Source organism: Streptomyces sp. NBC_00285 (assembly GCF_036174265.1).
GTDB lineage: Bacteria > Actinomycetota > Actinomycetes > Streptomycetales > Streptomycetaceae > Streptomyces.
The window spans coordinates 3,253,161-3,309,261 of sequence record NZ_CP108055.1 but is presented as its reverse complement, the minus strand read 5'-3'; the positions used below and the strand labels follow the sequence as shown (position 1 = coordinate 3,309,261).

General features: G+C 70.7%; 53 protein-coding genes and 1 tRNA gene (2 of these 54 only partly in view). 31 read left to right on the top strand and 23 right to left on the bottom strand.

From position 1 onward, the window contains the following. On the bottom strand, nucleotides 1-852 hold the start of the coding sequence (gene aceE / locus OHT57_RS15255; RefSeq protein WP_328746946.1) for a pyruvate dehydrogenase (acetyl-transferring), homodimeric type. The gene continues 1,881 nt to the left of window position 1, outside the view; only the first 852 of its 2,733 coding nucleotides appear in the window; it begins with the start codon at nucleotides 850-852; its stop codon lies off the left edge, out of view. 381 nt (nucleotides 853-1,233) lie between these two features. On the opposite strand from aceE, the gene OHT57_RS15250 reads away from it, so the two are divergent. The 6 genes from OHT57_RS15250 to OHT57_RS15225 all read left to right on the top strand — a co-directional run bounded on the left by OHT57_RS15250 (nucleotide 1,234) and on the right by OHT57_RS15225 (nucleotide 5,737). Beyond that, nucleotides 1,234-1,665, top strand: coding sequence for a DUF3052 domain-containing protein (locus tag OHT57_RS15250; RefSeq protein WP_328746945.1), 432 nt, complete (start codon nucleotides 1,234-1,236; stop codon nucleotides 1,663-1,665). Between the two features lie 121 nt (nucleotides 1,666-1,786). Then, nucleotides 1,787-2,245 (top strand): peroxiredoxin, encoded by a 459-nt coding sequence (locus OHT57_RS15245; protein WP_328746944.1) that lies wholly within the window; start codon nucleotides 1,787-1,789, stop codon nucleotides 2,243-2,245. A gap of 124 nt (nucleotides 2,246-2,369) precedes the next feature. Continuing rightward, entirely contained in the window at nucleotides 2,370-2,945 is a 576-nt protein-coding gene (locus OHT57_RS15240; RefSeq protein WP_328746943.1) for a TerD family protein, read from the top strand. Between the two features lie 99 nt (nucleotides 2,946-3,044). Next, nucleotides 3,045-3,620, top strand: a complete 576-nt coding sequence (locus tag OHT57_RS15235) for a TerD family protein (RefSeq protein ID WP_328746942.1) — start codon at nucleotides 3,045-3,047, stop codon at nucleotides 3,618-3,620. A gap of 126 nt (nucleotides 3,621-3,746) precedes the next feature. Then, a complete protein-coding gene (locus OHT57_RS15230; RefSeq protein WP_328746941.1) occupies nucleotides 3,747-4,895 on the top strand; it encodes a DUF475 domain-containing protein in 1,149 nt (382 codons plus the stop codon). A 104-nt stretch (nucleotides 4,896-4,999) separates the two neighbouring features. Next, nucleotides 5,000-5,737 carry a TerD family protein gene (locus tag OHT57_RS15225; protein WP_328746940.1) on the top strand — a complete coding sequence of 246 codons (738 nt, stop codon included), beginning with the start codon at nucleotides 5,000-5,002 and terminating at the stop codon, nucleotides 5,735-5,737. 22 nt (nucleotides 5,738-5,759) lie between these two features. Here the strand turns inward: OHT57_RS15225 and OHT57_RS15220 are convergent, their stop codons facing one another. Next, on the bottom strand, nucleotides 5,760-6,542 hold the full coding sequence (locus OHT57_RS15220) for a TerD family protein (protein ID WP_328746939.1): 783 nt from the start codon (nucleotides 6,540-6,542) through the stop codon (nucleotides 5,760-5,762). A 205-nt stretch (nucleotides 6,543-6,747) separates the two neighbouring features. Here OHT57_RS15220 and OHT57_RS15215 point away from each other — a divergent pair, with 205 nt between their 5' ends. The 3 genes from OHT57_RS15215 to OHT57_RS15205 are packed head-to-tail and all read left to right on the top strand — an operon-like array spanning nucleotide 6,748 to nucleotide 11,219. After that, nucleotides 6,748-7,911: an HpcH/HpaI aldolase/citrate lyase family protein gene (locus OHT57_RS15215; protein ID WP_328746938.1), complete on the top strand. Its 1,164-nt coding sequence runs from the start codon at nucleotides 6,748-6,750 to the stop codon at nucleotides 7,909-7,911. A 24-nt stretch (nucleotides 7,912-7,935) separates the two neighbouring features. After that, nucleotides 7,936-10,401 (top strand): phosphoribosyltransferase domain-containing protein, encoded by a 2,466-nt coding sequence (locus OHT57_RS15210; RefSeq protein WP_328746937.1) that lies wholly within the window; start codon nucleotides 7,936-7,938, stop codon nucleotides 10,399-10,401. Next, nucleotides 10,401-11,219 (top strand): HAD family hydrolase, encoded by an 819-nt coding sequence (locus OHT57_RS15205; RefSeq protein ID WP_328746936.1) that lies wholly within the window; start codon nucleotides 10,401-10,403, stop codon nucleotides 11,217-11,219. Before OHT57_RS15210 ends, OHT57_RS15205 begins: the two co-directional genes overlap by 1 nt. On the opposite strand, the gene OHT57_RS15200 is transcribed toward OHT57_RS15205, so the two are convergent. The 4 genes from OHT57_RS15200 to OHT57_RS15185 form a co-directional block, all read right to left on the bottom strand. Then, nucleotides 11,143-11,823, bottom strand: coding sequence for a DedA family protein (locus OHT57_RS15200; RefSeq protein ID WP_328746935.1), 681 nt, complete (start codon nucleotides 11,821-11,823; stop codon nucleotides 11,143-11,145). The two genes, OHT57_RS15205 and OHT57_RS15200, sit on opposite strands and share 77 nt — an antisense overlap. A gap of 69 nt (nucleotides 11,824-11,892) precedes the next feature. After that, nucleotides 11,893-12,111, bottom strand: coding sequence for an FmdB family zinc ribbon protein (locus OHT57_RS15195; protein ID WP_328746934.1), 219 nt, complete (start codon nucleotides 12,109-12,111; stop codon nucleotides 11,893-11,895). 40 nt (nucleotides 12,112-12,151) lie between these two features. Next, nucleotides 12,152-13,528, bottom strand: coding sequence for a hypothetical protein (locus OHT57_RS15190; protein WP_328746933.1), 1,377 nt, complete (start codon nucleotides 13,526-13,528; stop codon nucleotides 12,152-12,154). A 79-nt stretch (nucleotides 13,529-13,607) separates the two neighbouring features. Continuing rightward, a complete protein-coding gene (locus OHT57_RS15185) occupies nucleotides 13,608-14,378 on the bottom strand; it encodes a DUF4097 family beta strand repeat-containing protein (protein ID WP_328746932.1) in 771 nt (256 codons plus the stop codon). A gap of 233 nt (nucleotides 14,379-14,611) precedes the next feature. Here OHT57_RS15185 and OHT57_RS15180 point away from each other — a divergent pair. Beyond that, nucleotides 14,612-14,683: transfer RNA gene (locus OHT57_RS15180), tRNA-Val, on the top strand. 71 nt (nucleotides 14,684-14,754) lie between these two features. Here the strand turns inward: OHT57_RS15180 and OHT57_RS15175 are convergent. Then, nucleotides 14,755-15,099 carry a hypothetical protein gene (locus OHT57_RS15175; protein WP_328746931.1) on the bottom strand — a complete coding sequence of 115 codons (345 nt, stop codon included), beginning with the start codon at nucleotides 15,097-15,099 and terminating at the stop codon, nucleotides 14,755-14,757. A 174-nt stretch (nucleotides 15,100-15,273) separates the two neighbouring features. On the opposite strand from OHT57_RS15175, the gene OHT57_RS15170 reads away from it, so the two are divergent. Then, nucleotides 15,274-15,699 (top strand): DUF6003 family protein, encoded by a 426-nt coding sequence (locus OHT57_RS15170; protein ID WP_328746930.1) that lies wholly within the window; start codon nucleotides 15,274-15,276, stop codon nucleotides 15,697-15,699. A 207-nt stretch (nucleotides 15,700-15,906) separates the two neighbouring features. Here the strand turns inward: OHT57_RS15170 and OHT57_RS15165 are convergent, their stop codons facing one another. Then, a complete protein-coding gene (locus OHT57_RS15165) occupies nucleotides 15,907-16,872 on the bottom strand; it encodes a YihY/virulence factor BrkB family protein (protein WP_328746929.1) in 966 nt (321 codons plus the stop codon). A gap of 164 nt (nucleotides 16,873-17,036) precedes the next feature. Between OHT57_RS15165 and OHT57_RS15160 the strand changes: the two genes are divergently transcribed. After that, nucleotides 17,037-18,260 (top strand): MFS transporter, encoded by a 1,224-nt coding sequence (locus tag OHT57_RS15160; protein ID WP_328753206.1) that lies wholly within the window; start codon nucleotides 17,037-17,039, stop codon nucleotides 18,258-18,260. Between the two features lie 77 nt (nucleotides 18,261-18,337). Next, entirely contained in the window at nucleotides 18,338-18,859 is a 522-nt protein-coding gene (locus OHT57_RS15155) for a GNAT family N-acetyltransferase (protein WP_328746928.1), read from the top strand. A 53-nt stretch (nucleotides 18,860-18,912) separates the two neighbouring features. On the opposite strand, the gene OHT57_RS15150 is transcribed toward OHT57_RS15155, so the two are convergent. Next, complete coding sequence (locus OHT57_RS15150; protein ID WP_328753205.1) at nucleotides 18,913-19,839, bottom strand: ketopantoate reductase family protein; 927 nt, start codon at nucleotides 19,837-19,839, stop codon at nucleotides 18,913-18,915. Between the two features lie 140 nt (nucleotides 19,840-19,979). Between OHT57_RS15150 and OHT57_RS15145 the strand changes: the two genes are divergently transcribed. Beyond that, nucleotides 19,980-20,210, top strand: coding sequence for a DUF2277 domain-containing protein (locus OHT57_RS15145; RefSeq protein ID WP_328746927.1), 231 nt, complete (start codon nucleotides 19,980-19,982; stop codon nucleotides 20,208-20,210). A gap of 81 nt (nucleotides 20,211-20,291) precedes the next feature. Here OHT57_RS15145 and OHT57_RS15140 read toward each other — a convergent pair whose 3' ends face one another. The 4 genes from OHT57_RS15140 to OHT57_RS15125 form a co-directional block, all read right to left on the bottom strand. Beyond that, nucleotides 20,292-20,855: a DedA family protein gene (locus OHT57_RS15140; protein WP_443053613.1), complete on the bottom strand. Its 564-nt coding sequence runs from the start codon at nucleotides 20,853-20,855 to the stop codon at nucleotides 20,292-20,294. A gap of 495 nt (nucleotides 20,856-21,350) precedes the next feature. Continuing rightward, on the bottom strand, nucleotides 21,351-21,800 hold the full coding sequence (locus tag OHT57_RS15135; RefSeq protein ID WP_328746925.1) for a DoxX family protein: 450 nt from the start codon (nucleotides 21,798-21,800) through the stop codon (nucleotides 21,351-21,353). 309 nt (nucleotides 21,801-22,109) lie between these two features. Then, nucleotides 22,110-23,798 (bottom strand): alkaline phosphatase D family protein, encoded by a 1,689-nt coding sequence (locus OHT57_RS15130; RefSeq protein WP_328746924.1) that lies wholly within the window; start codon nucleotides 23,796-23,798, stop codon nucleotides 22,110-22,112. 71 nt (nucleotides 23,799-23,869) lie between these two features. Then, nucleotides 23,870-24,514, bottom strand: a complete 645-nt coding sequence (locus tag OHT57_RS15125) for an HNH endonuclease family protein (protein WP_328746923.1) — start codon at nucleotides 24,512-24,514, stop codon at nucleotides 23,870-23,872. A gap of 346 nt (nucleotides 24,515-24,860) precedes the next feature. On the opposite strand from OHT57_RS15125, the gene OHT57_RS15120 reads away from it, so the two are divergent. Both OHT57_RS15120 and OHT57_RS15115 read left to right on the top strand, forming a co-directional pair. After that, on the top strand, nucleotides 24,861-25,442 hold the full coding sequence (locus OHT57_RS15120) for a TMEM165/GDT1 family protein (RefSeq protein ID WP_328746922.1): 582 nt from the start codon (nucleotides 24,861-24,863) through the stop codon (nucleotides 25,440-25,442). 186 nt (nucleotides 25,443-25,628) lie between these two features. Further along, entirely contained in the window at nucleotides 25,629-26,297 is a 669-nt protein-coding gene (locus tag OHT57_RS15115; protein WP_328746921.1) for an HAD-IA family hydrolase, read from the top strand. Between the two features lie 64 nt (nucleotides 26,298-26,361). Here the strand turns inward: OHT57_RS15115 and OHT57_RS15110 are convergent, their stop codons facing one another. Continuing rightward, nucleotides 26,362-27,375: a peptidoglycan-binding domain-containing protein gene (locus OHT57_RS15110; RefSeq protein ID WP_328746920.1), complete on the bottom strand. Its 1,014-nt coding sequence runs from the start codon at nucleotides 27,373-27,375 to the stop codon at nucleotides 26,362-26,364. Between the two features lie 159 nt (nucleotides 27,376-27,534). Here OHT57_RS15110 and OHT57_RS15105 point away from each other — a divergent pair, with 159 nt between their 5' ends. The 4 genes from OHT57_RS15105 (at nucleotide 27,535) to OHT57_RS15090 (ending at nucleotide 31,986) form a co-directional block, all read left to right on the top strand. Next, a complete protein-coding gene (locus OHT57_RS15105; RefSeq protein WP_328746919.1) occupies nucleotides 27,535-29,577 on the top strand; it encodes an MDR family MFS transporter in 2,043 nt (680 codons plus the stop codon). Between the two features lie 329 nt (nucleotides 29,578-29,906). Continuing rightward, a complete protein-coding gene (locus OHT57_RS15100) occupies nucleotides 29,907-30,602 on the top strand; it encodes a hypothetical protein (RefSeq protein ID WP_328746918.1) in 696 nt (231 codons plus the stop codon). A 5-nt stretch (nucleotides 30,603-30,607) separates the two neighbouring features. Then, nucleotides 30,608-31,435: a hypothetical protein gene (locus OHT57_RS15095; protein WP_328746917.1), complete on the top strand. Its 828-nt coding sequence runs from the start codon at nucleotides 30,608-30,610 to the stop codon at nucleotides 31,433-31,435. A gap of 158 nt (nucleotides 31,436-31,593) precedes the next feature. Beyond that, nucleotides 31,594-31,986 carry a hypothetical protein gene (locus OHT57_RS15090; RefSeq protein WP_328746916.1) on the top strand — a complete coding sequence of 131 codons (393 nt, stop codon included), beginning with the start codon at nucleotides 31,594-31,596 and terminating at the stop codon, nucleotides 31,984-31,986. Between the two features lie 65 nt (nucleotides 31,987-32,051). Here OHT57_RS15090 and OHT57_RS15085 read toward each other — a convergent pair whose 3' ends face one another. Both OHT57_RS15085 and proP read right to left on the bottom strand, forming a co-directional pair. Then, nucleotides 32,052-32,723 carry an O-methyltransferase gene (locus OHT57_RS15085; RefSeq protein ID WP_328746915.1) on the bottom strand — a complete coding sequence of 224 codons (672 nt, stop codon included), beginning with the start codon at nucleotides 32,721-32,723 and terminating at the stop codon, nucleotides 32,052-32,054. Between the two features lie 78 nt (nucleotides 32,724-32,801). Continuing rightward, nucleotides 32,802-34,190, bottom strand: a complete 1,389-nt coding sequence (gene proP / locus OHT57_RS15080; RefSeq protein WP_328746914.1) for a glycine betaine/L-proline transporter ProP — start codon at nucleotides 34,188-34,190, stop codon at nucleotides 32,802-32,804. A 333-nt stretch (nucleotides 34,191-34,523) separates the two neighbouring features. On the opposite strand from proP, the gene OHT57_RS15075 reads away from it, so the two are divergent. From OHT57_RS15075 to OHT57_RS15065, 3 genes are all read left to right on the top strand, one after another. Beyond that, a complete protein-coding gene (locus OHT57_RS15075; RefSeq protein ID WP_328746913.1) occupies nucleotides 34,524-36,557 on the top strand; it encodes a bifunctional glycosyltransferase 87/phosphatase PAP2 family protein in 2,034 nt (677 codons plus the stop codon). A 502-nt stretch (nucleotides 36,558-37,059) separates the two neighbouring features. Then, nucleotides 37,060-37,446 carry a peptidase inhibitor family I36 protein gene (locus OHT57_RS15070; protein ID WP_328746912.1) on the top strand — a complete coding sequence of 129 codons (387 nt, stop codon included), beginning with the start codon at nucleotides 37,060-37,062 and terminating at the stop codon, nucleotides 37,444-37,446. 62 nt (nucleotides 37,447-37,508) lie between these two features. Beyond that, nucleotides 37,509-38,366 (top strand): hypothetical protein, encoded by an 858-nt coding sequence (locus tag OHT57_RS15065; RefSeq protein WP_328746911.1) that lies wholly within the window; start codon nucleotides 37,509-37,511, stop codon nucleotides 38,364-38,366. A gap of 12 nt (nucleotides 38,367-38,378) precedes the next feature. Here OHT57_RS15065 and OHT57_RS15060 read toward each other — a convergent pair whose 3' ends face one another. Next, complete coding sequence (locus OHT57_RS15060) at nucleotides 38,379-40,001, bottom strand: nSTAND1 domain-containing NTPase (protein WP_328746910.1); 1,623 nt, start codon at nucleotides 39,999-40,001, stop codon at nucleotides 38,379-38,381. 161 nt (nucleotides 40,002-40,162) lie between these two features. Between OHT57_RS15060 and OHT57_RS15055 the strand changes: the two genes are divergently transcribed. From OHT57_RS15055 to OHT57_RS15045, 3 genes are all read left to right on the top strand, one after another. Then, a complete protein-coding gene (locus OHT57_RS15055) occupies nucleotides 40,163-41,674 on the top strand; it encodes a glycosyltransferase family 39 protein (protein WP_328746909.1) in 1,512 nt (503 codons plus the stop codon). Further along, a complete protein-coding gene (locus OHT57_RS15050) occupies nucleotides 41,671-43,257 on the top strand; it encodes a glycosyltransferase family 39 protein (protein ID WP_328746907.1) in 1,587 nt (528 codons plus the stop codon). Before OHT57_RS15055 ends, OHT57_RS15050 begins: the two co-directional genes overlap by 4 nt. A 619-nt stretch (nucleotides 43,258-43,876) precedes the next feature. Then, on the top strand, nucleotides 43,877-44,944 hold the full coding sequence (locus OHT57_RS15045; protein ID WP_328746906.1) for an ArsR/SmtB family transcription factor: 1,068 nt from the start codon (nucleotides 43,877-43,879) through the stop codon (nucleotides 44,942-44,944). 152 nt (nucleotides 44,945-45,096) lie between these two features. Here the strand turns inward: OHT57_RS15045 and OHT57_RS15040 are convergent, their stop codons facing one another. Continuing rightward, on the bottom strand, nucleotides 45,097-46,332 hold the full coding sequence (locus tag OHT57_RS15040; RefSeq protein WP_328746904.1) for a cytochrome P450: 1,236 nt from the start codon (nucleotides 46,330-46,332) through the stop codon (nucleotides 45,097-45,099). A gap of 248 nt (nucleotides 46,333-46,580) precedes the next feature. On the opposite strand from OHT57_RS15040, the gene OHT57_RS15035 reads away from it, so the two are divergent. Next, nucleotides 46,581-47,750, top strand: coding sequence for a steroid 3-ketoacyl-CoA thiolase (locus OHT57_RS15035; protein ID WP_328746903.1), 1,170 nt, complete (start codon nucleotides 46,581-46,583; stop codon nucleotides 47,748-47,750). A gap of 75 nt (nucleotides 47,751-47,825) precedes the next feature. Here OHT57_RS15035 and OHT57_RS15030 read toward each other — a convergent pair whose 3' ends face one another. Next, nucleotides 47,826-48,179, bottom strand: coding sequence for a hypothetical protein (locus OHT57_RS15030; protein WP_328746902.1), 354 nt, complete (start codon nucleotides 48,177-48,179; stop codon nucleotides 47,826-47,828). Nucleotides 48,180-48,575: 396 nt separating this feature from the next. On the opposite strand from OHT57_RS15030, the gene OHT57_RS15025 reads away from it, so the two are divergent. Together OHT57_RS15025 and OHT57_RS15020 are read left to right on the top strand one after the other, a co-directional pair. Beyond that, nucleotides 48,576-49,031 carry a hypothetical protein gene (locus OHT57_RS15025; protein WP_328746901.1) on the top strand — a complete coding sequence of 152 codons (456 nt, stop codon included), beginning with the start codon at nucleotides 48,576-48,578 and terminating at the stop codon, nucleotides 49,029-49,031. 1 nt (nucleotide 49,032) lies between these two features. Further along, a complete protein-coding gene (locus OHT57_RS15020) occupies nucleotides 49,033-49,491 on the top strand; it encodes a pyridoxamine 5'-phosphate oxidase family protein (protein WP_328746900.1) in 459 nt (152 codons plus the stop codon). Nucleotides 49,492-49,581: 90 nt separating this feature from the next. Here OHT57_RS15020 and OHT57_RS15015 read toward each other — a convergent pair whose 3' ends face one another. Beyond that, entirely contained in the window at nucleotides 49,582-51,843 is a 2,262-nt protein-coding gene (locus OHT57_RS15015; protein ID WP_328746899.1) for an ATP-binding protein, read from the bottom strand. A 106-nt stretch (nucleotides 51,844-51,949) separates the two neighbouring features. Between OHT57_RS15015 and OHT57_RS15010 the strand changes: the two genes are divergently transcribed. Next, nucleotides 51,950-52,783, top strand: coding sequence for an alpha/beta fold hydrolase (locus OHT57_RS15010; RefSeq protein WP_328746898.1), 834 nt, complete (start codon nucleotides 51,950-51,952; stop codon nucleotides 52,781-52,783). Nucleotides 52,784-52,800: 17 nt separating this feature from the next. On the opposite strand, the gene OHT57_RS15005 is transcribed toward OHT57_RS15010, so the two are convergent. Continuing rightward, complete coding sequence (locus tag OHT57_RS15005) at nucleotides 52,801-53,514, bottom strand: YoaK family protein (protein WP_328746897.1); 714 nt, start codon at nucleotides 53,512-53,514, stop codon at nucleotides 52,801-52,803. Nucleotides 53,515-53,617: 103 nt separating this feature from the next. On the opposite strand from OHT57_RS15005, the gene OHT57_RS15000 reads away from it, so the two are divergent. Beyond that, on the top strand, nucleotides 53,618-54,868 hold the full coding sequence (locus tag OHT57_RS15000) for an alpha/beta hydrolase family protein (protein ID WP_328746896.1): 1,251 nt from the start codon (nucleotides 53,618-53,620) through the stop codon (nucleotides 54,866-54,868). 13 nt (nucleotides 54,869-54,881) lie between these two features. On the opposite strand, the gene OHT57_RS14995 is transcribed toward OHT57_RS15000, so the two are convergent. Continuing rightward, nucleotides 54,882-55,301, bottom strand: a complete 420-nt coding sequence (locus OHT57_RS14995) for a transglycosylase SLT domain-containing protein (protein WP_328746895.1) — start codon at nucleotides 55,299-55,301, stop codon at nucleotides 54,882-54,884. 285 nt (nucleotides 55,302-55,586) lie between these two features. Continuing rightward, nucleotides 55,587-56,101, bottom strand: partial view of an ECF transporter S component gene (locus OHT57_RS14990; RefSeq protein WP_328746893.1) — the 3' portion only. The gene runs 349 nt beyond the window's last position; 515 of the gene's 864 nt are visible here — the last part of the coding sequence; its start codon lies beyond the right edge, outside the window; its stop codon occupies nucleotides 55,587-55,589.

Sequence of the window (56,101 nt, the reverse complement as noted above, 5' to 3'; positions counted from 1 at the left end):
GCGCACCGGACCGTCGAGACGTTGCAGGTTGCAGTTGACGACGAAGGTCAGGTTGTCGAGGCCCTCGCGCGCGGCGATGGTCAGCTGGCCGAGCGACTCCGGCTCGTCCATCTCGCCGTCCCCGAGGAACGCCCACACATGCGACTTGCTGGTGTCGGCGATCTCGCGCGCGTGCATGTAACGGTTCATCCGCGCCTGGTAGATCGCACCGATCGGGCCGAGGCCCATCGACACGGTCGGGAACTCCCAGAAGTCCGGCATCAGCCGCGGGTGCGGGTACGAGGACAGGCCGTGCGGCGCCTTCGACCTCTCCTGGCGGAACGCGTCCAGGTTCTGCTCGCTGAGCCGGTCCAGGAGGAACGCGCGGGCGTAGATGCCCGGCGAGGCGTGGCCCTGGAAGAAGACCTGGTCGCCGCCGTCGCCCTCGTCCTTGCCGCGGAAGAAGTGGTTGAAGCCGACGTCGTAGAGGGACGCGGAGGACGCGAAGGTGGCGATGTGACCGCCGACGCCGATCCCGGGACGCTGGGCGCGCGAGACCATCACGGCCGCGTTCCACCGGGTGGCGTTCAGGACCTTGCGCTCGATCTCCTCGTTGCCCGGGAAGAACGGCTCCGCCCTGGTGGGGATCGTGTTGACGTAGTCCGAGCTGCGCATCTCGGGCACGGCCACGCGCTTCTCGCGGGCCCGCTCGATCAGCCGCAGCATCAGATAGCGGGCCCGCTCCCGGCCGCGCTCGTCCACAGCGGCGTCGAGGGAGTCGAGCCACTCCTGGGTTTCCTCGGGATCGAAGTCAGGAACCTGACTCGGAAGGCCACCAATGATGATCGGATTGCGATCGGATCCGGAAGCCACGCTGTTCCTTACCTGTCAGAGGGCCGTATTTCTGCATGTCTGCACCGCTCCCCATCGTGTACCTCGGGGGGCCAAACGTCATCTCTACTCCGGGGTAACCCGGGGCCTCGGACCCGGGTATGGTTCCCAAACACGCAAAGAGGGCAGAAGGGTGTGGCGTGCGTCACGACACGAGCGGGATGATGTGCCTGGAGTTGCGTCGACACGTTCCGGAACGTCACCGTTTCGGCGGTCTGAAACGCCGGGTACTTGCGCGATCCGTCCCGCCCGTGTGGACTACGGCCAATCAATGCTTCGCGCACGCGCGTGGCTAGAACTCCCCCGGCGCCCTGTACGGGCCTGGGGGGACCCCCATTTGAAGACATGATCAGGAGGCAACCCGTGAGCGCGACCGCGGACCACGCGGAGACGAGCCCTGCCGTAAGGCTGGGGTTCCAGCCCGAGCAGGTGGTCCAGGAGATCGGCTACGACGACGACGTAGACCAGGAACTCCGCGAGGCCATCGAGCAAGTCATCGGCAGCGACCTTGTGGACGAGGATTACGACGACGTCGCCGATGCCGTGGTGCTCTGGTTCCGTGACGACGACGGCGACCTGACCGATGTGCTGGTGGACGCCACCACGTACATCGAGGAGGGCGGCTCGATCCTGCTGCTGACGCCGAAGACCGGCCGTGAGGGCTACGTGGAGCCGAGCGACATCTCCGAAGCCGCGACGACGGCGGGGCTGTCCGCCTCCAAGAGCGTCAGCGTGGGCAAGGACTGGAGTGGCAGCCGGCTGGTGACCCCCAAGGCGGCCAAGTCCAAGAAGTAGCCCTGAAGGAACCCCGTGGAAACGGACGGGCCGGCGCGACCGGTCCGTCCGTTTCCGTGCCCTGATCGCTGCGTAGGGTGGGTCCGTCACTCGAACAGCCCCCCGAAGGGACATCCACGCGATGGCGATCCAGGTCGGCGAAAAGGCCCCCGACTTCGAGCTCAAGGACAACCACGGCAGGACCGTGAAACTGTCCGGTTTCCGCGGCGACAAGAACGTCGTGCTGCTCTTCTACCCCTTCGCATTCACCGGCGTGTGCACCGGTGAGCTGTGTGAGCTGCGTGACAACCTGCCGCAGTTCTCCGACCGCGACACCCAGCTGCTCGCCGTGTCCAACGACTCCATCCACACCCTGCGCGTCTTCGCCGAGCAGGAGGGCCTGGAGTACCCGCTGCTGAGCGACTTCTGGCCGCACGGCGAGGTCTCCCGCGCCTACGGCGTCTTCGCCGAGGACAAGGGCTGCGCGGTGCGCGGCACCTTCGTCATCGACAAGGAGGGCGTGGTCCGCTGGACCGTCGTCAACGCCCTGCCGGACGCCCGGGACCTGAACGAGTACGTGAAGGCGCTCGACACCCTGTGATTGTTCGCCTCCAGGGACTGCGTGGGCCGGGAACCCCTCACTAGGATCGAATCGTTGATCCGACAGCATCCGACATCGAACGCACTACGGGGCTCCCGGCCCCAGGACATCAAATGGAGGACCCGTGGGAGTCAGCCTCAGCAAGGGCGGCAACGTATCGCTGACCAAGGAGGCCCCGGGCCTGACCGCGGTCATCGTCGGTCTGGGCTGGGACGTCCGCACCACGACCGGCACCGACTTCGACCTGGACGCCAGCGCCCTGCTGGTGAACGCGGCCGGCAAGGTCGCCAGCGACGCGAACTTCGTCTTCTTCAACAACCTCAAGAGCGGGGACGGCTCGGTCGAGCACACCGGCGACAACACCACCGGTGAGGGCGAGGGCGACGACGAGGCGATCAAGGTCAACCTCGCCGGCGTCCCGGCCGACGTCGACAAGATCGTGTTCCCGGTCTCGATCTACGACGCCGAGAACCGCCAGCAGTCCTTCGGCCAGGTGCGCAACGCGTTCATCCGCGTCGTCAACCAGGCCGGCGGCGCCGAGATCGCCCGCTACGACCTCTCCGAGGACGCCTCCACGGAGACGGCCATGGTCTTCGGGGAGCTCTACCGCAACGGCGCCGAGTGGAAGTTCCGCGCCATCGGCCAGGGCTACGCCTCGGGCCTGCGCGGCATCGCGCAGGACTTCGGCGTCAACGTCTAGGACCGGCCCCGGTCTCCTCGTCCGGCGTCGCACGGTTTGCGTGCGGCGCCGGACGTGCAGGAACAGCACAGAAGCACACTCTCGGGGAGGGAACAGCAGATGGGCGTCACGCTCGCCAAGGGAGGGAACGTCTCCCTGTCCAAGGCCGCACCCAACCTCACTCAGGTGTTGGTCGGGCTCGGCTGGGACGCGCGCTCCACCACCGGAGCCGACTTCGACCTCGACGCCAGCGCCCTGATGTGCGGGGGCGGGCGGGTCCTGGGTGACGAGTACTTCATCTTCTACAACCAGCTCAAGAGCCCGGACGGCTCGGTCGAGCACACCGGCGACAACCTCACCGGTGAGGGCGAGGGCGACGACGAGTCGCTGCTGATCGACCTCTCCAAGGTGCCGCCGCAGTGCGACAAGATCGTCTTCCCGGTCTCCATCCACGACGCCGACAGCCGGGGCCAGACCTTCGGTCAGGTCAGCAACGCCTTCATCCGCGTGGTCAACCAGGCCGACGGCCAGGAGCTCGCCCGCTACGACCTCTCCGAGGACGCCTCCACCGAGACCGCGATGATCTTCGGCGAGGTCTACCGCTACCAGAACGAGTGGAAGTTCAGGGCGGTCGGGCAGGGATACGCGTCGGGCCTGCGGGGTATCGCACTCGACTTCGGGGTCAACGTCTCATAACGCGTTATGAGCAAAAGCCGGGGCCGGGTGGGCGGTGAAGTGGGGCCGACTAGACTTCGGCTTCAAGTCTTCGTAAAGCCGAGTGCGGCACGGGGGAATCCCGTACACGTACGGATTGGGTAGCCAGTGGTTCTCAAAACCTTCGGCTGGTCGTTCGCGGTCACCGCGCTCGGCCTGGTCGCTGCCGTCCTCTACGGGGGGTGGGAGGGCTTCGGCGTCGTGGCGATCCTCTCCATCCTCGAGATCTCCCTGTCGTTCGACAACGCGGTGGTCAACGCCGGGGTCCTGAAGAAGATGAATGCCTTCTGGCAGAAGATCTTCCTCACTGTCGGTGTCCTGATCGCCGTCTTCGGCATGCGGCTGGTCTTCCCCGTCGTGATCGTCGCGGTCACCGCGAAGATGGGGCCCATCGAGGCGGTCGACCTCGCCCTCAACAACAAGGACCACTACCAGCAGCTGGTCACCGACGCGCACCCGGCGATCGCCGCGTTCGGTGGCATGTTCCTGCTGATGATCTTCCTGGACTTCATCTTCGAGGACCGTGACATCCAGTGGCTGCGCTGGATCGAGCGGCCGCTGGCCAAGCTCGGCAAGGTCGACATGCTGTCGGTGTGCATCGCGCTGGTCGTCCTGCTGGTCACCGCGTTCACCTTCGCGACCAACGCCCACCAGCACGGCGGGGCGCATGTCGACAAGGCACAGACCGTCCTGATCTCCGGTATCGCGGGTCTGATCACCTACATGATCGTCGGCGGTCTCTCCGGCTACTTCGAGGACAAACTCGAAGAGGAGGAGGAACGCGAGCACGAGGAGGAGGAGCGGGCCGAACGCGAGGGCAAGCCCAAGTCCGCGGTGCTCATGGCCGGCCAGGCCGCGTTCTTCATGTTCCTGTACCTGGAGGTGCTGGACGCCTCGTTCTCCTTCGACGGTGTGATCGGCGCGTTCGCGATCACCAACGACATCGTGCTGATGGCGCTGGGCCTGGGCATCGGCGCGATGTACGTACGGTCGCTGACCGTGTACCTGGTCCGCCAGGGCACCCTCGACGACTACGTCTACCTGGAGCACGGCGCCCACTACGCGATCGGCGCGCTCGCGGTGATCCTCATGGTCACCATCCAGTACCAGATCCACGAGATCATCACCGGCATGGTCGGTGTGATCCTGATCGGCTGGTCCTTCTGGTCGTCCGTGCGCCGCAACAAGGCGCTCGCGGCCGCCGAGGGAAAAGCCCAGGGCTCGGACGAGAAGACTGAGGTCCCGTCCGGGGTGTGACACCCTTCCTGGTGAGGAACGCTCTGAGCGGGGCGGCCGGTCTCCGGCCGCCCCGCCGGTTTTCCAGGTGACGCCGGTTTTCCAACGCGGACGTAGGGGCGGGAATGGGCTTCTTGGACGGACTTCGGGGCGGCCGCGAGGTCGACTTCGACTCGGGCAGCGCGGCCAGCAACGCGATCGAACTGACCAAGCGGCACAACCGGGTCTCGCTCACCAAGCAGGGTGCGGCGACCGGGAACCTGCGCATCAACCTGACCTGGCGGATGCGGACGTCCGACATCGGCGGCTCACAGCGCGAGTCGCTGCTGCGGCACCCCTTCAAGGCGCTCAGGCCGCCGGAGGTCCTCGGACACAGCCAGAGCATGGTCAACGTCGACCTCGACCTGGGCTGCCTGTACGAACTGGCCGACGGGACGAAGGGGGTCGTCCAGCCGCTGGGCGGATTCCTGGGGGACGTCAACGCACCGCCGTACGTGAAGCTCAGCGGGGACGACCGGTTCGGGTCGGCGTCCGGCGAGACGATGTACGTGAACCTGGACCACTGGGAGTCCATCAAGCGGCTGCTGGTCTTCGTCTACATCTACGACCAGACACCGGCGTTCGACCGCACGCACGCGATCGTGACGCTGTACCCGAGCAACGGCCCGCGGATCGAGATAGGCCTCGACGAGCGGCATCCGCAGGCGCGGTCGTGCGCGGTCGTGATGATCGAGAACGTCAAGGACGAACTCGTCGTACGGCGAGAGGTGCAGTTCGTGTACGGCTTCCAGGGCGAGCTCGACCGGCTGTACGGGTGGGGACTGCAGTGGGGGCGCGGTTACAAGGCGAAGGCGGACCGGTGAGCTCCGCCGCGCGGCGCGTCCCTCACCGACCGATGAACTGCGGGCCCTGCGGAGGCATACGGAACTCCGCCGCCGCTGTCGGAGCCATCGGCTGCGGGTAGCCGTAACCCGATGCCGCCGGCACCGGGGCGGTGGCCGGAGTCGGCGTCTGCGGGTAACCGTAGGCCTGCTGGGTGGGGACCGACGTGGCGGACTGGGCCGGCTGTTCCGGGGGGAGCGGGAACGACGTGGGCTCCGGTCCGGCCCCGACCTCCGGGGAGTCGGACTCGTCCACCACGATGCCGAAGTCGGTGGCCAGGCCCTGGAGGCCCTCTGCGTAGCCCTCGCCCAGGGCGCGGAACTTCCAGCCTTCGCCGCGGCGGTACAGCTCACCGCAGATCAGGGCCGTCTCCTCGCCCGTCTCCGGCTTGATGTCGAAGCGGACCAGCGGTTCACCGTCGGCGACCGCGGCGTCGTACAGCATGATGCGCAGGCCCTGTACGCGGCCGAAGGTGGCGTTGTCCGTCGAAGCGACCAGGAGAATCTGGCTGACGTCGGGCTCGACACCGGCCAGATCTGTCTGGATCGTGTCGGTGGGGCCCTCGGCGACGCGCTTCTTGCCGAGGAGCCAGACCTTCCCGGAAGGGTGCCGGGGCTGGTTGTAGAAGACGAAGTCCTCGTCGGACCGCACACGGCCGTCGGGGCCGAGGAGAAGCGCCGAGGCGTCGACGACCGGGACCCCCTGCCCGGGCGCCCAGCACAGTACGGCGCGTACCGTGGTGGCTTCCAGCGGGACGTTCGACCCCTTCAGCATCGCGTGCGTCATGCGGTCATCCTGCCCTCTCGGTCCTGGTCACGACAACGCGGGGGTGAGGACGCCGGTTCATGCCGTCCCGGCGTCGACATGGCCATGTTTGTCTGCGTTACCTGAAATTCATGCCCGGTGGGAACCTCAGACATGGGTACCTACGTACTATTACCGGCCACCTGTGAACCGTTCACAGGTTGCACAGCTGCCACGGGGGAGTCATATGCGGCATTTTGGGCACATCGCCCCTGAGGTGCGCCAGCACCTCTTCCACCAGGAGCCCTGCGAGTTCACCGCGGACTCCCCGTCCCGGCTGCTCTCCGCGGCTCTGGGCGCCACGCTCTACAGTCCGGCCACGCGGCCGCGGCTCGCCGACGACATCGTCAAGCAGACCGGGCGCGGCGTGGTCTCGATGGTGCTGTGCCTGGAGGACTCGATCGGCGACGAGGACGTCGCCGAGGGCGAGGAGAACCTCGTCCGGCAGTTCACGGACCTCGCGGAGCGCGGCGTGGACCTTCCGCTGCTCTTCATCCGGGTCCGTCACCCCGAGCAGATCCCCGATCTCGTGCGACGCCTCGGCCCCGCCGTCCGGCTGCTGTCCGGATTCGTGCTCCCGAAGTTCACCGAGGAGCGCGGGATCCCCTTCCTGGAGGCGATCTCCGCCGCCGAGGCCGCGAGCGGACACCGGCTGTTCGCCATGCCCGTCCTGGAGTCGCCGGAGCTGCTGTACCGGGAGACGCGCGTAGAAACCCTGGAGGGCATCTCCCGAGCGGTCGACAAGTACCGCGAGCGGGTCCTCGCGGTCCGCCTCGGCGTCACCGACTTCTGCTCCTCCTACGGCCTGCGCCGCGCCCCCGACATGACCGCCTGGGACGTCCAGATCATCGCCTCCGTCATCGCCGACGTGGTGAACATGCTGGGCCGCGCCGACGGCACCGGCTTCACCGTCACCGGGCCGGTCTGGGAGTACTTCCGGGTCCAGGAGCGAATGTTCAAGCCCCAGCTGCGCCGCAGCCCCTTCCTGGAGGGTCAGGCCGAGGAACTGCGCGAGGCGCTCATCGAGCACGCCATGGACGGCCTGCTGCGCGAGATCACCCTCGACCAGGCCAACGGCCTGCTCGGCAAGACCTGCATCCACCCCTCCCACGTACTGCCCGTGCACGCGCTGTCCGTGGTCAGCCACGAGGAGTTCAGCGACGCGCAGGACATCCTGCGGCCCGAGCGCGGCGGCGGGGGCGTGCTGAGGTCGCAGTACACGAACAAGATGAACGAAGTGAAGCCGCACCGCGCCTGGGCCGAGCGCACCCTGCTGCGCGCCGAGGTCTTCGGGGTGGCCAACGAGGACATCGGCTTCGTCGAACTGCTCGCCGCCGGAATACCCGGCTGACCGTCTGTGAACACCAAGGGACGCATGAACAAGGCAGTGAACGAGGGGGCACCGGGCGAGGTCTGGTCGGGGACGTGGGTCGCCGACCGGCTCGGCGTCGAACTCGTGGGTGACACCGGGCTGACGGACCTTCTGGGGCTCGCGCTGCGGCGCAACCCCAAGCGGGCCCATCTGCTGGTCTCCAACGTCCTCGGCAAGCACGTACCGCAGTCACCGGCGGTGGTCTACGGCCACGGGTTCACCCTGGGCCGGCGGGTGCGGGAGCTGCTGGGCGACGAGGAGGCCGCCCGCGCGGTCGTCCTGGGCTACGCGGAGACGGCCACCGGACTCGGGCACTCCGTCGCCGACGGCGTCGGCCTCGCCCCGTACCTCCACTCCACCCGCCGTCCCGTCCCCGGGGTCACCCCCGCGGGCGGCTTCGAGGAGTCCCACTCCCACGCCACCTCCCACCTGCTGCTCCCGGAGGACCCGGACCTGCTGGCGGGCGACGGTCCCCTGGTCCTGGTCGACGACGAGTTCTCCACGGGCAACACGGTCCTGAACACGATCAGGGATCTGCACGCGCGGTATCCGCGCGGCCGGTACGTCGTGGTCGCCCTGGTCGACATGCGCTCGGAGGCGGACACGGGGCGCCTGGATGCCTTCGCGCGGGAGATCGGCGCGAGGGTGGACCTGGTGGCGGCGGCCTCGGGCACCGTACGCCTGCCGGAGGGGGTGCTGGAAACGGGGCAGGACCTTGTAGCAAGGTTCGAGGTCACCCACCCAGGGGCGCGGGGAACTGCGCGACCAGCCCCCACGCACCCGCACCCGGCGATCCACCGAGTAGACCTGTTGTGGCCCCGGGACCTTCCGGACGGTGGTCGCCACGGCTTCACCCCGGCCCACCGAATACGCCTGGAGTCCGCCCTCCCCACGATGGCCGCCAGACTGGCCGACGCCCTCCCGCCGGAGGCAACCCGCGTCCACGTCCTCGGCTTCGAGGAGCTGATGTACGCCCCCCTGAGGCTCGCCCGTGAGCTGGAGCAGGTCTTCGACGCCGAGGTGCGGTACTCGACGACCACCCGCTCACCCGTACTGGCCGTGGACGACCCGGGATACGCGATCCGCACCCGCCTCACCTTCCCCGCCCACGACACCCCCGCGGACGGCCCCGGCGACCGCTACGCGTACAACGTCGCCGGCGCCGGATTCGACGCGATCGTCGCCGTCGTCGACTCCACCGCCGACACCCCCGAACTGCACGCCCCCGACGGCCTGCTCGCACAGCTGACCGCGCACACCCCGCATGTCGTCCTCGTGGTCGTCCCCAGCCGCACCCCCGAAAGGCCCCCCATGCTCCCCGAGCCCCTCCGCGGCCCCGCCTTCTCCTCGTACGCCCCGGAGGACGTCGGCTGGCTGCTCCAGGACCTCTCGGACGTCACGCTGGAGGCGCCGACCGAGGAACGCGAGGAGGCCATCCAGAGCGGCGGCGCGCACTACGCCGAGTCGCTGCCGATGGAGTACCAGCCCAGCGAGCAGTACCAGGAGCTGTTCCGGACGGCCCTGAAGGAGTCCTCCGTGCGGCTCGCCGAGGCGGTCGGCGCCGTGACGGAGATCGTGCTCCAGGAGCGCTCGCCCCGCCCGGTCCTCGTCTCCCTCGCCCGGGCCGGCACCCCCGTGGGCGTGCTGATGCGCCGCTGGGCCCGGTTCCGCCACGGCCTGGACCTGCCGCACTACGCCGTCTCGATCGTCCGCGGCCGCGGGATCGACGCCAACGCCCTGCGCTGGCTGGCCGAACACCACGACCCCGCCGACGTCGTCTTCGTCGACGGCTGGACGGGCAAGGGTGCGATCACCCGCGAACTGGCCGCCGCGATCGAGGAGTTCGAGGCGGAGGGCGGTCCCGTCGGCTTCGACCCGGAGATCGCCGTACTGGCCGACCCGGGCTCGTGCGTGCGCACGTACGGCACTCGGGAGGACTTCCTCATCCCCTCCGCCTGCCTCAACTCCACGGTGTCCGGCCTCATCTCGCGTACGGTCCTGCGCGCGGACCTGGTCGGCCCGGACGACTTCCACGGCGCGAAGTTCTACCGCGAACTCGCCGGCGTGGACGTGTCGGTGGACTTCCTGGACGCCGTGGTCGCCCGATTCCCCGAGGTCGCCGAGGCGGTCGGCACACAGGCCAAGGAACTCCTGGCCGGCGACCGGGAGCCCACCTGGGAGGGCTGGGCGGCCGTCGAACGCATCAGCGAGGAGTACGGCATCCACGACGTCAACCTCGTCAAGCCGGGCGTCGGCGAGACCACCCGGGTGCTGCTGCGCCGGGTGCCCTGGAAGATCCTGGCGCGGGCCGGGGCGGGCGCCGACCTGGAACACGTACGCCTGTTGGCCGGGCAGCGAGGTGTCCCGGTCGAAGAGGTCGCCGAACTCCCTTACACCTGCGTGGGGTTGATCCACCCCAAGTACACGCGGGGCGCGACGGGTGCCGACGGTACGGCGGTGGCCCTCTGATGACGACCCAGGCCCCGGTGCTCGTCGCGAGCGACCTCGACCGCACGCTCATCTACTCCGCCGCCGCTCTCGCGCTGACCATGCCGGACGCGCGGGCGCCCCGGCTGCTCTGTGTCGAGGTGCACGAGAGCAGACCGCTGTCGTACATGACGGAGACGGCGGCCGCACTGCTCTCCGAGCTCGGGGACGCGGCGGTCTTCGTGCCGACGACGACCCGCACCCGCAAGCAGTACCAGCGCATCAACCTCCCCGGCCCCCCGCCCACTTACGCGATCTGCGCGAATGGCGGCCACCTGCTCGTCGACGGCGTCACCGACCTCGACTGGCACGCCCGGGTCACCGCCCGCCTTGCCGAGGAGTGCGCCCCGCTGGACGAGGTCCGCGCCCACCTGGAGGAGACGGCCGATCCGCTCTGGGTGCGCAAGCACCGCCTCGCCGAGGACCTCTTCGTCTACCTCGTCGTCGAGCGCGAACTGCTGCCCGAGGACTGGGTGAAGGAGCTCTCGGTGTGGGCCGAGAGCCGCGGCTGGACGGTCTCCCTGCAGGGCCGCAAGATCTACGCCGTCCCGAAGCCGCTCACCAAGAGCGCGGCCATGCGCGAGGTGGCCCGGCGTACGGGCACCTCCCTGACACTGGCCGCGGGCGACTCCCTCCTCGACGCCGACCTGCTGCTGGCCGCGGACCGGGGCTGGCGGCCGGGGCACGGGGAGCTGGCGGACGCGGGCTGGACCGCTCCGGCGATCACCGCGCTGCCCGAGCGGGGGGTGCTGGCGGGGGAGCGGATCCTGCGGGAGTTCCTGAAGGCGTCCCGCCCGTAGCGGACGCCGGCCGCCGCCGCAGTCGTACGACGACGAAGACCACGACCGCGACGGCGGCGGACGCCAGGACGATCTTCGAGTAGGCGGACACGAGGTCGGTGACCTGGGTCCAGTTGGCGCCCAGGGCGTGGCCCGCCAGCACGAACGCCGTGTTCCACAGGGCGCTGCCCAGCGTGGTCAGCGTCAGGAACACGGGCAGCGGCATGCGTTCGACGCCGGCCGGGACCGAGACGAGGCTGCGGAAGACCGGGATCATCCGGCCGAAGAACACTGCCTTGGTGCCGTGCCGCAGGAACCAGGCCTCGGTCCTCTCCACGTCCGAGACCTTCACCAGGGGCAGCCGGGCCGCGAGCGCCACCGTGCGGTCCCGGCCGAGCAGCGCACCGACGCCGTACAGCGCGAGAGCGCCGATCACCGAGCCCGCTGTCGTCCACAGCAGCACGGCGACCAGGCTCATCCGGCCGGTGCTCGCCGCGAAGCCCGCGAGGGGCAGGATCGCCTCGCTCGGGATGGGCGGGAAGAGGTTCTCCAGGGCGATGGCGACCCCGGCGCCGGGCGCGCCCAGCGTGTCCATGAGGCCGTTGACCCAGCCGATGACTGACATGGGCCCACGCTAGGCAGGCGCACCTGAAGGCAGCCTGAAGCGGCTCCCCGACGAGGCTTTCCTACGCGGTCAGCCGCAGCAGCCTCCGCCGCAGCAGCCGCCCCCACCGCCCGCCGGAGGTGCGGGGGCCGACGCGGACGCCGAGCCGCCCACGGCCACCGTCGACAGCAGCTTGACCGTGTCGTCGTGGCCCGAGGGGCAGTCGGCGGGATCGGAGGACTGGGCCATCGGGCGGCTCAGTTCGAAGGTGTCGCCGCAGGTCCGGCAGCGGTACTCGTAACGAGGCATGCGCACAGGTTAACCGGCGATCCGGGATCGTCGTAGGCCGTCAGTGTGCGCCCCCGCGCTCCTCGCGGATCCGGGAGACCACCCCTGCCACGGACTGCCGCACCGCTTCCGTCTCGGTCAGGAAGTGCCAGTAGTCGGGATGGCGGCCCTCCAGGCCGCCGATCGCCCGCTCCAGGCGCGCCACCGCCTCGTCCAGCGGGCGCGCGTCCCGGGGGTCGGGGGTGGTGCGGCCGCTCATGGCGAGGCGCTGGGCGTCGCGGAGGGCGAAGCGGGTGCGGTCGATCTCCTGCTGGGGGTCCTTCTGCACGGCGTTCAGCCGGCGCAGCCGGTCGCCGGCGGCGGAGACGGACTCGTCGGTGGTGTTGAGCAGGGCCCGGACCGTGGAGAGCAGGGAGGTCGCGTCCGGCCAGCGCTGCTCGTCGCGCGCGGCCCGGGCCTCCCGGAGTTTGAGTTCGGCCTGGGCCACGTTCTGCGCGGCCTGGTCGGGGACGTGCTGGAGGTCCTGCCAGCAGGCAGCCGTGAAGCGGCGGCGTAGTTCGCTCAGCACCGGGTCGACCTGGCCCGCGCGGGTGGTGAGGGCCTCGGCGCGAGTGCGCAGGGAGACGAGCCGGTGGTCGATCTCCGCGGCCCGCTCCGGCAGCCGCCCCGCCTCCACCCGGATCGACTCGGCCTCCCGGGCGACCCGCTCGGCCCGCTCCAGGGTCTCCGGCACGCCGTGCTGCCCGGCACCCTGGTTGAGCTTGGTCAGCTCCGGCCCGAGAGCGGCGAGCCGGGCCGCGAGGTCGTCCGCCTTCAGCCCCGACTCCCGGACCGCGTCCAGGGCGTTGGAGGCGGCCAGCAGTCCCTGCCTGGCCCGCTCGACGGCCGGGGCGAGCCGGGCGAGCTGGGTCTCGGCCTTGCCGAGCAGCGGGCCGAGGCTGTCGCCGAAGCGGTCCAGCTCCTTCTTGACGTTGTCGAGGTCGTCCTTGGCCCGGGTCAGCTCCGTACGCGCGCGTGTCGCGACGGCGGCCTCCAGTTCGTCCCGGTCGAGGTCATGGGCGTCGACGGCCTCGATGTAGCGCCCGCTCGCCTCGTCGATCCGCCCGCTGATCGCCTGGAAGTCGGCGACCGCCCGCCGGGCGGCGGGGGAGTCGTCGACGGCCGTGATGGTCTCTATCGAGATCCGCAGATCCCGCTGGGCCGTGTCCAGTTCGTAGAACGCGGCCGCGGCGGCGTCCTTCGCGGCCTGCGCCTCGGCCCGCTGGCTCTCCGCGCGCCCGCCGAACCAACGGCGGGTGCCGCCCCCGGCGAACGCGGCCGGCAGCGCGAGGGCGACCAGCAGAGGCAGACCGACGAGGGTGAGGGTGTCCCTGAGCGCCTGGCCGTGTGCGCGCGGCACCATCGACGACGAGTACGGCTGCGATGGTGTCGCCGTCACATCCCTCTCCCGTGCTGTGTCCGTCCTGGCGGGGCCCGGTGCCATTCTCCCACCGGTAAGGGACGAACACACGCGCCGGTCAGTTCGCGGTTCGGACCGTGACTTTGCCGTCTCCGCTCTGGGCGGACACGACGTGCCCGCTGGAGTCGGACCGGGGCACCGAGACGTCGACACCGCCGTCACCGGTTTTGGCGTCCACGCGGTAGGTGGCCTTCGGTACCTCGATGGTCACCGAGCCGTCGCCGCTGCGGGTCTCCACCCGGTCCGGTACGGCGCCGAGTTCGAGGTGGACCGAACCGTCCCCGCTGCGTGCGCTCACCTGGCGGGAGGTGACCGCCGCGCGCATGGAACCGTCGCCGGTGCGCAGGTCCAGCGGCCCGCTGGAGTCGGTGACCCGCACGGACCCGTCCCCGGTGCTGATGCTCAAGGGCTGGGTGAAGCCCCGGGCGTGCACGCTCCCGTCCCCGTCCTCGACCTTCACGGTGATGTCACGCGGCACCTCGATGCGGTGCTTGGCCGCGCAGTCGGCGACGACACCGCTGCACTTCATCCGCAGCACCAGTCGGTCGTCCTTCATCGACCAGGTCACCTTCGGGTCCTTGCCGACGGCGACGGTCCCCTGGAACCAGCGGGTGACCTCGACGGTGCCCGACTTGGTGGCATCGGCGGCGACGATCTCCAGCGCCGAGTCGTCGGAGTCGACGGTGAGGGTGCGGCCCTGGAGGGCGAAGGAGCGGTGGTCGGGGGTCTTGTCGTCCCCGGCGGAGGCACCGCAGGCGGTGGCCCCCGCGACGACGAGCGCGACGACCCCGGCCGCGGTGGCGGCACGTACGGGAACGGAACGGACCATGACGATCTCCCCCTGAACTTGCCCTGGACGGGCGGTCGCGGGCAGTCCGCGACCCTGCTTCGACCCTAGGGACCGCGGCTCCTGCGGGGGATCCGGGTCGCTCCCGGATCCGGGGTGGGGTTTTCCCCCGTACCAACCCTGAGCCGATCCCTGTGCCGACCCTGACTCCGTCGGCCACCGAGAAAGGGTTTGCAGGGCAGGGGCCCGGGCAAGGTAGGCTGTCGACTCGTCTCGGGTGCGTAGCTCAGGGGTAGAGCGCCTGCCTTACAAGCAGGATGTCGGCGGTTCGAAACCGTCCGCGCCCACACGAGGAGAGGACCCCGGCCGATCTCGGCCGGGGTCCTCCGTCGTTCTGCCTGTCCGTCCCTCCGCGCGTTCAGCAGGTCTCCTGTGCGCGGGACTCGTGCGCGTGTTTGAGCCCGGTGCGGGCGTCCACGCGTTTCGGTGCTGCCACGTCCGTCCAGAAGCGGTGGGTGGTGACGAAGACCGCGAGTTCGTGTTCACGCCGCCGGAGCTTCTCCACCTCGGCCTGTTCGTCCGGGGTCCAGCCGGGCGAGGCGGGGCGCTCCACCTTGCGCCAACCGTTGTCGTCGCTGAAGCCGTCCAGCGGTACGACCGACCAGGGCAGCCGCTTGAGCAGGGCCGACAGCTCGGCCCGGACCTGATGCAGCTCCTCCTGACCGGCGAGGAGGTCACTCGGAAAGTCATAGGTCTCAGCCACGGCACAATGCTACGCCTGTTCGATTTTGGGTGGCGAGTGGCTTCCGGAGGTTCATGCGAACGGGTGTGACCGGACGACGGCGCTCGGGAGAAGCCGCGGGACCGCATGCCTGCGGTAATCGAGGCGAGTCGGGGTAATGGGACGTCGATCAGCCGCTGGTGAGAAGGAGCCGAGATGACCGACGACGCCTACCTGTTCCTGCTCGACGACGCGTCCGCACAGCTCGGGGTGGCCCCCGCGGCCGTCGGTGAGCTCGCCTGCATGGACACCCCCGCGGTCCGCGCGTGGCTGGACGCGCAGGGCAGCACGCCCACCTCCCCGCACCTGCGGCTGCTGCCGCCCGAGGAGACGGCGGCGGTACCCGAGGAGGCGGAACGGCTGCCCGTCCCACTGAGCGACGAGGAACTGAGCCGGGTCCGCCACGCGATGGCACCGGAGCCCCTCGTCGGCGTCGAGGAGGAACTGCTCGCCTATCGCGACAGCGCGGACGGCCGGGACGGCCTGATCGGACGCGCACTGGCCGCCGGCGTGGCACCCCACCGCATCGTCGAACTGACAGGAGTGGACCCGGCGACGGTGACGGCCGCGGCGGAGGGGTGAGGGCGGGGCGTGCGGTGGGCCGTTGGCGGTGGTCTCTGACGGCGAGGTGAATGGTCGGCGGGGGCCGTGCTGCTGACGGCTTGACGGCGGGCGGACGTCAGCGAGTGGGGTGGACGGGCAGCGGTGCGAGGTGACGGGGGTGGCGCGGGTGGTCGGTCCCGTGGGTCGGGGCCGGTGGTCGCGGGGTGGCTTCGGCCGTCGTCGGGGTCAGACTCCCGGGCCGGGGTCGGGGTGGACGGCTGACTCCGCGCCCGCGCGGGCCGCTTCCAGCTGGGCGGCGAACGCGATGCCGAGGAAGAGCGCGACGGCGGTGAGGTTGGCCCACAGCAGCAGGGCGATGAACGCGGTGAGCGGCCCGTACAGGGCGCCGAAGGCCCCGCTCTCCTCGACGTACAGCGCGAGCAGCCAGGTGGCCGCCACCCACAGCAGCAGATGTACGGCCGAACCGAAGGCCAGCCAGGTGTAACCGGGCTGCACCCGACGGGGCGACCAACGGAAGATCACGGCGGAGGCCACCCAGGCCAGCGCGAGCCCCACGGGGATGTCGAGCACGCTCCACCACTGCGGTCCGCTGCCCGTCCGCCCGGTGGATTCCGCCACCGCGTCACCCACGGCGTCGCCGGCGACGAGCACGACGAACCCGAGTACCAGGGGCAGACCGGCGGCGAGCGCGAGCACGAACCCGCGCGTGTACTTGCGCGGGAAGGGCCGATCGCGCTCGATGCCGTAGATCCGGTTGGCGCCGCGTTCGATCTGGCCCATGGCCGAGGCGAGGTTCAACAGCGCGAAGCCCAGGCCGAGCCAGAGGGCGAGCGTGCTCCAGACACCGCCCTGCGCGGTGCGCCGCGTTCCCTCGAAGGCGTCCTCGACGATCGCGGCGCTGGCGCCCGGCACGATCCGGCCGAGTGTGAGCTCGATGATCCGGCCCACGCCCTCCGTGCGCACCGAGGTGGCCAGCCCGACCAGCGCCACGGTGCACGGAACCAGCCCGAGCACCACCTGGAAGGCGAGGGCACGCGCGTTGGTGAAGCCGTCCGCGTAACGGAACCGCGCGAAGGAGTCGACCAGCAGCCGCAGCCCCCCGTAGTGGCGCAGGGCGGTGAACGCCTCGTCTCCGGAGAGCTCGTCCCCGATCATGTCCCGGGTCTGCGGGACGGTGACGACGGTTCCCATGGTGCGGACTCTCCTTGTCGTACGGCTGCTTCAGGTCAGGTGCCCCATCAAACCCTCTGCCCGACCTCGTATGTCCAAGGGCCTTCCCTTCTTTGTCCATGGACCGTCCGCGGCCCCGACGCGAGGGTCGGGCCATGGACGCGAAACTCCAAGAACGGCGACGGATGCCCAGGGGGCTCGTCGCGCTGGCGGTCGGCGGGTTCGGGATCGGTCTGACCGAGTTCCTGATCGCGGGGCTGCTGCCGCAGGTGGCGTCGAGTTTCGCGGTGTCCGAGGCGGTCGCGGGCCGGCTGATCTCCGGATATGCGTTGAGCGTCGCCGTCGGTGCGATCGCCCTGACCGCGGCGACGGCACGACTGCCCCGGAAACAGGTCCTGGTCGGCCTGGTGGTCCTCTTCGTCGTCGGCAACCTGCTGTCCGCGATCGCACCGGACTACGAGGTCATGATGCTGGGGCGGATCGTCGCGGCGCTGTGCCACGGGTCGTTCTTCGGCATCGGATCACTGGTCGCGCGCAGCCTGGTCGCGCCCGAGAGGAAGTCCCGCGCGGTGGCCGTCATGTTCGCCGGACTGACGGTCGCGAACGTGCTGGGCGTGCCGTTCGGCGCGCTCGTCGGGGAGCGCTGGGGCTGGCGGGCCGCCTTCTGGGCGGTGACCGCCATCGGCCTGCTCGCGCTCGCGGGCATCGTCGCCTTCGTGCCGGGCCGCGCCGCGGAGGCCCCGCCGACGTCCTGGTCGCAACCGGCACCGCCCACCGGCCTGCGCGCCCAGGCCGGAGCGTTCCGGTCGGCACAGGTGTGGCTGACCCTGCTGGCGACCGCGCTCAGCTACGGCGGGATGTTCGGCGCGTTCAGCTACCTCGCCTACACGTTCACCGAGGTCGGAGGCTTCTCCTCGACGGATGTCGCCTGGCTGCTCATGGTGTACGGCGTCGGCCTGGTCGTCGGGAACCTGGTCGGCGGGCGGGCCGCCGACCACGACCGTGACCGCGCGCTGCTCCTCGCGCCGGCCGGCCTCACCGTCACCCTGGCCGTGTTCGGACTGCTGGCGGCCAACGCCGCGGCATCGGTGGTGCTGGTGTTCCTGATGGGGGTGTTCGGGTTCGCCGGCGTGCCCGGAATGATCACCCGCGTCACCGACTACGCGCAGGGCGCGGCACTGGCCGCCGGCGCCAACGTGTCGGCCTCCAACCTCGGCAACGCGCTGGGCGCCTGGGCCGGAGGCCTCGCGATCACGGCGGGCCTCGGCTACACCGCACCCCTCTACGTCGGCGCCGGTATCGTCCTGGTCTCCGTCGCCGTCATGGCCGTGGCCGCGCACCTGGCCCGGCCTGCGGGGCGGGTGCGCGGTTCCCGCGGGGGCGGGGCCGTCCCGACCTCGTCCCGATGACTTCCTGACGGGTGGGCGGGTCGGGGCCGTTTCGGTGGGTGGGGGTGTTGTCAGACCCGGCGTCTAGCCTGAAAGGCATGGCAGCGGTAGAGGCGGAAGCGCAAGCGGAGCAGGTGCGGCTGGTGCCCTGGGCGGAGGGCGACTTCTGGCTGCTGGAGCGGACCAACAGCCCCGAGATGACCGCGCACCTGGGCGGTCCCGAGAGCGGGGAGAAACTCGTCGCGCGGCACCGGCGGTACGTCGAGCTGTCGTCGGGGCAGATGTACCGCGTCGCGCTCGCGGAGGGCGGGGAGACCGTCGGTTCGGTGGGGTTCTGGGAGCGGGTGTGGCAGGACTCCGCGATATGGGAGACGGGGTGGGGGATCCTGCCCGAATTCCAGGGGCGGAGGCTGGCCGCGCAGGCGGCCCGCGCTGTCGTGAAGGAGGCACGGGCCGCAGGCCGGCACCGGTATCTGCACGCGTTCCCGAGTGTGGAGCACACCGCGTCGAACAGCGTCTGCCGCCGGGCGGGCTTCACCCTGCTGGGACAGGCCGAGTTCGAGTACCCGAAGGGGCACTGGATCACGTCGAACGACTGGCGGTTCGACCTGGCGGGCTGAGACCGGCCGCCACCGGCCGCCGGCCACCGGTCGGCGACGGCCGGGGCAGGATCTCAGCGGGCGGCGGCCGCCAACTCCCCTACCACCCGGGCCGCGACGGGCACCTTCACCCCGTGCCGTTGCGCCGCGCGCAGCAACGCCCCTCCGATGGCGTCCAGTTCGAGCGGGCGGCCCGCCTCCGAGTCGCGCTGCATCGACGACTTCGTCCCGGGCGGGAAGGCGTCGTAGCGGGCGAGGGCCTGGGCGGGGTCGGAAGGACCTCCGCAGGCCGCGCTGACCGCCGCCGTTTCCCCGACCAGGGCGGCCAGTTCCTCGCGATGGCGGGTGCGTACGTCACCGAGGGGCAGAGCGTGCAGGGTGGTCAGGAGGGCGAAGGGCGCGAGGAAGGACATCTTGGCCCACAGGGCGGCCGACTCGTCGTCCAGGACCCGGGTGCCGGGACCGGCTGCGGCCAGAGCGGTGGCGAGTGCGTCGAGACGTTCACGGGGGACGTCGTCGCCGGCCAGGTCGACCTCGGCGAAGGGACTGCCGTGCTCGATGACGCCTGGTGCGACCCTCGTCGACTCGACCCGGATCACCGCGGGGGCGACCCGGTCCGGACGGTAGCGGCTGCGGAGGGCCGCCGGGTGTTCGACGCCGTTCAGGAGGGGGACGACCAGGCCGTCGCCGAGGACGGTGGACGGTACGCGGTCGAGAGCGGCGGCCAGGGAGGTGTGCTTGACGGCGATCACGCAGGCGTCGACCGGCTCGCGCAGTTCGGTGTCGGCCTCCACGCGGGCCGTGAAGTCGCCGAACGCAGCGCTGCGGACCTGGATGCCGGTCGTGCGAAGGGCCTCAGCCGTGTCGTCGCGGGCCAGGCAGATCACGCGGTGTCCGGCGCGGGCCAGGAGAGCGGCGAGGAGGCCGCCGGTACCGCCGGGTCCCAGGACGGCCACGGTCAGATCCTGGTGTGGCGGGTCGTACGCGATCTCGCGCGCCATGTCGGAGTGTTCCTCTCGTCGGTCGGCCCCGGAATCGGTGGCCGCCTCGTTGAGGATCATGGCATCGAGCGGGGGCGGTGAGAAGCGTCGATTCGCCGGAGGCGGGAGCGGTAATCCGGCGGCGGAGGGAGACTGTCGGTATGTGCCGCAGCATCAAGACGCTTCGTCCGCCTGTACTGCCCGAGGAGGCGACGGAGGACGAGATTCGGGCCGCCGCGCTTCAGTACGTGCGAAAGGTGTCGGGCTTCCGGGCACCGGCCGCGCACAACCAGGAGGTGTTCGAACGGGCCGTGGAGGTGATCGCGGAGGCGACAGCGGAGTTGCTGGCCGGACTGGAGGTACGAGGGGCGGTTCGGCGCGAGGCGGGATGAGCCTTGCAGACACCGCTCGTGCCGCCGGTGCCGGTGACCCGCCAGGGCCGGGAGACAGGCGAACAGCCCCCGTCGCCCCCGTTACCCGGCCTCCGCGACCACCGGCTGCCGACGCATCACGAAAGCGGCGCCCGCCCCCGCCCCGAAAAGCGCCGCCACCGACACCGCCGTCGCCAGCCATGTCGCTCCCAGCCAGTGCGCGCCGAAGTACCCGAGGGCCACGCTGTACGCCGCCCAGGAGAGGCCGGCGAGGGCGGACCAGGGGAGGAAGTCGCGGGCTCGGCGATGGGCCGTGCCGGCCAGCAGGGAGACCACCGAGCGGCCCGCGGGGGCGAAGCGGGCGAGGACGACCAGGGCGCCGCCGCCCGTTGTCAGCGCGGCGCCGAGACGTTCCTGCGCGGTGGTGAGGCGACGCGAGCGGGCGATCGCGCGGTCCAGGCGCTCGCCGCCGCGCCAGGCGAGCCGGTAGGCCGCCAGGTCACCCAGTACGGACGCCGTCGTCGCGCAGAGGATGAGCGACATGACGTCGGGGACCCGACCGGTCGCCGCGCTGCCCGCGGCCGCCGCCGTCGCGGCCGTGATGACCAGCACACCGCTCGGCAGCAGCGGCACGAACACGTCGAGGAGCACCGACAGCGCGACCATGGCGTAGATCCATGGACTGCCGGTCAGTGACCCCAGATTTTCCAGCACCGCGACTCCCCGTGATTCCCCCGTAGACAGCCATACAGCGTACGCCCAGGGTGTGACCGGAGATTCACGGGGGGCTCATGGGATGGGCGCGGCATGTTCACCCGGCTGCCGCGTCCGGGGACGGCCGGGTGAACGTCCCGTAGCGGGGGCCGCCGGCGCTGCCGGGACTGCCAGAGGTCTACGGCCCCTTTGCCCCGGAGGGCAGGGCTGCCTGAACTTGCTGGTGTGCACGGCCCGGTCGGTCGGGGCCTGCCGGTTTGTGCGGCCGGTCGGTCGGGCCTGCCTGACGCGGCGATGATCACTTCGGCAGGTGGGCCGACGCGCCCGAATACGGCACTCCCGGCGGTTGTAGGCCGACCCGGCGCCGGACGGTCGGCGTGGGCCGGGCGCGGCGGTGCCCTCCCCGCGAACTCGGACAATGCGGGGAGGGCACCGTGTGACGTCGGCTCAGACCGTTACCGGCTCCGCGGCCGGCCTCCGTTCCTGTGCCGAGCGTTTCGTGAACAGCCGGTCCAGGCCGAACGCGCCGGACCCGGTGAAGACCAGCAGCACCAGGGCCCAGCAGAACATCGCGGCGGCCTCGCCGCCGTTCTGCATGGGCCACAGGGCCATCGGCTGGTGGACCTTGAAGTACGCATACGCCATGGACCCCGCGGCGACGAATGCGGCGACGCGCGTGCCCAGGCCGAACAGCACCAGGCCGCCGCAGACGAGTTGGATCACGGCCGCGTACCAGCCGGGCCAGGTGCCGGCACCGACGGTACCGCCGTCGGTGCCGGCGGCTCCGCCGAGTACGCCGAAGAGCGCGGCGGCACCGTGACAGAGGAAGAGCAGGCCGACGACGATGCGGTAGAGGCCGAGGGCGTATGGCTGGGCGCTGTTGAGGCGTCCGGTCATTGTGGGGGACTCCTTCGGTCGGGTCGGTCCCACAGGGGGGTCGCCCCAGGGGGATGGAACCGAGTGAGCCATCCACGGTAGGTGCCCCTGATTCATGCTTGCAAGTTCAACATTTAGCCATCCGTTTGCCCCAACTGTCCCTGCTGTTCCAGTCGGAGCTGCACGTGGAGCGCCTGTCGTCACCGATCCTGGCGTCCGAAAGTGTGACCGAATTTACACCTGGCCGCCCGCCCGTCGCGGGCATCCGGGTGCCCGCCCGCCAGGGGTGCGCCGGACGTGAACTGCCCGACATAGAAGGGTTTTTGACGGTCAATCAGCAAAGGTGGACCGGGACTTCTCCCGGCCGCTCTCCCCGGTGAGTCGGGTCTCCGAGACCGTCCGCAGCCGCGCCCGCCCCTGGTCCCCGTCCCCCTTTCCCTCCCGCGCCTGCTCCAGCCGCAGCTTCGCCGAACGCCCGCTCAGCGTCAGCGTCATGAGCTGGTTGCCGAACCAGGGACCGCCCGTGTGCCGCCAGGAGACCGGCGGCCGCTCGCAGCCTCCGTGCCGGGCGAGGCGCCGTCCGAGCGCCCGTGCCGTGCCACTCCAGCCGAAGCGGAAGCCGAACCGGATCCAGCTGGGCACGGAGTTGTGGACGGGGGAGCAGGTGAGCTGGAGGACGAGGGAGTCCGGTCCGCCGGTGTACCACGTGGGCTCGGCCACATACGCGTGGTGCACGTCCCCCGAGAGCACCAGCACCGTCGCCGGCGCCTCGGGCCCCGACCCCACCTCGGCGATCAGGTCCGCCAGCGCCGTGAAGGACGCCGGGAAGGCCGCCCAGTGCTCCAGGTCCGCCTTGCGCCGCAGATCCTCCCCGAACCGGGCCCAGCGCGCCCCGCGATCGCCCCGGCACAGCGCGGCGTCCCACGCCTCGGCGTCGTGCACCAGGTGCGGCAGCAGCCAGGGCAGCGAGGTGCCGATCAGGAGGTGGTCGTAGGAGTCGCGCTCCTCCAGCACCTGTTCGCGCAGCCACTCGGCCTCGCCGGGGTCGAGCATGGAGCGGCTCTCCTCGTCGAGGACGCGGGCCGCGCGGGAGTCGACCATGAGCAGCCGCACCCGGCCGAAGTCGCGCCGGTAGCTCCAGCGCACGGAGGCGGCGTCGGCCTCGGCCCTGGCGGCGAAGGCACGCAACTCGTCGGTGCCGTCCGGGGATTCGCGTACCGCGGCGTAGAGCGGGTCGGTGGCCAGCTCGGCCGGGGTGAGGTTGCCGAGGTGCTGGTACACCCAGTACGACATCAGACCGCTCAGCAACCGCTCCTGCCACCAAGGGACTTCGCGCATGTCCGCGACCCAGGACGCGGAGGTGTTCCAGTCGTCGATGACGTCGTGGTCGTCGAAGATCATGCAACTGGGCACGGTGGACAGCAGCCAGCGCACCTCGGGGTCGAGCCAGGACTCGTAGTAGAGGTGGGTGTACTCCTCGTAGTCCGCCACCTGGTCGCCCGGCGGGTCGCGGGGATCGCGGCGCGCGGCCAGCCAGCTGCGGGTGGCGGGGGAGGTCTCGTCGGCGTAGACCTGGTCGCCCAACAGCAGGAGCACGTCCGGCCGTTCGCCGTCCGGCTCGGCGGCGATGCGGGCCGCGAGGGTGTCCAGGGCGTCCGGACCGACGGGGTCCTTCTCGCCTTCCGGGGGCGCGGCCCAGCGGCAGGAGCCGAAGGCGACGCGGACGGTGCCGTCGGGCTCGGTCGTGCGGATGACGGACGCCGGGAACGGGGCGTCGGGCAGCGGCCACACGCGTGTGCCGTCCAGGAACACCTCGTAGGTCCGCTCGGTGCCGGGTGGGAGGCCGTCGACCGGGACGAGGGCGTAGTGGTGGCCCGCGACCTGGAAGGTGCGGGTTCGGCCACCGGTGCCGTCCGAGCAGCGCACCTCGGCGGTGCACGGACGGCTCGTCTCGACCCAGACGGTCGCGGACGAACCGTCGACGTACCTCAGCAGTGGGCCCAGCCGCAGATCCGCCACGTGATCCTCCTCCGTCGCCCCGTACGGTACGGAACGACGGAGGTCCGCGGGGAGGGTCCGTTACGCAATCGTCAGCAGCTTGCGAGGTAGTTCGTCAGCGCGGTCTTCTCCGCCGAGTCGACCGAGAGGTCGTAGTAGTACTTCACCTGGACCCACGCACGGACGTAGGTGCAGCGGTACGAGGTGACCGACGGCATCCAGGTCGCCGGGTCCTGGTCGCTCTTGGACTGGTTCACGTTGTCCGTCACCGCGATGAGCTGCGGGCGGGTGACGTCGTTGGCGAACCCCTGGCGCTGCGCGGTGGTCCAGGCGCCGGCACCGGAGTCCCATGCCTCGGCGAGCGGGACCAGGTGGTCGATGTCGAGGTCCGAAGCGGCGGTCCACGTGGCGCCGTCGTAGGGGGAGTACCAGCTGCCGCTGGTGGCGGTGCAGGCGGAGTTTGTGACGACGTTCGTACCGTCCCGCTTGAGGATGTACTCGCGGGTGTTGCAGGTGCCGCTGATGGTGATCCACGTCGGGAACAGGTCACGGTCGTAGCCGGTGCGGTTCTCGGTGGCCACGGTGAGCGAGGCGAGATAGGTGCGGGCGGTGGCGGCGCTGACCGGGGTGGGGAGGGCGGCGGAGGCGGTCGGGCCGTTGAAAAGCCCGACGGAGGCTATGAGGGCGGTCAGGGCTCCGAGTATGCTCAGCCGTCGACGCGCGTAGAACTTCGACATGCGAACTCCCTTGGGGAGGCGGGGGTGTTGGAGCGCGAGCGCTCGAATGCTCGCGGCTCCGTGTTGCGGGGAGGTGTGCGTTCGGTTAGAAGTTAGTGACGCGTACATGACACGACAAGGTTTATGGCGAAACGATCACGTACGATGGACGGCGTTGAAGGGGAGTAGCTCTTCGCCGGACCGTCGACATACTGCTCAGCTCGTCTGAGCCGGCGCCCGGAGGCAGGTCTTCAGGGACCGGCCAGCGAGACCTTCGGCCAGTAGTGCACTGACTGTGTGCTGCCGTGCCGAGGCGTCGTGTTTCAGGAACACTCTCGGTGGGGCGGCCCCGACCGATTGAGGACCCTTGATCAGCTTCACCGTGACGGCCGTCGTCTTCGGCGTCGTCTTCCTCGCCGAACTGCCCGACAAGACCGCGCTCGCCGGCCTCGTCCTCGGCACCCGCTACCGCGCCTCCTACGTCTTCGCCGGTGTCGCCGCCGCCTTCGCGCTGCATGTCGCGCTCGCCGTGGCGGCCGGCAGCGTGCTGACCCTGCTGCCGCAGCAGATCGTGCAGGCGCTGACGGGTGTGCTCTTCCTCGGCGGCGCGGCCGTCCTGCTGCTGAAGAAGGATGATGGCGACGAGGAGATCCGCAAGCCGCAGGACCAGTCCTTCTGGAAGGTCGCCGGGACCGGGTTCATGCTCATCCTCGTCGCCGAGTTCGGAGACCTGACCCAGATCATGACGGCCAACCTCGCGGCCCGTTACGACGACCCGCTCTCCGTCGGCCTCGGCGCGGTGCTCGCTCTGTGGGCGGTGGCCGGTCTCGGCATCGTCGGCGGAAAGGCCCTGATGAGGCGGGTCCCGCTGAAGCTGATCACCAGGATCGCGGCCCTGCTGATGCTGGCGCTCGGGCTGTGGAGCCTGTGGGAGGCCGTGGCCGGCTGAGCTGAACGGTGTGTGAACTGTTCCGGGAGGCGGTGGCGGGAACCGCCTCCCGTTTTGTATCGTGGATGAACAAAGTGGCTCCCGCTCGTTCACCCTGACCGGCGGGCGGGGCCACCTTGTCCCTCCGGGGGCGTGCGGGGGAGACCCCCCGGAGCCCGCCCCTCACCCCGCGTCCTGGAGCTGCCGATGACGGCCACCGCCGCCCCCACCGTGCTCACCGCCCGCGCCCTCCTGCTCGACATGGACGGCACCCTCGTCAACTCCGACGCCGTGGTGGAACGCATCTGGCGCCGCTGGGCCGAACGGCACGGGCTCGACGGCGACGAGGTCATGAAGGTCGCCCACGGCCGCCAGGGCCATGCGTCGATGGCGGTCCTGCTGCCCGACCGGCCCGTGGAGCAGAACCTCGCCGACAACGCGCTCATGCTTGCGGAGGAGACCGCCGACACGGACGGTGTCGTGGCGATACCCGGCGCGTCCGAGTTCCTGGCCTCCCTGCGGGGGCTGCCGCACGCGCTGGTGACCTCCGCCGACGTCGCGCTGTCCACGGCCCGGATGGCAGCGGCGGGGCTGGGACTTCCGGAGATCCGCATCACGGCCGAGTCCGTCGGCGCGAGCAAGCCCGACCCCGAGGGGTTCCTCAAGGGCGCCGCAGAACTCGGTGTCGCACCCGCCGACTGCATCGTCTTCGAGGACTCCGGGGCCGGCATCGCCGCGGGGAAGGCGGCCGGCATGCGCGTCGTGGGCATCGGGTCACGGGCCGGCCTCCACGGCCCGGACGTCGTGGCGCGGGATCTGACACGGGTGCGGGTGGAAGCGGCAGAGGACGGCACGATCCGGCTGTTCGTCGGGTAGGTCACCCTGGACGGCGGGGCGATCCGGGTCTCCGGCGGGCGGATCTCCGGGGCGGCTGCGCGGGCTACGGCTCCTTGGTCTCCGACTCCAGCCGTTGGCGTGTCGCCAGGTCGTACACCCCGGACTCCGGTACCTGCATGCCCCGGGTCGACTGGTACCGGCTCACCGCGTCCTCGACGCCCTCGTTGTAGTGCCCGCTCGCTGTCCGCGAGTACAGGCCGGCCTGGGTGAGCCGCAGTTCGAGCTCGACGACCTCCGGTCCCTCGGACCCCCGGCGCAGCACCGGCGGAGCCGCCTCGCGGGCCGCGTCCGAGCCGCTCGCCGTGCCGTCCGTCGCGGTGGTGGCGGTCGGCGTGGCCGTCGGCGCGGCCGACAGGGACGGTGTCGGGGAGGTGCCGGACCTCGACGGGGACGCGGAGGCCGACGGGCTCGCGCTCGCCGTGGGGGACGGGAGCGCGGAGGACGGACGTACGGACGCCGCGGCCTTGGACGGCGACGCCGACGCCGACGCCGCGGTCGTCGTCGAGTCCGGGACCGCAGGCCGTACGTCCTGCGGCGCCGCCGCGTCCCGCACCGGGGACTCGTACGTGAACAGCCCGCTGGCGAGACCGGCCGCCGCGACCACCGCCACGACCGCTGCGGCCGTGGCGAGGAGGACCATACGGCGGCGGGCGCGGCGCGGTTGCCCGTCGCTGTCCGGGGCGGACGGGTGTCCGCCGCTCTGGAACAGGCGCAGATCGGTGGGGCTCGCGGTCGTCGGCGGGCGGGCCAGGAAGGCGGGGAGAACCGAGGTCGCGTCAGGCGCGGGTGCCGCCGGGGTCACGGCGCGCAGCGGCATCGTGGCGTCGGCGGCGGGGCCCGCGGGCCCGGGCACCCTCGGCAGGGGGGCGGTCTCGTCGTCCAGTTCCACGTACGGCCGTATGCGCAGCGGATCGAAGTCCTCCGCCGCGGCCGCCTCCGCAGTGCGTGCGTCGCGCAGCGCGTCCGAGGCGCGCTGTGTGCACCCGCAGGACGGGGTGTTGTCCATCGCTCTGGGCGCCCCGCACTCCGGGCACAGATGACTGTTCGACTCCGCCATGTGTCGTCCCTCCCCTCACAAGCCCCTGAGATTATGCAGAACCCCTCCACACTCACATGTCGGAAGCCCCCGGAATACCGGCTTCCAGCAGGACTCAACGGGCCATAAGCGGTTACACCGACCAGGATGGTGACGTGACGAGAGTCCCGGGAGGTCTGCATGGCCGCGGATATGCACGGTTTGACAGGTGATGTGCCGGACACGCGCGAGGAGCACGTGTCAGGCAACGTCCTCGTCTCGATCGGGGCCCTGCTGCTCGGGATGCTGCTCGCCGCGCTGGACCAGACGATCGTGTCCACCGCGCTGCCCACGATCGTCAGCGATCTCGGCGGGATGGAGCACCTGTCCTGGGTGGTGACCGCGTATCTGCTGGCCTCCACGGCGGCGACCCCGTTGTGGGGCAAGCTCGGGGATCAGTACGGGCGCAAGCGGCTCTTCCAGACCGCGATCGTGATCTTCCTGATCGGGTCGGCACTGTGCGGAATGGCTCAGGACATGACCCAGCTGATCGCCTTCCGTGCCCTGCAGGGGCTGGGCGGCGGCGGGCTGATGGTGTTGTCCATGGCGATCGTCGGCGACCTCGTTCCGCCACGTGAACGCGGGCGCTACCAGGGGCTGTTCGGTGCGGTCTTCGGCGCGACGAGCGTGCTCGGGCCGTTGCTGGGCGGCCTGTTCACCGAGCATCTGAGCTGGCGGTGGGTCTTCTACGTCAACCTGCCGGTGGGCGCGGTCGCCCTCGCCGTGATCGCGGTCGTGCTGCGGATCCCGCGCAGGTCGACGAAGCATGTCATCGACTACCTCGGGACCTTCCTCATCGCCGCCGTCGCCACGTGTCTGGTGCTGGTGGCCTCACTGGGCGGCACCACCTGGGGGTGGACCTCGCCGCAGATCGTCGCACTCGCGGTACTGGGCGTGCTGTTGGCGGTCGTGTTCGTCGGCGTCGAGCGGCGGGCAGCCGAGCCGGTGCTGCCGATGAAGCTGTTCCGGATCCGGACCTTCGTGCTGTCCGCCGTCATCAGTTTCATCGTCGGGTTCGCGATGTTCGGGGCGATGACCTATCTGCCGACCTTCCTCCAGGTGGTGCACGGCGTCTCGCCGACCATGTCCGGTGTGCACATGCTGCCCATGGTGTTCGGGCTGCTGCTGTCCTCGACCCTGTCCGGACAGATCGTCAGCCGGACCGGGCGTTGGAAGGTGTTCCCGGTGGCCGGGACCGCGCTCACCGCGGTGGGACTGGTGCTTCTGCACCGGCTCGACGAGAACAGTTCCACCTGGGTGATGAGCGCGTACTTCTGTGTGTTCGGACTGGGGCTCGGTCTGGTCATGCAGGTGCTCGTGCTGATCGTCCAGAACGCCGTCTCGTACGAGGACCTCGGCGTCGCCACGTCCGGTGCGACCTTCTTCCGGTCCATCGGGGCGTCGTTCGGTGTCGCGATCTTCGGGACCGTCTTCGCCAACCGGCTCGGGGACAAGCTGGCCGACGCCCTGCAGGGGGTCCGACTGCCGCCCGGCGTCTCGGTCTCGGGGCTGGAGGCCGATTCCCGGGGGCTCGCGGAACTGCCGGCCGCGGCGCGCCCCGCGGCGCTGCACGCCTACGCCTCGTCGATCACCGACGTCTTCCTGTACGCCGCCCCCGTCGCGCTCCTCGGGTTCGTGCTCGCCTGGTTCCTCAAGGAGGACCGGCTGCGCGGGTCCGTCACCGCGCCCGACGTCACCGAGACTCTGGCCAGCAATCCGGTGGAGCGGTCCTCGTACGACGAGGTGTGCCGGGCGCTGTCCCTGCTGGGGACACGGGAGGGACGCCGGGAGGTCTACCGGAAGATCACCCTGCGGGCCGGGTACGACCTGCTGCCCGCGGCGAGCTGGCTGGTGCTGCGGATGCGGCGGTACGGCTGGGTGGAGCCGGCGTTGCTCGCCGGGCGTACCTCCGTGCCCTTGAGCGTGATCATCAAGGCGGCCCGGCAGGTGGAGGAGCGGGGGCTCGCGGCGCGGCGGGGGCCGGAGATGCTGCTCACCGAGCGAGGCAGGGAGGTCGCCGAGCGGCTCGCGGAGGCTCGCGAGGCGTCGTTGGCGGAGCTGCTGGGGGACTGGTGGGGGCCCGACCGGCCCACGGATCTGACCCGGTTGGTGAAGGAGCTCAACGACGAGTTGTGCGGGTCCGACCGGGAGCAGCCGTACGAGGGTGGCGCTGCACGGGCGTGACGCCTGCGGCAGCCGTGCGGGCGTCGGCACCCCCGTCCGGGCCGCGCCGGGCCGAACCCGGCGCTCGCCCGGCAAGGCTCCGGGACCGGGCGGCCGCCCCCGGGGTTCAGGGCTGGTGAACTCGGCACTCCGGTCGGTCCGTAGGCGCACACACGGGGCCGACCGCCGGTAACTGTCCGGTGGACGGGGTGAGTTCGCAGCCGTGGGTTCGGCCGGCTCCCGTTCCGGTGCGGGGAGTTTCAGGGTCGACGGTCCAGGTCATGGCCCGATTCGCGCCTACACATATGCGGAGACGGTTTGGAGAAGACGTTCGCGGCTACCCGACAGATATGTCAACTGGCCTGATCATCGCTCTGATCGTGATCGTGGCGGCCGTCCTTGCAGTGGCGGCCGTCCTGACCCTGCGTGGTCGAGGTCCGCAGCACGGCCGGGGCCTGAAGCGACGCTTCGGGCCCGAGTACGGCCGGACCGTGGCCCGCCACAACGGAGACGAGAAGGCCGCCGAACGCGAACTCACCGAACGCGTGGAGCGGCACGGATCCCTGCGCGAGCAGCCCCTGGACCCGGCCGAACGCCAGCGGTACGAGGCCCGCTGGACGGCCGCCCAGGAACGCTTCGTCGACTCCCCCCGGGAAGCCGTCGTCGAAGCCGACCAGCTGCTCGCCGAACTCGCCGAGGCCCGGGGTTTCCCGGGCGGCGGGCAGTACGACGAGCAGTTCGCCGCGCTGTCCGTGCACCACGCGGACCACGTGCACGGCTACCGGCGCGTGCACTCGGTGGTCGGCGCGCACGCGAACGCCGGGCGGGACGGCGACGGACGGGTGGACACGGAGGACATGCGCGCGGCCATGGTCGAGGCGCGGTCCCTCTTCGACGAGCTCGTCGGTCCGCCGCGCAGCCGCGAGGAGTCCCGTACGTCGACCGACGAGTCCCAGCTGCGCGCGGGTCAGCCGCACGACAGCCGCAGCGACGGCAGGGGCCACCTGCCCGGGGCATTCAACAAGCGTCACGCGAAGGGGAGTTGAGTGACATGACGGATGCCACGAGCAAGTCGGGTGCCGACGGTAACCGGGGCGAGGGCAGGACCGGCAGGGGCACGGGCGCCGACCCCACGGGTGCGCACAGCCCCCTGGTGGCCCCCACCGAGACCGAGACGCCGGACCTGGATCCGGCGACGGGACGCCGGACGGACGCGTCGCGAGACGGGCGCGGAGAGCCGGCGCCGGACGGGACGACCCCGGCCGGCCGGGACGGCCGGGGCCCGCTGGGCGCCGACCGTGTGCGGGCCGACGAAGGCGTGCGGAGTGACGGCGTGCGCGGTGACGGGGTCCGCAGTGGCGGCGGAGACCGCGACTCGGCCCTCGGCGGCGCCAGGGGCACCGGGTTCGCCGGCAGCTCAGGCGAGGACTCCGAGCGCAGCCTGCGGGGCGCACCCGGCCGTGAGAGCGGGCTGGGCCGGGACGCGGGCCCCGAATCCGCCACCGGTGCCAGGACGGGCGTGCACAAGGAGTCCGCCACCGGCGTTGCGACCGGCGTGCACAAGGAGTCCGCCCACGAGTCCCGGCTGATGCCGCACGACGAGGGCGACAAGCTCAGCTCACGGCTCCAGCACGCGGTCGCCGGGTTCGTGGACGAGCCCCGGTCCGCCGTCGAGGAGGCCGACCAGGTGCTGGAGGAGGCCGCGGCCCGGCTCGCCGACGCCGTGAAGCAGCGTCGCCGTACGCTGCGCAGCTCCTGGCAGACCGGTGACGCCGGTCAGGACAAGGCATCCAACGTCTCCAGCGCCTCCGACACCGAGCAACTCCGGCTCGTCCTGCGGGACTACCGTGAGCTGGCGGAACGGCTGCTGCGCAGCTGACGCGCCGCCGATACCGTACGAACGGCCTGCTGCCCGGAGTCGGGCGGCGGGCCGTTCTTGGGTACCTTGCACCGGACACCGCCGCGCCGGGCGATTTATCATGCGGCGGCGGTGGTTCAACGGGGTTGCCGCGCAAGGACCTTTCAGGAGGAGCGCACGTGCTCGAACTCACCATGGCCGTCGTCACCGCGGCGGAGGAGGGTGCCACGGCCGGGATGCAGATGACCGACGCGCCCAGTGACCCGGGCACCGTGCTGCGCGTGGGCCGGGACAAGACCGTCTGCCGGCTCGCGACGCCCGACGACTGGCTGTTCGTCTCCCGGGTGCACCTGGAGTTCCTGTGCGGGCCCGAGGGCGTCTGGCAGGTCACCTGGCTCCAGGGGTCGCAGCCCGATCCCTCGTCCGAGGTACAGCTGGTGGCCGGTGCGTACGCACAGCCGCTGGTCTACGGCGGCAGCGTGACCCTGCCCCGGGGCGGCAACGGCGAGATCGTCATCCGTGACCGCACCGCCCCGCGCAGTGTCAACGTCGGCTTCTATCACGAGATCTGAGGACCCGGGGGGCAGCACGCGTGCGCGTCGCGCGTGCTGGTCACTCGTGCGGGTCAGGGCTGTGGCTACGGCAGTACCCGTGCCAGCGCGAAGCCGTCGTAGCCCTTGCTGCCCACCGTCTGGATGGCCGTGGCGCTCAGCTTCGGGTGCCGTCCGATCAGTTCGAGGGCCGTGCGGGTGCCCTGGACGTCGGGGGCCGGGTTGTCCGCGTCGGCGACCCGGCCGCCCCGTACGACGTTGTCGACGACGATCAGGCTGCCGGGGCCGGTGAGTTCGAGGGCCCACTCCACGTAGTGCGGGTTGTTGCCCTTGTCGGCGTCGATGAAGACCAGGTCGAAGGGGGGCGGGTTCTCGGCGGCCAGCCGCGGCAGCGACTCCAGGGCGGGACCCACCCGCACCTCGACGATGTCGTCGAGGTCCGCGCGGGCGAGGTTGCGGGTCGCGACCTCGGCGTGGACCGGGCTGTACTCCAGGGAGACCAGGCGGCCGTCGGCGGGCAGGGCGCGGGCCAGCCAGATGGTGCTGTAGCCGCCGAGGGTGCCGATCTCCAGGATGGTGCGGGCGCCCTGGATCTGGGCCAGGAGCTGGAGGAGCTTGGCCTGCGGCGCCGTGACGGCGATCGATGGGAGACCGGCGGCCTCGCTGTTGTCCAGGGCTGCCCGGAGCGCTTCGTCCTCCGGCGTGAGATGGGTGGTGAAGTAGTCGTCGACGTCGTCCCAGAGCTGCGACTCGCTCATGCACCGATGCCTTTCGTATGGCTAGTTAGATCCACTAACTAGTTGCGCTAACGAATATAGTCGCGCTCCTGTGCCCTGTCAGGGAGTTTTCCGTTCGACGGCCGGCGCCGACCCCGGCAGCGGCCGTCCCGCCGACTCCGTCATGAACCACACCGCCACACCGCCGATCACGGCCGCGGCCATCATGTAGTAGGCGGGCATCATCATGTTCCCGGTCGCGCCGATCAGGGCGGTCACCACCAGCGGGGTCGTGCCGCCGAACAGGGACACCGAGACGTTGAAGCCGACCGACAGGGAGCCGTAGCGCACCCGGGTCGGGAAGAGGGCCGGCAGGGCCGACGGCATGGCCGCCGTGAAGCAGACCAGGAGAAGGCCCAGCGCACCCATGCCGAGCGCGATCGCGAACAGGCTTCCCTGGCGGATCAGCAGCAGGGCCGGGACGGACAGGAGCAGGAAGCCCGCGCAGCCGGCGGCGATCACCGGGCGGCGGCCGACCCGGTCGCTCAGGGCGCCCGCGAAGGGCTGCACGACCATCATCAGCGCCATCACGGCGAGGACGACCAGCAGGCCGTGCGTCTCGTCGTACTTCAGCTCGCTGGTCAGGTAGCTCGGCATGTACGACAGCAGCATGTAGTCGGTGACGTTGAAGACCAGGACCAGTCCGACGCAGAGCAGCAGGGTCCGCCACTGACCGGCGATCATCTCCCGCAGCGGGACCTTCGGGCGGCTCGACTCGGCCTTCTCGACCTCCGCCGCGAACGCCGGGGTCTCCTCCAGACGCAGCCGCAGATACAGGCCGATGGCGCCCATCGGGCCCGCGATCAGGAACGGGATCCGCCAGCCCCAGGACACCAGGTCCTCGGTGGACAGCAGTGCCGTCATCAGCGTGACCAGACCGGCGCCGGCGATGTAACCGGCCAGCGTGCCGAACTCCAGCCAACTGCCGAGGAAACCGCGCCGCTTGTCGGGGGCGTACTCGGCGATGAAGGTCGAGGCACCCGCGTACTCGCCGCCGGTCGAGAAGCCCTGGACCAGGCGGGCGGCCAGCAGAAGCAGCGGGGCGCCGACGCCGATCGAGGCGTAGGACGGGATCAGGCCGATGGCGAAGGTGCCGGCCGCCATCATGATCATGGTGACGGCGAGGACCTTCTGGCGGCCGACGCGGTCGCCCAGCGGGCCGAAGACCAGGCCGCCGAGCGGACGGACCAGGAAGGCCGCGGCGAAGGCGCCGAACGTCGACAGGAGCTGGGCGGTGGGATTCCCGGACGGGAAGAAGACCTTGCCCAGGGTGACCGCGATGTAGCTGTAGACGCCGAAGTCGAACCACTCCATCGCGTTGCCCAGCGCGGCGGCCTTCACGGCGCGCTTCACGAGGGCCGGGTCGACGACGGTGGTTTCGCGGCTGTCGGGGCTGTCGGGGCTGTCGGGGGTGCGGACGGAGGGCGTGAGGGGAGGGGCGCTCGGCAAAACTTCGCTCGCCTGCCTTTCGACGGGGACAAGGGCAAAAGGCGACCTTAGGGGGACTTGCCGGGATCACATCGCGCCCCCGAAAGGTCACTGAGGGTGCATAAGCATGGTGTATGCAGGCACTTAGTCCTCGATCCGATACCCGGCTTTGCGCATTGCATGTGTTCCTTCTCGCGTCTCGCGCACATGACCGCGCCCTCTGCGGGCTATCGTCATTCGGGCAAAACGGTAAATAACGTCTGACGAAGCCCGGGTTGTCCATGTCTCTCTCAGGGGTGAACGCGGGCCGCGGCGTTCGCAGAGGGAAACGGCTGAGCGGGAGGCCGACGCGGCGTGGCGAACGCAGAGCACGGAGAGCGACCGGCCGAGGTCTTCGGCGAAGTCACCACCGCCCACGCGCACATCGGGGCCCAGGCACGGCTCGGCGCGCCCCGGCTCGCCCCGTGGCTGGTGGCGGCCGTCCTCGCCGTACGACAGATGGCCGTCGTCCTCAGCACGGCCAGAGGCGAGCGCCGGACGGACCTGGAGACCTGGGCCGGCCCGGACGGAGTCCTGTATGTGAAGGGTTCGCTCCACGACTCGACGCAGTTCACCGGTACCCCGTTCGGGGGACTCGTCCTCAAGCCCCTCGCCGGTGCCGCCGAACAGGCCCTCGGCCGGGGCTGGACCTTCGGCACCCTGCTCCTGGTCGTCGCCCTCGGCCTCGTCGTCGCCCGCGCCCTGCCCCAGCCGGTCGACCGCCGCACCTCCCTGCTCGCCGCGCCGGTCGCGATCAGCCTCCTCATGCTGTCGCTGCCCGTGCGCAACGCACTCCACCTCGGGCAGGCCGGCATCATCCCGGTCCTGCTGGTGCTGGTCGCCTGCTTCGCCGTCCGCGGTGAGCGCGTCAGCGGTCTGCTCATCGGCGTCGCCGCCGCCCTCCAGCCCACGGTCCTGCTCTTCGCGGCCCTGCTCTGGTTCACCGGCCGCCGACGGGCCGCCCTGACCTCGGGCGCGACCTTCGCCGCGAGCACCGCGTTCGCCTGGGCTGCGATGCCGCACGACTCGTACACCTACTGGGTGCGCCACGTCGCCGGCGCCGGTCTCGGCGGTGCCGCCGACGGCCTCGCCAACCAGTCCCTGCACGGTCTGCTGCTGCGGCTCGGTCCGAACGGCCCGCTGGAGATCGCGCTCTTCCTGGTGCTGGGCGCGGCGGTCGCGGTCCTCGGCGTGCGGCGGGCCGTCGGGTACGCGCGCGACGGGCAGTTGCTGCTCGCCGTCGCGATCACCGGCTGCGCGGCGATCGCCGTGCAGCCGACCACCTGCCGGCACCAACTGCTGTGGGTGCTCCTCGCGGTCGTCGGACGGGTCGGCAGGCGTGCCTGCGACCGGTACGTGTGGCCGGTCGCCGTCGTGGTGGTGATGACGCTCCCGGCGAAGATGCTGCTGCCGCACATCTCGGCGGTGTACACCCTGCGGGACAACGCGGTGCTGCTGGCCGCGCTCGCCGCCGCCATGGTGATCCCCTTCCTGTCGCGGACCTCGCCGTACTACCGGACGCCGATCCCCACCGAGTACGCGACTGTCGTTCCGTCCCGCTGGAAGCGCGTCCCGCTCCTGCCCTTCCTGCGCCGGGCCCTCACCCGCCCGAGCCTCCTGCTGGAGATCCTGCTCATCCGCGTCGTCTACGCCGCCTACGGCCAGGTCCGGGTCGCGGTGACTGCCGACCGGGCCACCGCCGAGCACCACGGACACCAGATCCACTCGCTCGAGAAGTGGCTGTCCATCGACATCGAGCACTGGGCCAACCACGCCGTGGCGCGGGCGGATCGGCTGCGCGGCTTCTTCGATTTCTACTACGAGTCCTTCCACTTCGTCGTCCCGCTGGCCATCCTCGCCGTGCTCTACGCCCGCCGCCCCGTGGACTACCGCTGGGCCCGCTCCGCACTGGGCCTCGCCACTCTGCTCGGCCTGATCGGCTTCTGGCTGTACCCACTGGCGCCGCCGCGCCTGATGCCGGGACTCGGCTTCATCGACACGGTGCACGGCGTCCAGGACTTCTCCAAACCGGACTACGGCGCGCTGACCGAGGTCGCCAACCAGTACGCGGCGATGCCCTCCCTGCACTTCGGCTGGTCCCTGTGGTGCGGCATCGTGATCACGGTCCTGGCGCCGAAGTGGTGGATGAAGATCCTGGGCCTGCTGCATCCGCTGTTCACGGTGTCCGCGATCATCGTGACCGCCAACCACTGGGTCCTCGACTCGGCCGGCGGAGCCCTCGTGATCGGTGCGGGCTTCTCTCTGACCTACCTGCTGTCGGGACCGCGCAACACGATCAGGCACCCGCAGGCCGCTGAGTGCCGAGGCGGCGCTTTTCAGTTGTCGTGATCTGCGGGATCGCCGGGCCGCGCGGCGGTGCCGACCGCCGGTGTTCGGGGAGGAGCCGGAGCTTGACGGTGTGGTGACGTGGGCGGGGCGGTGGCGGGCTCGTCGGGCCGCAGGGTGCGCGGTCCCGCTGACTTCGGTGGCACGGGGCGCAGCGCGTCCGGGGGCGGAGATTGACGGCCTCGCGGAGCAGGCCGGCCGTCGAGGGGTGAAAGACCGCGCCGACGGAGCGTCGGGTGGCGGCAATTGTCTGCTTGAAGCTGATGCGCGAGAAAGGAAGGTGCCCGCGTTGTGGGCCTCGGCGGCCACCTGCTGGAGGTGCGCCGGCGGCCGCGGCGGCAGGGACCGGGTCCGTTCCTCCGCGCCGCCGGCCTCGTCAACGGCGTTGCGGCACTTTCGAGCCTTCTCGAATCATCTGTACCCCGAACTTGTATTCGGCTGAACTTGGCCACGGCGGAAGGAAAAACCGCCCGAGCGACCAGGATCACCGAATGGGAGAGTTGCTATGAAGCGCAAGCTGGGTGTGGCCATCGGTATTGCCGCTCTGTGTGCCGGAGGCGCGATCGGAATGACGGGGACGGCGCACGCGGCGGAATCGGGGGCGCAGGTCACGTACTTCGTTCTCTACGAGGACGACAGCTACGGCGGCCGGCACGCCAACTTCTCCGGCTCCGACATCGAGCTGAACAACAAGTACTGGTCGGGCAGTACCTCCGCGTTCGCACAGAACGGTGGCAGCTCGATGAGGAACAACACCGGTTCCTACGTCGGTCTCTGGGACATCGGCTCCACCTGCACCGGTGCCTCCTACACCGCCAAGCCGAACAGCGTGGACTCCGACTTCAGCAACAACTCGTTCGACAACAAGGCCAGCTGCGTCAAGTTCCTGTGATGTTCCGGGGCGGTGCCGGTCACTCCGGCGCCGCTCCGCTTTCCCTTCCCCGAGGTGGATGAATGACCAGGTACCGGCTGGCGGGAACGGCCGTCCTCGTGCTGCTCGTCACGGCCTGCGCGGCCTCCCCCGAGGCGACCCGGGGAACCGTTCTCGCGGCGGCCCCCGCGCCGACGCAGGAGGTCAGGAACCTTCTCCTGCCCTATGACCGCTACCAGTTGTCGGTCAACGAGATCTATCTGATCGAGACCGCCAAGGACTACCTGACCCGCGACTGCATGCGCACGCGGGGCCACGACTGGCAGGTCATCGGCGACCGCAAGGAGTACACCGATCTGCGCAACCGTCGCCGGTACGGTGTCATCGAGATGCCCGTCGCCAGGGATATGGGCTACAAGACCAATGCCCGGCTTCTGGGTTCCACCGAGGTCACCGCCCAGAAAATGGACCGCGAGGCACGTATGGGTGCGGCCGCGAGAAATGCCGCGACGGATCCCGTCGACGGCTGTTACAAACTGGCCGGCGACCGACTGGCACGCGGAAACGAGGAGAACGAGGACCTCGTGAACAAACTGAACGTGGAGAGCCTCGACGAGGCACGCGAGAGTTCCCGCGTGGCACCCGCCCTGAGCGCCTGGGTGCAGTGCATGGCCGAGAAGGGGCACAAGTACAAGGATTTCTACGCCTCCGCAGAGGATCCGCGTTGGGCGAAATCTAAAACCCCGTCCGCCGCGGAGCTGGAAACAGCGGAAGCGGACGTTTCCTGCAAAGAGCGGGCCGGTCTCGTGAAACTGCTCACCGAGACGGAGGAGAGCATCCAGAAACGGGAGATCCGTCGGCACAAGGCCTACTTCGAGAGCCTCGCGGCGGCCAAGGAACGCCATCTCGCCGCCGCCCGAGCCGTCATCCGGCGAGGCTGACCGGGCACCGGCTCACGGATGGGGACGGTTGAGGAACCACACCGTCCAGATCACCGCGCCACACAGCACCGCGATCCGGAACACCAGCCACCATCGGCTGCGCACGAAGCGCCGCAGCGGGATCAGCACCGGCCGGAGGAAGCGGCCGCTGCGCAGGCTCGCGGTGAGGAACTCCCGCTCCAGCGGCGTCAGATCGGCGGCGGGGCCGTCGACGCCGATGAAGGCGTCCCGCGCCGACAGCAGCCGCGTCCCCCGGTACAGGGCGTCCGGATCCCGGTCCAGCTGCTGCCACTCCCGCGCGGACTCCGTCAGCCGCCGTTGCAGACGCAGCCGCTCACGGTCGGTGTCCACCCAGGCCCGCAACCGCGGCCAGGCGGTGATGAGTGCCTCGTGGGCGAGGTCCACACCGGTGCCGTCGACCGTCACCAGCCGCGCCCGCACAAGCGCTTCGAGGACGGCCTCAGCGTCCTCGGAGCGGACCAGTTCGGCGCGGTCGGCGGGCCGTCGGGTGTCCGGCGCCCCGTCGCCAGGGGTGATCAGCCGCAGCAGTGTCACGCGGGCGAGCTCCGTCTGTGCCTCGGTGAAACCCGCGAAGACCTCCTCTGCCGTGTGTGCCACGGCTCCCTGCACCCCGCCGAAGCCCTCGTAGGCCTCCAGGGTCAGGGTGCGGGCCCGACGGCGACGCCACAGCTCCAGCAGCGCGTGCGACATCAGGGGGAGGGCACCGGGCTCCCGTGCCACGTCCGAGACCATCCGGGCGGTCAGTGCCCGCTCCACGACCAGCCGTCCCGCCCTGGCCGGCCGCACGATCGCTTCGCGGACCTGATCCGGGGTCATCGGACCCACCAGCAGACTGGCCGCGTTGAGGGCCTCGACGAGTTCGTGGTGGTCGGTGCAGCGGCCGTAGAAGTCCGCGCGAATCGCGACGACCACGCGCAGTCCGGGCCCGGGGCCGTCCGAGAGGGGACGCAGCAGCTCGTGGACGAACTCCGCCCGCAGCTCCGGGGTGCGGCAGAGGGTGAACACCTCCTCGAACTGGTCGACCATCAGCACGGTGTCCGCGTCGCCCGCCGCCGGCCGCAACAACGCGGAATGCGTGGGCAGGGGAGTCTCGCCCGGCGTGCAAACCCGGATGACCGCCGTCCGTCCTTCCGCCTCGCCGAGTCCGCGCAGCGCGGGTACCAGTCCCGCCCGCAGCAGTGAGGACTTGCCGCTGCCCGACGCCCCGACGAGAGCGACGAAGCGGTGTTTGCGGACGAGGCCGACGAGGTCGTCGACGAGCTGCTCGCGCCCGAAGAACAGGGCGCCGTCCGCCGCTTCGAAGCGAGCCAGCCCACGATAGGGCGCGGGTTCCTCCTCGTCGTTCGCGACCGGCAGGGCCGCCAGTTCCTGCCAGCGGCCCTCCCACTCCCGCGTGTTGCCTCCGCAGGCGGCGACATACGCCAGGGCCACCGGCAGGGAGGGCAGCCGTTCGCCCGCGGCCGCACCGGACAACGTGGGCGCGGAGTAGCCGGTGCGCCGGGCCATCTCCCGGTAGGTGGGGCTGCCGGCCGTCCGGCGCAACTCACGCAGCGCGTAAGCGAAACGCTCCACCGGCCCCGCCGCCGGATCCAGCGGCTTCTCGGAACGGCCCACCGCTTCCCCCGCCTCTCCCGTAGTCGCTCACCCCGCACCAGGCGAACCTCGGGTCACGGTAGGTGCAACGGTATTGATAGGCACCCTGGACGGTGGCTGACCATCAATTATCCGGCCAATTGACTGTGGATCATCGATCCCTCCGGCCCGAGGAGCCAGTCTTGGCCACGGCACAGCACCTCGCCCCCGCCCGCCCGTCCGCAACACTCCGGCCGTCCGGCCCACGCCTCCTGACGCCGTCGTATGCCGTCCTCACGGGCCCCGCCGTTCTGACCGTGCTGCTCGGACTGTGGGGCATCCGCCGTGCGGGAACGTTGTGGCAGGACGAGGCCGTGACCTATGACATGGCCCACCGGAGCCTGCCCGACCTGTGGGCGACGCTGGCGCACGTCGATGCGGTGCACGGTCTGTACTACCTGCTGATGCATGGCGTGTTCGCCGTGTGGGACGGCGGTCTGGTGGCCCTGCGGCTGCCGTCCGTGCTGGCCATGGCCGGTGCCGCGGCCGGTGTCGCCGCGCTGGGCCGCCGGCTCGCGGGGGCACCGGCCGGGCTCGCCGCGGGCACGGTGTTCGCACTGCTGCCCGTGGTCCAGCGGTACGCGCAGGAGGGCCGCTCGTACGCGCTGGTCACTGCGATCGTCGTGGCACACACCTGGACCCTGGTCCGGGCCTGCGCCGAACCCGACCGTCGCCGTTGGGCGTGGTACGCCGGGGTGGGAGCTCTCGCCGCCGCGCTGCACGAGTTCGCGCTCCTCGCGCTCGTCGCCCATGGCGTGGCCCTGCTCGCCGCCCGGGCACCGCGCACGGCCGTCAGGGCATGGGCGGCGGCCTCCTGCGGCACGCTGACGGCGACCGCGCCCCTGGTGCTGCTCAGCCTCGGCCAGGCACGGCAGGTCGCCTGGATCGAGCCCCCCTCAGCCGGTGCCGTCCTGGGCTTCCTGCTCACCGCCGTTGCCGGAGCGGCCTGCGCGGCGGTGCATCGTCGTACGCCCCAAGCCCCGCCCTGCACCGGGACTCACCGAACCCCGCACGACCCCGGCCTCACCGCCGTGGCCCTGCCGCTGCTCCTGCTGCCACCCGCCGTGCTCCTCCTCGTCTCAGCGGTCAGGCCGCTCTACGTCGACCGGTACGTGCTGTATGCCCAGGCCGGCCTCGCACTCCTCGCGGGCGCCGCCCTCGGCACGCTGTGGCGCTCGGCGCGGGCCCGCGTGCCGCTGGTGCTCGCGGCCGCCGGGATGCTTGGCGCACTGGCCCCGGCGGGGCAGCACCTGCGCTCCCCCCAGAGCCGGGCCGACGACGTCCCGGCCGTCGCCCGCGCGCTGCGCGCCGCGGCGTCACCAGGCGACGGCGTGATCTTCCTGCCGGGCTCCCGCCGGGTGTGGACCCTCCAGCGGGACCCGGCCGCCTATGGCCTGACCGACATCGCCCTGGCTTCCGCGCCCCACACCTCGCACACGTTGTACGGCGACGAGTTGGCGCCCGCGGGCATTCGACGAGAGATGCTGCGCGTCTCACGGATCGTGGTGGTGCGCGAGCCCGCGCGCGAGCGTCAGGAGTCGAACGAGCGGGAGGAGACGAAGGAAGCGGTCCTGCGTGACCACTTCACGCGGTGCGAGCGCCGCCTGGTCGGCACGGCCCGGATCGACGTGTACGAACGGGGTGAGAACTGTTGACCCCGAGGACATCCGACGACCGGCAGACCCCCACTTCTGCGGAGGACACCATCACTCAGCACCTGGACACCGCGGAGACGCTTGCCGACGGTGGTGGCCCCGGGCCCGCCGCGCCCGGTGCGGTCCGGCCGGTCGACCGCATCGGCAGGGCGGCGTCGGTCGTGGTCCCGGCCGTGGCCGCACTGGTCTCGGGCCTGTGGGGGATCGGCCGGCAGGACAGCATGTGGCGCGACGAGTCGGTCACCTACCAGGTCGCCCACCGCTCGCTGGGCGACCTCTGGGGCCTGCTGCACCACATCGACGCCGTACACGGTCTGTACTACCTGCTGATGCGTGCCGTGTTCGTGGTGTGGGACGGCGGTCCGGTGGCCCTGCGACTGCCGTCCGTGCTGGCGAGCGTCCTTGCGGCGGCAGGCGTCGGGGCGATCGGCGCCCGGATCGCCGGGCCCCGGAGCGGCACACTCGCCGGACTCGTCTTCGCGCTGCTGCCGGTCACCCAGATGTACGCGCAGGAGGGCCGCTCCTACGCCCTGGTCACTGCGGGCGTCATCTGGGCGACGTACTTTTTCGTCCGCGCCACCGACGCGCCCGGCACCCGGGCCCGCTGGTGGACGGCGTACGGTCTCACGCTCGCCCTGGCCTGCTGGCTGCACGAGTTCGCGGCACTGGCCCCGTTGGCGCACGGGCTGACGCTGTGGTGGTCGCGTGTGCCGCGGCCGGTGTGGCGGGGCTGGGCGATCACGGGTGTCTGCGTGGCGGTGAGCGTGCTGCCGCTGGCGGTGGCGAGCGCGGGGCAGGCGGAAGCGCAACTGGGCTGGCTCGGGCGCCCGAGTGCGGGCATGTGGTTGCAGTTCCTGGCGATCTCCGCGGCGGGCGCGCTTCTGTGCCGATTCCCGGGGCGCCGAGGCTCCGCCCAGGCCACCGTTCTGGCCCGGCTCGCCCTCCCGTTGCTGATCGCTCCGACCGGTCTGCTGATGGCGATCTCGCTCGTGAAGCCCTGGTACGTCGACCGGTACGTGCTCTACACCATGGCCGGGCTGGCGCTGCCGGCCGGCGCCGCGCTGTCCCGGGCGATCGGACTGCGGCACCGGCTCGCCCCCGCCGCCCGCGCGCTGACCGCCGGTCTGTCTGTGGCCGTGGCGGTCGCCGTCCTGCTGCCGTGGTCGCTGCTGGTCCGCTCGCCCGAGAGCCGCAAGGACGACGTCGTCGCGGTCGCTAGCACCGTGGAGAGGGCAGCGCGAGAGGGCGACGGCGTGCTGTTCATGCCGTCGCGACGCCGTGAGTGGCTGCTGTCGTACCGCAAGGTCTACGGCCGCCTGGACGACCTGGCGCTCGCTGCTTCCCCGGCCGCCTCGCGGACCCTCCAGGGCACCGAACTCCCCGCCGCCGAGATCCGCCGTCACATCCTGGCGTCGGACCGCGTCATCGCCCTGATGGATCCCCCGGGCCAGCCACTCGACCCGTTTTCGCAGGAGGAGGTCAAGCGGAAGACGCTCAGGACCAGTTTCGAGGTCTGCGAACGAATCCCCGTGCAAGGCGCGCAGGTCGTCGTCTACGCTCGCCCCGGCCATTGCATGCCGTGACCGAACTCGAAATTCTTGGAATATTCACCATGATGGAGCAGCTCGGTTTCCCTGAAATGTGAGAACGCCTGGGATTTCTATTCCGTACCCGGATTCGGGTCTCGTTTCAGTCAGCGGCGGCATCTATTGCGTCGTATCCGTTCAGCGAATGACGTCTTTCAGGGTGGCCGGCGATCGGGTGGCAGGAGCCGTGGCCGCAGCGCGCCCTTCACGCAGATCGCCGCCGGGTTCGGTATCCCGGTCGGCCCCGCGCGCGCGGCCTCCCGCGTACCGATCCCGGCCGACCGTGTCTTACGTCGGCTCCGGCGCGTGCGATGCGCCCGAATCGAATGATGTTCAATCGCGGCGGCGTCCTCCCCCGGGGGGCGGCAGCGTTGAAAGCTCTCAATGTTTCGACGTCGCTAGAATGTCCCTTGTATGGCGAATTCGATTGGGGGTGTGCATCCCACCGCGCCCCATTTATTCCCCCTCAGGTAGCTGCATGGGAACGAAATGATCTGGTGCGAGCCCAAGGCCTGTGTGAGGATCCGAGCGAAGGTAGGCGATCGGTGACTTGGTCGTCTGCGTGCCGTGGACGGCAGGGGGAAGAATGATTTCTGTTCGCTTAGGTGCCGATGCTTTGACCAGTACGACTTTCGAGATCTCACCGCTCGCCCAAATGGGATTCCAGCTCGGTTTCGGTCGTATGGCCGCCGTCGGCGGGCACCGGATGGAGCAGGGCCCGGTCAAGGAACTCCTGGGCCGCAACGATCTGCAGTTGATCTCGGCGATCCGTAGCGACGTACGAACCTATGTTCCTGGCTTCATGTTCGCCCAGGCGGAATCCCGTGGTTCCCTCGAAGAAGAACTGTCTCAGGTGGCCTCGACCCCGAGCGGCACAGTCGCGCGTCAGATGGGCAGATTTCTGAGGCGGGCGCAGGCGGCGGAGCGGTCGGAGTCCGTCGAGACCCGCAGGATCCTTCGGTTCCTGGAGTCCGGAGAGCGACGTTTCGCGCAGCGCGTGGCCTGGGAACTCGGCCAGTTCTGGGCGGCGTTCATGTCGACCAGGTGGAACGCTGTCCGCGCGCAGGTGGAGGGGGACATCCAGCACCGGGCGGCCTCCATGGCCCGGCGCGGGCTGAGATCAACCCTCAACTCCCTGCACCCGTCCTTCTCGTACGACTCGGGCGCACTGTCCATCCAGGACGACCTGAGCAGGAACCTCGTCGAGTCCAGACGGATCGTGCTCCACCCCTCGCCCCTGGTGACGACCTGGATACTGCGGGACGACCCCTGGGGAGAGAGCGGAACCCATCTCGCCTACCCGGTGGGCAGTGCCGTCGAGGAAACCGGATCCCCGGTGGAGGAGGGCATGGTGACGGATCCGCTGGGTCAGGTGATCGGGGAGTCCAGGCAGTTGCTGCTGGCCGACCTGGGCAGCTCCCGGACCACCACCGAACTGGCCCAGCGCCTCCACATGAGTGCGTCAACCGTTTCGTATCACCTGCTGAGGCTGCATCGCGTGGGCCTGCTGAGCCGGACACGCGAGGGTAGCCGGGTCTATTACCAGCGGTCGCCGGAGGCCGATCGGCTCATCGCACGCCACCACGGCCGGGCGGTGGTCAGACCTTCGCACCCCTCCGGCACCGAGGGCGCGATGCCGTCCCTTCGGGTGCCGATCGGGGCGGCGTCCATGACGACCACCTGACCCGGCGCACCCTCCGTCGAACTGCGGCAGGACAGGGGCAGGGTGTGGAGAAGCTCCCCGCACCGGCCCCCGGCCTCACCTGGACTGCGCCGGCGGGCCGACGGCGCTGGAAAGCCGTCGGCCCGAGTTCGGGGGTGGTACTTCGCCGTACGTCAGCCGAGGGTGACCTGCAGCTCCTTCACTCCGTTGATCCAGGCCGAGCGCAGGCGGCGGGGGTCACCGGCCGCACGGAGGTTCGGCATGGCGTCGGCTATGGCGTTGAAGATCAGGTCGATCTCCAGAACCGCCAGGGACTTGCCGAGGCAGTAGTGCGGGCCTCCGCCGCCGAAGCCGAGGTGGGGATTGGGGTCGCGGGTGATGTCGAAGGTGTCGGGGTTGTCGAAGACGTCGGGGTCGTGGTTGGCGGCCGCGTAGAAGATGCCCACGCGGTCGCCCTTCTTGATCTGCTTCCCGCCCAGTTCCGTGTCCGTGGTGGCCGTGCGCTGGAAGGAGTTGACGGGGGTCGCCCAGCGGACGATCTCCTCGGCGGTGGTGGCGGGACGCTCCCGCTTGTAGAGGTCCCACTGGTCGGGGTGGGTCAGGAAAGCGTGCATGCCGTGGGTGATGGCGTTGCGGGTCGTCTCGTTGCCCGCGACCGCGAGCATCAGCACGAAGAAGCCGAACTCGTCGGAGCCCAGGTTGCCTTCGTCCTCCGCCGACACCAGTGTCGTGACGATGTCCTTCGCCGGGCACTGCTTGCGGTCCGCCGCCATGTTCATCGCGTAGGCGATGACCTCCATGGCCGACTCCTGGCCCACCTGCTCGCTGATCGCGTACTCGGGATCGTCGTACGAGATCATCTTGTTGGACCAGTCGAAGATCTTGGCGCGGTCGTCCTGCGGGATGCCGATCAGCTCGGCGATCGCCTGGAGCGGGAGTTCGCAGGCGACCTGGGTGACGAAGTCGAAGGAACCGGTGTGGGCGCGCGCGGCCTCGACGATCGCGTGGGCGCGGTCACGGAGCCGTTGCTCCAGGGCACGGATGGCCCTCGGGGTGAACACGCGCTGCACGATGCCGCGGACGCGGGTGTGTTCAGGCGGGTCCATGTTGAGCAGGATCAGGCGTTGCGCGTCGATCGCGTCCCGCTCGATGCGCTCGTTGAAGCGGATGATCGCCGTGTTGAGGGAGGAGGAGAAGATCTCGGGGTGCGTCGAGACGTACTTGACGTCCGCGTGCCGGGTGACCGCCCAGTACCCCTCGTCCTGGAAACCGGCGACGTTGGCCGACTGGGGGATCCAGCGCACCGGTTCGGCCCGGCGCAGTTCGGCGAACTCCGGCAGCGGTACGCGGCTTTGCAGCAGATCGGGGTCGGTGAAGTCGAACCCGTCGGGAAGCGCTGGACAGGTCATCGGCACTCACTCCAGCTGTCTGGAAGCTTTCTGACGGACCATCAGGAACAGAGCTGCCGTGAAGGTAGTAACGGGTTCTATAAGTGGCAAGGGGTACGGAGCCCCCAATTGTGTGCACGACCCTTGCGGTGGTGGGTGGCTCGTCAGCAGACTGCAGGAAGCGCCAACTAGAACACGTACTAGTTCTCAGTTTCCCGTACTCAGTTCTCAGTTCTGAGGGACCCGTTCGGAGGAGAGGACCCGCACCCATGGCCGCCGAACCCGTGATCGTCGAAGCCGTCCGCACCCCCATCGGCAGGCGCGGCGGCGCGCTCGCCAATCTGCATCCCGCCTATCTGCTGGGCGAGACCTACCGTGAACTCCTCGGCCGTACCGGCATCCCCGCCGACGCGGTCGAACAGATCGTCGGCGGCACGGTCACGCACGCCGGTGAACAGTCCATGAACCCCGCGCGCACGGCCTGGCTGACGGTCGGGCTGCCGTACGAGACGGCGGCGACGACGGTCGACTGCCAGTGCGGCTCATCCCAGCAGGCCTCCCACATGGTCGCCAACATGGTCGCGGCCGGGGTCATCGACGTCGGCATCAGCTGCGGTGTCGAGGCGATGTCCCGGGTGCCGCTCGGCTCGGGGTCCAAACACGGACCGGGAAAGCCCTTCCCTGACGAGTGGAACGTGGACCTGCCCAACCAGTTCGAGGCGGCCGAACGGATCGCCCGGCACCGGGGGTTGACCCGCGAGAACGTCGACTCCCTCGGACTGATCTCCCAGGAGCGGGCGGCCGTCGCCTGGTCCGAGGAGCGCTTCAAACGGGAGACGTTCGCCGTCCAGGTGCCGACCACCGAGGACGAACAGCGGGCCGGACAGGGCATGTGGCGGCTGGTCGACCGGGACGAGGGACTGCGCGACACGTCCATGGAGGCGCTGGCCGGCTTGAAGCCGGTCATGCCGACGGCGATCCACACCGCGGGCAACTCGTCCCAGATCAGCGACGGAGCGGCGGCGATCATGTGGGCGTCGAAGCGGATGGCGCGGGCGCTGAAACTGAAGCCCCGGGCGCGGATCGTCGCGCAGGCCCTGGTCGGCGCCGACCCGCACTTCCACCTCGACGGGCCCATCGACGCGACCCGTGCCGTGCTCGGCAAGGCGGGCATGTCGTTGAAGGACATCGATCTCGTCGAGATCAACGAGGCCTTCGCCTCGGTGGTGTTGAGCTGGGCCCAGGTCTTCGAACAGGACCTGGAGAAGGTCAACGTCAACGGCGGCGCGATCGCCCTCGGACACCCGGTGGGCTCCACCGGGGCCCGGCTCATCACGACGGCCCTGCATGAACTGGAGCGCGCGGACAAGGAGTTCGCACTGATCACGATGTGCGCGGGGGGCGGGCTGGCCACCGGCACGATCATCCAGCGGCTGTAGAGGTCCAGTTGACGAAGGTGGTGAAGACGGCGGGGTCGATCGTGAGGATCGGTCCCGCGCCCGGCTCCGACCCCGTTACCGCCGGGGGCTCGCACCCGGGGGCCGGGTGCATGTCGACGAGGCGCTCAGCGCGAGGGCGCCGGCGGCCGGCGAAGCATGGTCCGAGACCTGGCCCGGAAGGGGGCCGATGCCCGTGATGGCCCACCAGCCGCCTGCGTCCAGGAAGGTCGCGCCGTCGGCATCCACGTCGTCGCGCAGGTGCCATCCTCGTTCTTCGAGCCGGCGCACCACGCGCATCAGGTCCTCTTCGTCGGGCTCCGTTCGGGAGAAGGCCGTGGAGTCCGCCACGCATTCCCGGTTCATCGGATCCTTCTGGACGGTCAGTCCCAAGTCGAAGGCTTCGGTCGCATAACGGAAGTCTCCGATCACTTCGTCCCGGGTCTTCTCTCCCCGGGAAGGTCGTGGGGAGGGCGCTGAGGACGGAATCGGGGACGACGACGCCGAGCGCCGGGCGGAAGAGGGGGCCTCGGACCCCGGGTTCGATGAGGCGGCTGTGTCCGCGTCTGCCTGGCAGGCCGTGGCGAGCAGTACGGCAGCCATGGCTCCCACAGTCCGCGCATGCCTCAGTACACCCACGTCTTTCCCCCCCGTTGAACGGTCCGGTGTCAGGAACCAGGCAGAGCCCCAGAGTCTGCCATGGACATGCTGCTGTTGTTCGTGGAAGGCCTTCGCCTGACCTGACCACGGTGACCCCAGCCGCGCGTGACACCGATGAGTTCTTCTCGCCGTGGCGGTCCCCCCCTTCAGGAGAAGGAGGTGTTCGCGATGGGCGCGACGGCACTGCAGGAAGCTCTGGAGCGACTCGGGGTTCTGGTGGGGGAGTGGGTGGTGGAGGCCGAGTTCCCCGGGCAGTCGGTCGGGGCCGGGCGGAGTGTGTTCGAGTGGGCGCTGGACGGGCGGTTCCTGGTGCAGCGGACCGAGGCCCCGAACCCCGCGCCGGACAGTACGGCGATCGTGTCGGTCGAGCCGGAGACCGGGGCGTACACGCAGCACTACTTCGACGCGCGGGGGGTTGTACGGCTGTACGCGATGACCTTCGACGGCGAGGTGTGGCAGCTGCTGCGTGAGGAGGAGGACTTCTCCCCGCTGCCCTTCAGGCAGCGTTTCACCGGGCAGCTGAGCGCGGACGGCGACAGCATCCACGGCGTCTGGGAGCGGTCCAAGGACGGGGCGGCCGAGTGGGAGACGGACTTCGGACTGACGTACCGAAGGAGCCGCTGACGTGAGGCCTACGGCGGAGAACGCCCGCGGGATCGTCGATGCGAGCCGGTACCTGGTGCTGGCCACGGCGGACGAGGAGGGGCGGCCCTGGAGTACTCCGGTCTACTTCGCGCACGTGGGATGCCGGGAGTTCTTCTGGGTGTCCTCGCCGGATGCCGTTCACTCGCGGAACATCGCGGTCCGGCCCGAGGTGGGGATCGCGGCCTTCGACTCCTCGGCGGAGATCGGCACCGGGCAGGGCGTGTACATGTCGGCCGTCGCCGCCGAGATCGTGGAGGGAGCGGAGGGCGCGCTGGAGGTCTTCTCTCGGCGGTCACTCGGGCACGGTGGGCGGGTCTGGACCCTCGACGACGTGCGCGGCGACTCCGGGATGCGGCTGTACCGGGCGGTCGCCGGGACGCACTCGATGCTGGCGAAGGACGGTCGGCCGGATCACCGGGTGCCGGTCGATCCGGGGTGAGGTGCGATCGGTCGGGGCGGGCGGCGCGGGGAGAGAACGGCCTGGCTTGCATTGCCGACGGTGTCGGCGGGGGTGGAGTGGGGCGCGGAGCTACCCGAGGCGTTCGATCGCCGTCGTCGTCTCCGCCGCGGACGCCGTGTCGCCGGCCGTGGTGAACAGGCGGTGGGCCTCTGTTAAGTGGACGCGGGCCTCGGTGAGTTCGCCGCAGTGCTCCAGGGCCGTGGCGAGGCCGGCGAGGGCAAGGGCCTGGAAGCGGTTGGTGCCGCCGTGGGTGACGGGAGCCATGACGGCCCGGAAGGCATCCACTGCCTCCGACCACCGCTCCAGGGCGAGCAGGTCGCGGGCTATCTGGTGGCGGAGGATGGCCTCGGTGAACTCCTGGAACCCGGGAACGTCACCGGCCCGGGTGCCGAGCAGGGCCCGGTGGACGGCCAGTGCCTCCCGGGCGCGGCCCGCCTCCCGCAGGGCACTGCCGAGGACGCGCCGGGAGACCGCCAGGCCCGCCTCGTCACCGGTGCGGGCGAAGAGCTGTACCGCGTCCTCGGCGGCTTCGGCCGCCTCCGCGGGGCGCCCGAGGCTCATACAGGCCCCGGCGATATAGGTCGACGCCCAGGCCTGCTGTGCGATGTCACCCGCCTCCGTCGCCAACTCCCGTGCGCGCAGGGCATGTTCCAAGGCCTCCTGGTGCCGTCCATCTGTCACCGCGTACGTCCAGGCCAGGCAGTTGAGCTGGTAGGCCTCGGCCGCCCGGTCGCCGAGCGCGGCCGCCGACCGGACACCGTGGGAGAACAGGGTGCGCCACTCGGGCCAGGCGTCCCAGCGGTCCGAGAACCAGTACAGGGTGCGGGCCGTGTGGAGGATCTCCCGGTGCCGTGCCGCCGCGGACATCACCGGCAACGCGCCTGCCCAGTGGGCGCGTTCGGCGGTCAGCCACTCCTCGGCCTCCTCGGCGGACGCCGGGGTGAAGGGGGCGGGCTCGGCCGCCCACGGCTCCGGCGCGCCCGGCGCCTCGAACAGGCGGCCCGCCATCGAGGCCGAGCGCAACAGCCAGTCCGCCATGCGCAGCCGGACGGTGTCCGCGGCTTCCTCCTCGTCCCGCAGCCGCTCGCGCGCGAAGAGCCGCACGAGATCGTGGAGGGCGTATCGGCGGGGCGCGGTCTCCTCCAGCAGGCCCCGGTCGACCAGCAGGTCGAGGGAGTCCTCGGTGGTGAGCGCGTCCTCACCGCTGAGGACGGATACGAGGTCCGGACCGGTGTCGTGGCCGGGCAGCAGCGTGAGGCGGCGCAGTAACAGCCGGTGCGGCGCGGTGAGTTGGCTGTAGGAGAGGGTGAGGGCGCCACGGACCGCGAGGTCGCCCGCGACCAGCCCGCTCAACCGGCGTTCCTCGTCCGCGAGTTGGCCGACCAGCCGGGCCGGGGTCCAACTCGGGCGGCTGGAGAGGCGGTTGCCGACGATCCGCAGGGCCAGTGGGAGGTGACCGCACAGCTCGGTCAGCCGGGTGATCGCCTCGGACTGTCCGTCGGTGCGCGGGGCGCCGAGGATCCGCTGAAGGAGCCGCGCCGACTCCCCGCCGCTGAGCCCGCCGAGCCTGATCCGCCGCACCCCTTCGAGACCGGCCAGTGGCCGTCTGCTGGTGACCAGCACGAAACCGCCCTCGGCGTCCGGCAGCAGCGGCCTGGTCTGGGCCTCGTCGGCCGCGTCGTCGAGGACGACCAGGGCACGGCGGGTGGTGAGCGTGGCCCGGTAGAGGGCCTCGCGGGCCGCGACGTCGACGGGGATCCGCTCCGGTGGATGACCGAGCGCCGTCAGCAGGAGGACCAGCGCCTCGCCGGCCGGCAGCGGCGAGTCGCTCATGCCGTGCAGTTGGACGCAGACGCAGCCGTCAGGGAAGGAGCCGGACAGCCGGCGCAGCGCTTCCGCGGCGAGCGTCGTCTTGCCCTGCCCGCCCGGCCCGAAGAGCACCACGGCACGCGTGCGTGTGCCGATCGCCAGGGACTCCAGCTCGGCCAGCTCCTGCTCCCGGCCGGTGAAGTCCGGGACGGTCCGCAGGAGATACGGCGAGGCGGGCGCCCCCGAGCGTTCCCGGCCGGCGTCGGCCAGCCGTTGGAGGCGCTCGCGCTCTTCGGCGGTGAGCCGGAGGGCGACGGCGAGCGCCTCGACGGTACGGCGCTGAGGGCCCCGGCTGCGGCCGCGCTCCAGGTCACCGAGTGCGCGCACGCTGACCCCGGATGCCTCGGACAGTTCCTCCAGGGTCAGCCGGGCGGCCCGGCGCAGGGAGCGCAGCATCATGCCGAAGGCGGTGCCGCCGTGCGGGGCCTCGGACGGTGCTGGTGCTGGATCATGACTGGTCATCATGACAATTAGACCAAGTGCTCTCTACTTCCGCCTGTACTTCTGCCTGGTTGCCTCCGGCCCGCCGTGGTGAGCTGGAGTCTCCGCAACGAGAGGACGAACCCACATGCCGTACATCACCGTTGGTGAAGAGAACAGCGCGCCGATCGAGCTCTACTACGAGGACCACGGCACCGGACAGCCCGTCGTCCTGATCCACGGCTACCCGCTCGACGGCCACTCCTGGGAGCGGCAGGTCCCGGAGCTTCTGGAGGCCGGCCACCGGGTCATCACCTACGACCGCCGCGGCTTCGGCCGTTCCTCGCAGCCCACCACGGGCTACGACTACGACACCTTCGCCGCGGACCTCGACAAGGTGCTGACGAGCCTGGACCTGACCGACGCGGTTCTCGTCGGCTTCTCGATGGGCACCGGCGAAGTGGGCCGCTACCTGGGCGCGTACGGCTCGGGCCGGGTCGCGAAGGCCGCCTTCCTGGCCTCGCTGGAGCCGTTCCTGCTGAAGACCGACGACAACCCGACCGGCGTTCCCCAGGAGGTCTTCGACGGGATTCTGGCGGCGGTCACCCAGGACCGGTACGCCTACTTCAGCGCCTTCTACCAGGACTTCTACAACCTGGACGAGACGCTGGGCAGCCGGATCAGCGAGGAGGCCCTGCGCAACAGCTGGAACGTGGCCGCGGGTTCCTCTGCACACGCCTCGGTGGCCTGCGTGCCGACCTGGACCACCGACTTCCGGGCCGACGTGGCGAAGGTCGACGTACCGGCACTGATCGTGCACGGCACCGGTGACCGCATCCTGCCGATCGACTCGACGGGACGGCCCTTCCACGCGCTGCTGCCCTCCGCCGAGTACGTCGAGATCGAGGGCGCGCCGCACGGGCTGCTGTGGACGCACGCCGAGGAGATCAACGCGGCGCTGCTGGCATTCCTCGCCAAGTAGGTCGCAAAAAGCGGGGGTTACTCGCGCCCCGAGGCGGTCACCGCCAGCACTGCCACCAGCCCCGCCGCGATCGCCAGCGGAATCCCCAGACCGTGGTGGAGCACCAGCCACGCGCCCAGCGCGGCCCCGGCGACCATCGCGATCACGGACGCCGTGCGGCGGGGAGAACGGGTGCCCGGTCCGCCGCCCGCACGGGAATCCGCTGCGAGGCCGGTCAGCGTCATGGTCAGCACGGTCGTCGTCAGGTCAGGGACACCGAGCCTGCGGACCGTGGCGTTGCGCAGGCCCATGGCGAAGGCGGTGACCGCGATGAGGGTGTAGACGGTGGCCGTGGCGCCGGGCGCGGCGAACGCGGCCACGGCCGAGACACCCAGGAGTACCGCCTCGGCGGCGAGCGTGAGCCGGGCCCAGGTCCGGCGGGAGCCGCCGCCGAGCCGTACGGCGACCCGGCCGCCCACGACAGCGCCCACCACGAAGCACGCCAGCGAGGTGAGCGTGTGCGCCACCGAGAAGCCGGGCGCGCCGGCCGCGGCGAAGCCGAGCACGACCACGTTGCCGGTCATGTTGGCGGTGAAGACGTGTTCCAGGCCCAGATAGCTGACCGCGTCGATCAGCCCGCTGACCACCGTCAGCCCCAACAGCACGACCACCAGGCGCAGTCCACGCGCCTCGGGGTCGTCGGCTGCCTTCGCGCCGGTCGCCTTCGCGTCGGTGCTGCTCTGTTCGCTCATCGAGTCTCCGGACAGCCGCATGGGCAGGGTGCACTCAAGTCCACCACGGATGCGGGGGGCTCTCGGATGCCGGGGTGAGACGCGCGTCCGTAGCGTCGAGGACATGAGTGATGAGACGCGCACATCCCATGAAACTAGGGTGAACCGCCGGACGCGGAGGGGACTCGCCGCAGCGGCGGCCCTGCTGCTCGCCGGGCTCGCCGCGGCCCCGGTGGCCACAGCCGCCGGCGAGCAGCCGCACCGCACGCTCCGCGGTGACCTCATCTCCGTCACCCCGGTCGCCGACCGGGACGCGGGGGCGGTCCGGGCGTTCCTGGGCGGACAGGACGTCGCCGCCGACTCGGTGCGGTACGGCGTGCGGGCGTACCGGCTGACCTACCGGACCGTCGACCCGTACGGCGCGGACACCATCGCGACAGGGCTGCTGACGCTGCCCAAGGGCGGCGCCCACCGCCTCGGCCTGGTCTCCGACACCCACGGCACGATGGTCGACCGCGACTACGCGCCCTCGGCGAGCGAGGACTTCGGGCGGGTGCCGTCGTATCTGAACGCGAGCGCGGGACGTGCCGTGGCCGCCCCCGACTACCTAGGCCTCGGTAGCGGCCCGGGCCCGCATCCGTACATGGACACCGCCTCGTCCGTGACCGCCTCCGTCGACATGCTGCGCGCCGCCCGTACGGCCGCCGACCGGCTCGGCCGACCGCTCACCGGGGACGTGTATGCGACGGGCTTCTCCCAGGGCGGACAGGTCGCGATGGCGCTCGGAAAGGCGCTGCAGCAGGGCGCCGACCCGCATTTCCGGCTGAAAGCGCTGGCACCGGTCAGCGGGCCGTACGACCTGGCGGGCCAGGAGATGCCCGCACTGTTCGACGGCCGCGTCAACGACGTCAGCGGGGTGCTCTACATCGCGTACTGGCTGGTCGCACAGAACCGCCTGCATCCCCTCTACGAGGACCCGTCCGACGCCTTCCGAACGCCGTACGCGAGCCGTGTGGAGAGCCTTCTCGACGGGAGCCACGAACAGGAGGACGTCATCAGGGGACTCGCGCCCTCGGTGAGGCAGCTGCTCACGCCCGCCATGTACGAGCGTCTGCGGCACCCGTCCGGTGCCGTGCTGGACGCGATGCGCGCCGCCGACCACACCTGTGCCTGGAAGCCGGACGTGCCGGTGCGGCTGTACGCCGGTGACGACGACACCGACGTGCCCATCGGCAACACCCGCGCATGCGCCCGCACCCTCGCCGGTCAGGGAACGAGGGTGCGGGTGGTCGATCAGGGGGCCGTGGACCACTTCGGTTCGGCAGTGGTCTCGGCCCCGCAGGTGGTGCGGTTCTTCGACGGCGTACGGCGGTGATCCGCGCGGCGGCTCAGTACCAGCCGTTGGCCTGCCAGAAGGCCCAGGCGGCGGTCGGGCTGCCGTAGCGGGAGTTCATGTAGTCGAGGCCCCACTCGATCTGGGTCTCGGCGTTGGTCTTCCAGTCGGAGCCGGCGGAGGCCATCTTGGAGCCGGGCAGGGCCTGGACCAGGCCGTAGGCGCCGGAGGAGGAGTTCGTGGCGTCGACGTCCCAGCCGCTCTCGTGCTCGACGATCTTGCTGAACGCGTTGTACTGCGCGGCGTTCGGGATCATCTTGTGCGCGATGGCCTTGGCCTGGGCGGACGAGTTGGTGGTCGCCGCCTGGGCCGGCGCCGCGGTCAGTACCAGACCGGCGGTGGCGGCGGCCATCGCGACGGTGGTGATGGCCTTCTTCGGAGAAGCGATGCGGCGGGCGATACGGGAGACGGACACGGAGAACCTTTTCTTCGGGGACGGGGGTGCCGCTCGCAGACCCGGGGGACATGCGTCGGCGCCGAGGCCCGTGGGCTTGTCGGCGCCGTGCGACGTGATCCAGAGAAACAGGCTCGGAGGGCGTCCGCAATGACCCCTTTTACTAGTTGTGGTCGAATCGCCGGGAAAGGTCACCTGTGTGACCCGGCTCTCAAAGCGCAGGTCAGAGGGGGTGCGGACAGGGTGTTATGTCTGAAATGTTCCTACTGTTCCCGTTAGTAGGTGAGGTGGGTCATGTGGGGCGCTTCACCGCTCGGGCGCCTCGAATGTGACCGGGGCCTCGAAGGCCGCGCGGCGGGTGGCCCGGCGCAGGGCCCTGAGGAGGACCGGGCCGAGGGTGAGCGTCAGGACGACGGTGACCAGGGCCCGGCCGAGGTCCCAGCCGAGGGACGTGGCCAGGCAGTAGGTGACGAAGCGGGCCAGGTTCGCGGGGACGCCGGCGTCCGGGTCGAAGGCGATGTTCGAGGCGAGGGCGCCCATGAAGGGCCAGCCGGCCATGTTCATGGCGGTGCCGTAGGCGAAGGCGGCGAGGAAGCCGTAGGCCGCGAGGAGGTGGACCTCGGCGCGGCCCCGGATCCGGACGGGGCCGGGGAGCAGGCCCGCGCCCATCGTGAACCAGCCCATCGCCAGCATCTGGAACGGCATCCACGGGCCGACCCCGCCCGTGAGCAGGGCCGACGCGAACATCGTGACGTTGCCGAGCGCGAAGCCGAAGCCGGGGCCCAGGACCCGGCCGCTGAGCACCATGAGGAAGAACATCG

Coding starts and splice junctions, on each gene's coding strand:
- OHT57_RS15245 (WP_328746944.1), top strand. CDS start 1,787: ATGGCGATCCAGGTCGGCGAAAAGGCCCCCGACTTCGAGCTCAAGGAC.
- OHT57_RS15235 (WP_328746942.1), top strand. CDS start 3,045: ATGGGCGTCACGCTCGCCAAGGGAGGGAACGTCTCCCTGTCCAAGGCC.
- OHT57_RS15225 (WP_328746940.1), top strand. CDS start 5,000: ATGGGCTTCTTGGACGGACTTCGGGGCGGCCGCGAGGTCGACTTCGAC.
- OHT57_RS15220 (WP_328746939.1), bottom strand. CDS start 6,542: ATGACGCACGCGATGCTGAAGGGGTCGAACGTCCCGCTGGAAGCCACC.
- OHT57_RS15215 (WP_328746938.1), top strand. CDS start 6,748: ATGCGGCATTTTGGGCACATCGCCCCTGAGGTGCGCCAGCACCTCTTC.
- OHT57_RS15210 (WP_328746937.1), top strand. CDS start 7,936: ATGAACAAGGCAGTGAACGAGGGGGCACCGGGCGAGGTCTGGTCGGGG.
- OHT57_RS15205 (WP_328746936.1), top strand. CDS start 10,401: ATGACGACCCAGGCCCCGGTGCTCGTCGCGAGCGACCTCGACCGCACG.
- OHT57_RS15200 (WP_328746935.1), bottom strand. CDS start 11,823: ATGTCAGTCATCGGCTGGGTCAACGGCCTCATGGACACGCTGGGCGCG.
- OHT57_RS15195 (WP_328746934.1), bottom strand. CDS start 12,111: ATGCCTCGTTACGAGTACCGCTGCCGGACCTGCGGCGACACCTTCGAA.
- OHT57_RS15185 (WP_328746932.1), bottom strand. CDS start 14,378: ATGGTCCGTTCCGTTCCCGTACGTGCCGCCACCGCGGCCGGGGTCGTC.
- OHT57_RS15170 (WP_328746930.1), top strand. CDS start 15,274: ATGACCGACGACGCCTACCTGTTCCTGCTCGACGACGCGTCCGCACAG.
- OHT57_RS15165 (WP_328746929.1), bottom strand. CDS start 16,872: ATGGGAACCGTCGTCACCGTCCCGCAGACCCGGGACATGATCGGGGAC.
- OHT57_RS15160 (WP_328753206.1), top strand. CDS start 17,037: ATGCCCAGGGGGCTCGTCGCGCTGGCGGTCGGCGGGTTCGGGATCGGT.
- OHT57_RS15155 (WP_328746928.1), top strand. CDS start 18,338: ATGGCAGCGGTAGAGGCGGAAGCGCAAGCGGAGCAGGTGCGGCTGGTG.
- OHT57_RS15150 (WP_328753205.1), bottom strand. CDS start 19,839: ATGGCGCGCGAGATCGCGTACGACCCGCCACACCAGGATCTGACCGTG.
- OHT57_RS15145 (WP_328746927.1), top strand. CDS start 19,980: ATGTGCCGCAGCATCAAGACGCTTCGTCCGCCTGTACTGCCCGAGGAG.
- OHT57_RS15140 (WP_443053613.1), bottom strand. CDS start 20,855: ATGGTCGCGCTGTCGGTGCTCCTCGACGTGTTCGTGCCGCTGCTGCCG.
- OHT57_RS15135 (WP_328746925.1), bottom strand. CDS start 21,800: ATGACCGGACGCCTCAACAGCGCCCAGCCATACGCCCTCGGCCTCTAC.
- OHT57_RS15125 (WP_328746923.1), bottom strand. CDS start 24,514: ATGTCGAAGTTCTACGCGCGTCGACGGCTGAGCATACTCGGAGCCCTG.
- OHT57_RS15115 (WP_328746921.1), top strand. CDS start 25,629: ATGACGGCCACCGCCGCCCCCACCGTGCTCACCGCCCGCGCCCTCCTG.
- OHT57_RS15110 (WP_328746920.1), bottom strand. CDS start 27,375: ATGGCGGAGTCGAACAGTCATCTGTGCCCGGAGTGCGGGGCGCCCAGA.
- OHT57_RS15105 (WP_328746919.1), top strand. CDS start 27,535: ATGGCCGCGGATATGCACGGTTTGACAGGTGATGTGCCGGACACGCGC.
- OHT57_RS15100 (WP_328746918.1), top strand. CDS start 29,907: ATGTCAACTGGCCTGATCATCGCTCTGATCGTGATCGTGGCGGCCGTC.
- OHT57_RS15095 (WP_328746917.1), top strand. CDS start 30,608: ATGACGGATGCCACGAGCAAGTCGGGTGCCGACGGTAACCGGGGCGAG.
- OHT57_RS15085 (WP_328746915.1), bottom strand. CDS start 32,723: ATGAGCGAGTCGCAGCTCTGGGACGACGTCGACGACTACTTCACCACC.
- OHT57_RS15070 (WP_328746912.1), top strand. CDS start 37,060: ATGAAGCGCAAGCTGGGTGTGGCCATCGGTATTGCCGCTCTGTGTGCC.
- OHT57_RS15065 (WP_328746911.1), top strand. CDS start 37,509: ATGACCAGGTACCGGCTGGCGGGAACGGCCGTCCTCGTGCTGCTCGTC.
- OHT57_RS15040 (WP_328746904.1), bottom strand. CDS start 46,332: ATGACCTGTCCAGCGCTTCCCGACGGGTTCGACTTCACCGACCCCGAT.
- OHT57_RS15035 (WP_328746903.1), top strand. CDS start 46,581: ATGGCCGCCGAACCCGTGATCGTCGAAGCCGTCCGCACCCCCATCGGC.
- OHT57_RS15025 (WP_328746901.1), top strand. CDS start 48,576: ATGGGCGCGACGGCACTGCAGGAAGCTCTGGAGCGACTCGGGGTTCTG.
- OHT57_RS15015 (WP_328746899.1), bottom strand. CDS start 51,843: ATGACCAGTCATGATCCAGCACCAGCACCGTCCGAGGCCCCGCACGGC.
- OHT57_RS15010 (WP_328746898.1), top strand. CDS start 51,950: ATGCCGTACATCACCGTTGGTGAAGAGAACAGCGCGCCGATCGAGCTC.
- OHT57_RS15005 (WP_328746897.1), bottom strand. CDS start 53,514: ATGAGCGAACAGAGCAGCACCGACGCGAAGGCGACCGGCGCGAAGGCA.
- OHT57_RS15000 (WP_328746896.1), top strand. CDS start 53,618: ATGAGTGATGAGACGCGCACATCCCATGAAACTAGGGTGAACCGCCGG.